Consider the following 51,475-nt stretch of genomic DNA (forward strand, 5'->3'; position numbering starts at 1 on the left):
CTGGGGCTGGCCACGCCGACGGCCATCATGGCCGGCACCGGCGTGGCCGCGCGCCACGGCATCCTGATCAAGGACGCCGAGGCGCTGGAGGTGGCGCACCGGGTGAAGCTGGTGGCCTTTGACAAAACCGGCACGCTGACGCAGGGCCATCCCGAACTGGTCGCGCTGGAGTCTTATGGCGGTTCGCGCGACGCCCTGCTGGCCTGGAGTGCCGCCATCCAGGCCGGCAGCGAACACCCGCTGGCCAAGGCCGTGACCGCGCAGGCCGTGCGGGACGGCCTGCATGTCCCGGCAGCGTCGCAGGTGCAAGCGGTCGCCGGGCGCGGCATGTCGGCCGTGGTCGAGGGGCGGGCGCTCCGGCTGGGCAGTCCGCGCTTCATGCAGGAGCTGGGGGTTGACCTGAGCGCCGGCGCAGCGCGCGCCGAGGCGCTCCAGGACCAGGGCCGCACCGTCTCCTGGCTGGCCGACGTCACCACCCAGCCGCAACTGCTCGGCCTGATGGCGTTTGGCGACAGCCTCAAGCCGGCCGCAGGCCCGGCGATTGCCCGGCTGCACGCGCTGGGCATACAGACCGCCCTGGTCACCGGCGACAACCGCGGCAGCGCAGAGGCGGTGGCCCACCAGCTCGGCATCGACCGGGTGCATTTTCAGGTACTGCCGGAAGACAAGGCCAATATCCTGGGCCGGCTCAAGCAGGCGCTGCAGGACAAGACCGGCCGCGTCGCGATGGTGGGCGACGGCATCAACGATGCGCCGGCGCTGGCGGCCGCCGATGTGGGTATTGCCATGTCCACCGGCACCGATGTGGCCATGCACGCGGCGGGCATCACGCTGATGCGCGGCGACCCGGCGCTGGTGGCCGATGCCATCGACATTTCGCGCCGCACCTACGCCAAGATCCAGCAAAACCTGTTCTGGGCGTTTTTCTACAACGTGGTGGGCATACCGCTGGCGGCCTTTGGGCTGCTGAACCCGGTGATTGCCGGTGCCGCCATGGCCTTCAGCAGCGTCAGCGTGGTGATGAATGCCTTGCTGCTGCGGCGCTGGAAAGGAGCGACGAAATGACGCCTCAACCCTTGCAAGGCAAGCTATGACACACAGTGAAAACCGTGAAGGCCGGCCGCCGCGCCGGGCCGCCCCAAGCAAGGCCAGCCCCCTTGGGGGGCAGCGTATTACACAAAGTGAAAAGCGTGGGGGCCCTTTAAACATCGGCCAGGCCGCCGCCCGCTCCGGCGTTTCTTCCAAGATGATCCGCCACTACGAATCCCTGGGCCTGCTGCCGGCCGTGCACCGCACCGACGCGGGCTACCGGCAGTATGGCGAGAAGGAAGTGCACACCCTGAGCTTCATTCGCCGCGCCCGCACGCTGGGCTTCAGCATGGCCGAAATCGCCGAGCTGCTCAAGCTGTGGCAAAACAAGCGCCGCGCCAGTGCCGATGTCAAGCGCATCGCGCTGGCCCATGTGGCCGACCTGGAACGGCGCATTGCCGAGATGGCGGCGATGAAGCAAACCCTGCAGCATCTGGCGCATTGTTGCCAGGGCAACAGCCGGCCGGATTGCCCCATCCTGACCGAGTTGGCCGCCTGAGCCGGGCCGCCATGAAATGTCCGGATCCGGCGTGCATCAAGGCGCACACCGATTTATGCTGAGACATGGACCTGTTTGCCTCACACCTTGCTTCACACCTCACGCCCGGCGCCGCTCACTGGGCCGAGACCACGGCCGAGCTGAACCAGCAGGGCAGCGCGGTCATCCCGCAGCTGCTCAGCGCCGCTGACTGCGAGGCGCTCGTGCGGCTCTACCCGGACACCCGGCACTTCCGCAGCCGCGTCGTGATGCAGCAGCATGGCTTCGGGCGCGGCGAATACCAGTATTTCAGCTACCCCCTGCCCGAGACCGTGCAACGCCTGCGCGCCACGCTGTATCCGGCGCTGGCGGGCGTGGCCAACGCGTGGAATGCGGCTCTCGGCATGGAGGCGCGCTTCCCGGGTGACCACGCCGATTTTCTGGCGCGCTGCCATGCCGCGGGCCAGCAGCGCCCGACGCCGCTGCTGCTGCGCTATGGGCCCGGCGATTACAACTGCCTGCACCAGGACCTGTATGGCGAGCAGGTGTTTCCGCTCCAGGTGGCGGTGCTGTTGTCACGGCCCGGTGAAGACTTCACGGGCGGCGAATTCGTGCTGACCGAACAGCGCCCACGCATGCAGTCGCGGCCGGAGGTGGTGCCGCTGGCGCAAGGCGATGCTGTGGTGTTTGCAGTGAACCAGCGCCCGGTGCAGGGCAGCCGGGGGGTGTACCGGGTCACCATGCGCCATGGTGTCAGCCGGCTGCGTTCCGGGCAGCGCCACACGCTGGGTATCATTTTTCATGACGCGCAGTAGTCGCAGTAAGTGGTTGGGGGAAACCTTTTGACCAAAAACCTGTTCGAGGAAGAGCCGCTTCCCTATGTCGCGCCGCAGGTCATGGCGCCGGGCGCCGTGTTGCTGCGCGGCTTTGCCATCGGTGTGGACCAGGCACTGCTTGACGCGGTGGCGCAGGTGACAGCCTGCGCACCCTGGCGCCATCTCGTCACACCGGGCGGCTACACCATGTCGGTGGCCATGAGCAATTGCGGTGCGCTGGGCTGGGTGTCCGATCGCACCGGTTACCGCTACACCCGCACCGACCCGCTGTCTGGCCAACCCTGGCCGCCCATGCCCGACTGCTTTGTCGATCTGGCCGGGCGCGCGGCGGCCGAAGCCGGCTTCAATGACTTCAGGCCAGATGCCTGCCTGGTCAACCGCTATGAACCCGGCGCGCGCCTGTCGCTGCACCAGGACCGGGACGAGGGCGACATGAGCGCGCCGATTGTGTCGGTGTCGCTGGGTTTGCCGGCCGTGTTTTTATTTGGCAGCACGCTGCGCAAAGACCGCCCGGCGCGTTACCGGCTGGTGCACGGCGATGTGGCCGTGTGGGGCGGCCCGTCGCGGCTGGCCTACCACGGCGTTGCGCCGCTGCCCAAGGGCGAGCACGCCCTGCTGGGACGGCAGCGCATCAACCTGACGTTTCGCCGCGCAGCTTAGGCGCTGGTCAGGCGCCGGCTTGGGCGTTCGCCTTCATCCAGCCCAGTCCCGCCGACGTACCTCCAGGCTGCGCGCCACGGCTGGGGCGGTATTCGCAGCCGACCCAACCGGTCCAGCCGCATTGCTGCGCCACCTCATCGATCACCTTGAACAGGTAGGGGTAGTTCATCTCGCCGATATCGGGTTCGTGCCGCTCGGGCACGCCGGCGAGCTGGAAATGGCCGACGCGGCCGGTCGGCAGGTACTGGCGTATCTTCATGGCCACATCACCCTCGACGATCTGGCAGTGGTACAGATCGAACTGCACCTTGACATTGGGCGCGCCGATCTCGGCGATCAGTTCATGCGCATGGTCCTGCCGGTTCAAAAAGAAGCGCGGGATGTCGCGGGTGTTGATCGGCTCGATCAGCACATCCACGCCCTGTTTCGCGGCTTCGGCGGCGGCCCAGCGCAGGTTGTCCACATAGGTCGGGCGCACCGCCTCGCGCTCGACGCCCGCAGGCACCAGGCCGGCCATGACATGGACGCGCGGGCAGTCGAGCGCTGCCGCATAGTCCAGCGCCCGGGTGATGCCGCTGCGAAACTCCGCCTCGCGCCCGGGCAGACAGGCCAGGCCGCGTTCGCCCTGGTCCCAGTCACCGGGGGGCGCATTGAACAGCACCTGCTGCAGGCCGTGGGCTTTCAGGCGTGCCGCCAGTTCACGGCTCTCATAGGCATAGGGAAACAGGTACTCAACCGCCTTGAAGCCGTCTTTCGCGGCCGCCTCAAAGCGGTCGAGAAAATCGAGTTCAGGGTAAAGCATGGAAAGGTTGGCAGCAAATTGGGGCATGGGGTTCACCAGTGCGCGCCAAAGATCTGGCGCAGTTCATCGATTTGGGTTTCGGTCAGCGGTTCGGGCGGCGTGCGGCTTAGGGCCATCAGCCTGGCGGTTTCTTCAAGTTCTTCGAGCGTGGCCATGGCGGCGGCGGGCGAATCGTGCCAGACATTGGGCCCCAGGCGCTCCAGCATGACGGCGCGGATCGGCGCGCCACGCTCGCCATAGCGGGCAATGGTTTGCGCCACCAGGGCCGCCGCCTGCGGGTCGCCGGGGCGATGGTAGGGGATCAGCGGCACATGGCCGACCTTCATCACAAAGTAGGGCGTGATCGGTGGCAGCAACTCGGCACCCGTGGCCTCGAGGCTTAGCGCCACGCAGTGCGTGCTGTGGGTGTGGATCACGCAGCGGGTATTGGCATCAAATCGGCCCGCCGCGCCATAAATATGGGCATGCAGTGCGATGGTCTTGCTGGCCCGGTCGCCGCTGAGCTGTTGCGCGTTGACATCCAGCCGCGCGAGCCTGGCCGGATCGAGAAAGCCCAGGCAGGCATCGGTGGGCGTGATCAGGAAACCATCGTCGAGCCGCACGCTGATGTTGCCGGCCGTGGCATGCACATAACCGCGCTCGAACAGGCTTTTGCCCACGCGGCAGATTTCTTCACGGGCTTCGGTCTCGGTCATGTGAGCATCGTAAAGGCTTTGGTGAAAAAGTCGTCGGTGCCGAAGTTGCCCGACTTGAGCGTGAGGTGCAATCCTGTCGCATCGGCCGCATCGGACTGGGCGTGGCACCAGGGCACGCCGGGATCGATCTGCGGGCCGATCTTCATTTGCGTGATGTCGAGTGCCTGCACGCAGGCGCCCGAGGTTTCACCGCCCGCGACCACCAGCTGGCGCACGCCGCGCTCGACCAGGCCGCGCGCAATGGCCGCGATGGTGCGTTCGACCATGGCGCCGGCTTCTTCGACACCCAGGCGGCCTTGCACCGATTTGACTGCATTCGAGTCCGCCGTGGAATACACCAGCACCGGACCTTTCTGAATCAGCGGCTCGGCCCAGGCCAGCGCTTCGGCGGCAACGTCCACGCCGGCAGCGATGCGCAGCGGGTCGATGCCCAGCGCCGGACGCCCGGCCTTGATGAAGGCCAGCACCTGGCGGTTGGTGGCCATCGAACAGCTGCCCGACACCACGGCCTGCAAGCCCGTGGCGGCAGGCAACTCGCTGGCCTGGGAGGAGGGCGCAATGCCGAAGTTTTGCGGCAGGCCGATCGCCACGCCCGAGCCGGCCGTGACCAGCGGCATGCCCTTGAGTGCCGGGCCGAGGCGCAGCAGGTCGTCGTTGGACAGCGCATCCACCACGGCCACCCCGATCCCCTCGGCCTTGAGCTGGTCAATGCGCGCACGGATCGCGGCCTCGCCCCGGGCCACGACGCGGTAGTCGATCAGGCCGACCTTGCGCTTGCACTGCGCCTGCAGCACGCGCACCAGGTTGGCGTCGGTCATCGGCGTGAGCGGATGGCTTTGCATGCCGCTCTCGCTCAGCAGCACGTCGCCCGCAAACAGGTAGCCTTTGAACACGGTGCGCTGGTTGTCGGGAAAAGCCGGCGTGGCGATGGTGAAGTCCCCTCCTGCCACGTTCGACAGCGCGTCCATCAGCGCTTCGGTGACCGGGCCGATGTTGCCTTGCGGCGTGCTGTCGAAAGTGGAGCAGTACTTGAAGTAGATTTGCCGCGCGCCTTGAGCCTGCAGCCAGCGCAGGGCGGCCAGCGATTGCGCCACGGCATCAGCCGGGGCAATGGTGCGCGACTTGAGCGCCACCACCACGGCGTCCACGTCCGCGTCCAGTGGCATGGACGGCACACCAATGGTCTGCACCACACGCATGCCGCTGCGCACCAGGTTATTGGCCAGATCGGTGGCGCCGGTGAAATCGTCGGCGATGCAGCCTAGAAAAATGGGATTCATCGTTGTATCGGGTCGGTATCAGGGGCGCACAGAAAGGCGCACGGCGGTCGGATTTTCGCGCACGTAGTCGCGGATCACCTGCTCGAAGCTGGTGTCGGCGTCCAGGCCCATGGCTTGCGCGCGGGCGGTCTTCACGTTGCCGGGCCAGGTGGTGACGATTTTTTCAATCGCCGGGTCGATGCGCCAGTCGAGCAACGCCGTGGCCGCCGGCCCGGCCACGCGCTCGAGCGCGGCCGCCATCTCACGCACCGTGGTCATGAGTCCCGGCAGGTTGAGTGCGGTGCGCGGGCCCCACTCGGCGGGGCTGGCCTGCGCGGCGCGAATCAGGCCCTCGACCGTGCGCGCCGGCGACGACAGCGCCACGCCGGTGTCCGGGTGCACCGGGCACAGGGCGCGCTGGCCGGCCAGCGGCTCGCGGATCATGCCACTCAGGAAACTCGATGCAGCGGCGTTCGGCCGGCCCGGGCGCACCGCTACCGTCATCAGGCGCACGCTGCGGCCCTCGACAAAGCCCTTGCGCGCGTAGTCGGCCACCAGCTGTTCACAGATGAATTTCTGGATGCCGTAGCTGCTTTGCGGCGTGGGCAAGCTGTGGTCTTCCAGCACCGCGGGCAGGGGCTGCTGCGGCGAATGGCCGAACACGGCGAGCGAACTGGAAAACACCAGCACCGGCTTCGTGCCGAGCGCGCGGCAGGCTTCGAGCAGCGCGCGCGTGGCGTCGAGGTTGCTGTGCATGCCCAGGTCGAAATCCGCCTCGCACTCGCTGCTGACGGCCGCGGCCAGATGAAAGATCAGCGAGGTGCCGGCACTCGGAAGTTGCCTGCTTTGCAGCTGTTCGTTGAGGTCGCCGCCGAGGAAGACGATGCGGGGGTCGGCCCGCAAGTCGTCGGGTGGGGGCGCGCGGTCCGCCAGGGTGATGGTCGCGATGGCCTGCGCCGGCCCGCCGGCCACCGCCAGCGAGCCCGAGGCCAACAGGGTGCGCGCCAGCCGCGCGCCGACGAAGCCGCAGCCACCGGTGATCAGGATATGCATGGTCGTGTCCTGGGGAAGGGAGTGAAAAAAGGATGAAAGGAATGAGCAGGAGGTGAGTAAGGGGCCGCCCTGGCGTCTCAGTTAGCCGCCTTGGGCGGCTGGGGAAGTTCGATGCCCGGGAAGATCTTGATCACGGCGCTGTCGTCTTCCTTCGCGAAGCCGGCCGTCGACGCCTGCATGAACATCTGGTGCGCGGTGCTGGACAGTGGCAGCGGAAACTTGCTGGCACGCGCCAGGTCGAGCACCAGCCCCAGGTCCTTGACGAAGATGTCGACCGCCGACAGCGGCGTGTAGTCGGCCGCCAGCACATGGGCCATGCGGTTCTCGAACATCCAGCTGTTGCCGGCACTGTGGGTGATCACCTCGTACAGCGCCGCCGCGTCCACGCCTTCGCGCAGGCCCAGCGCCATGGCTTCGGCGGCGGCCGCGATATGCACGCCGGCCAGCAACTGGTTGATGATCTTGACCTTGCTGCCGGCGCCGGCCTGGTCGCCCAGCTTGTAGACCTTGGCAGCCATGGCGTTGAGGACGGCTTCGCAGCGTTCGTAGGCTTCCGGCCTGGCCGAGGTCATCATCGTCATGTCGCCGCTCGCCGCCTTGGCGGCGCCGCCGGAAATCGGCGCGTCAATGTAGAGCAGGCCGAGTTCCGCCAGCTGCTGCTCCAGCGCGGCCGACCAGCGCGGATCCACCGTGGAGCACATCACGAACACGCTGCCGGGTTTCATGGCAGCCGCGCAACCGGCGACGTCGCCGCTGCCGAACAGCACGCTCTCGGTCTGCGCGGCGTTGACCACTACCGAGATGACGATATCGCACTGGGCGCCGAGCTCCGCCAGCGTGGCGCAGGCCGTCCCGCCGCCCTGCGCAAAGGCCTGGGCCACGTCGGCGCGCACGTCGAAGACCCGCAAGGCATAGCCGGCGCGGCGCAGCGACTGTGCCATGCCACCGCCCATGGCGCCGAGGCCGATCAGGCCGATGATGGGATTCATGTCAATACTCCTTGGGGTGATGCGGGGATGATAGGGTGTGGCTCAGCGATTGACGAGCTCTTTGGGCGTCCACCAGACGGCGATCGCGCCGACCACCAGGGCGCCGGCCAGCACGTACATGCCGACCTGGGTACTGCCGGTGGCGTCCTTGAGGTAGCCGATCAGGTAGGGGCTCACGAAGCCGGCGAGGTTGCCCACCGAGTTGATGACGGCAATGCCGGCAGCTGCGGCCGTGCCCGACAGGAACGCCGTAGGCAGCGACCAGAACAGCGGTGCGCAGGTCAGCACGCCAGCGGCGGCCAGCGAGAGGAAGGTCAGCGACACGGCGGTGTTCTGGGTGTATGAGGCTGCCACGGTGAAGCCGACCGCGCCCATCAGTGCCGGCACGATCAGGTGCCAGCGGCGCTCGCGCCGCTGGTCCGCGCTGCGGCCGAACAGGTTCATCGCAATGATTGCGCAGATGAAGGGAATGGCGCTCAGCAATCCGATGTTCAGATTGCCCTTGACGCCCGTCGCCTTGATCAGCGTTGGCAACCAGAACGTCAACGCGTACTGACCCATCACGAAGGCAAAGTAGATCAGCGACATCCACCAGATGCGGCGGTCCCTGAACACGCCGGCCACCGAATGCGGGCCCTTGCTGCCGTGCTGCTGGTCGAGTTCAATCTCGCGCGCCAGCAGTTTCTTTTCGTCGGCATCCAGCCACTTGGCCTTGGCAATGCCGTTGTCCAGATAGAACAGCACCACCACGCCGATCAGCAAGGCGGGCACGGCCTCGATCAGGAACATCCATTGCCAGCCTTGCAGCGATGAGGCACCGTTGAAGGCATCCATGATCCAGCCCGACAGGGGGTTGCCAAAGATGCCCGCAACCGGAATCGCCGACATGAAGACCGCGATGATTTTGGCGCGCCGGTGTGCCGGATACCAGTAGGTCAGGTACAGGATCACGCCCGGGTAGAAGCCGGCTTCAGCCAGGCCCAGCAGGAAGCGCAAGACATAGAAGGTGGTGGGCGTCTTCACGAACATGAAGCAGGCCGACAGCAGGCCCCAGGTGATCATGATGCGCGCGATCCAGATCCGCGCGCCGACCTTGCTCATGAGCAGGTTGCTTGGCACTTCGAACAGGAAGTAGCCGAGGAAGAAGATGCCGGCACCGAGGCCGAACACGGTTTCGCTGAAGCCCAGCTGTTGCGCCATCTGCAGCTTGGCAAAGCCGACGTTCACGCGGTCGAGGTAGGCGATCACGTAGCAGAGCATGAGGAAGGGCACGAGGCGCCAGAACACTTTGCCATAGGCACGGCGCTCAAGCGGGTCTTGGGCGGGCAGGGCGCCCACCAGGATCGAGGAAGTCATGTAGTGCGTCTCCAGGAATGCGCGACCACACCAACAGGACCGGTCGCTCGGTTGATTTATATGGTTATCATACAACTTTGGGATTTTCTGCCTGCTCGGGGTTTTCCCCAATGAAGGGGTGGCAACGATTTTCGGCCGGTTCAGGCGCCGGGGTGCAGGCCCTTGACCAGCGGATGCGCCAGTTTCACGCCTTCCTCCTGCCAGAAGGCGGGGTCGGCTTGCTCGATGCGCTTGATGGCGTTGTCCATGTGGCGCGCGGCCGATTGCCGGGCTGCGGCCACATCGCCGGCCTCGATCGCCTGCGAGATCTGTTCGTGCTCGTCAGCGACCTGGCGGGCGAAGTCGGCGCGCCGCGCTTCGTTGGCCCGGGTGACGCGCGTGGCCCCCTGCAGGAACTGGCCCAGGTACTCCAGCGTGCCGATGAGGAAGGGATTGCGCGCCGCGTCGGCGATGGCGCGGTGGAACTTGACGTCCTCGCTCACACCGTCGCCGCCGGCCAGCACTGCCTTTTCCAGCGCGGTGATCGACTGGCGGATGCGCTTCACGTCGGCCTGGCTGCGCCGCTGGGCCGCGAGCGCGGCGACTTCGGCCTCCAGCGCGCGCCGCACTTCCACCATCTGGATCACCGCCTGCTTGGACACCGCGAAACGGGCGTCGAAGTTCAGCGGCGAAAAGCCTGCCTCCTTCACGTAGACCCCGCTGCCTTGCCGGGAGTCGACCAGCCCCAGCGACTTCAGGCGCGAAACGGCCTCCCGGACCACCGTGCGGCTGACCGAAAACTGCTCGACCAGCACCGCTTCGGTCGGGAGCTTGTCACCGGCCACGAGGCGGCCCGCGCGAATCTCTGCGGCGAGCGCGTCGGCAACCCGGTCAGAAAGATGCGCACCGGGGGTGATGGACTTGAAGTGGCTGATCATATGTATCGGAATTTATCGTACAACTTTAACGCATCGGCCGGATGTTCAAGCGGCGCCAGCGTTCGTGTCCACATCCATGTCCGGTCCCGGCACGCTCTGACACTCCCAAAAAATACGGGCCGTGCAGCGCCGGCAAATCGCGGGATCGAGCTTGTTGAAAATCGTCGCGATCGCGGTGAATTTGTCGGGAAACTGGTGCTCCGGCCCCAGCAGGCGGGTGAAGCCGGTTTTGCGCCACATGCGGATCACCTCGGGCCGCGGTCGGTGAAAGTACAAATCGCCGCCCATGGCGCGCCGCGCGGCGAGTTCGGCCTCCCATAACTCGGCACCGGCCAGGTCGATGAAGTTCATGCTCTTGCCCATGACCAGCAGATGCTTTTGCGGTTGCGGCTGGCTGCGCAGCGCATGCAGGATGTCGGCCACATGCTGGGTCGCGCCGAAATAGACCTCACCCTCCATCCGCAGCAGCTTGAGCTGCGGGCATTCCGGCAAGAATGTGGCCCCCACGCTTTTCACTTCGTGTAATGCGCTGCCCCCCGGGGGGGCTGGCCTTGCTTGGGGCGGCCCTGCGCTGCGGCCGTTGTCGTCATCCGCTTTCTGCGGCAAAGTCATCTCAGGTTCAAGCCCGGCGTCGGGCGTGTTGTCAATCACCACAAACTGCCGGTCCAGCCCGCGGCTGTCAAAACCCATGGTGCGCATGGCGGGACGCGAGGTGCGGTACAAAAAAGACATCAGCGACAGGATCATGCCCAGCAAAATGGCAATCTCCAGCCGGATGGTGACCGTCGCGACCATGGTGGCCAGTGCCACCGCAAAATCGCTGCGGCTCAAGCTGAACAGCTGGCGCCAGCGCGCAAAGTCCAGCAGGGCGACAGCCACCAGCACCAGCAGGCCGGCCAGTGCAGCCATGGGAATGAGCGCCAGCAGCGGTGCGCTAACCGCGACCAATACGAGCAAGAGCAGTGCAGAAAACACCGAGGCCAGCGGCGTGCGTGCGCCGGCTTGCAGGTTGGGCATGGAGCGGTTCATGGAGCCGCACGATACATAGCACGAGAAGAAGCCGCCGACGATGTTGGACAGCCCCTGGCCGCGAAACTCGCGGTTCGCATCAATGCGCTGGCCCGAGCGCAGCGCCACCGTCTTGGCAATCGAAATCGCCTGGCCCAGAGCCACGATGGTGAGCGCAAATGCCAGGCCGACCAGGTCTGTGGCTTGGGCCCAGCTGATGCGGGGCAGCTCAAAGCGCGGCCATGGCACAGGGATCTGCCCCACCATACGCAGCGCGGAAGATGACGTGGCGCTGCCGACGTTCGGGGAATGGCTCCACAGCCATGCCAGCGCGGTCGCCACCACCAGGCCGATGAGCATGGCGGGCCAGCTGCGCCGCAGCCGGCGCAGCAGCAATGCCACGCCGATGGTGATGGCGCCCACCGCCAGCGCCACCGGCTGGACCAGATATAGCTGCGTGAACACATGCCTGAGCACGGCCGCGGCGCTGTGCTCGGGCGCGGCGGGCAAGCCCAACAGGTCGGGCAACGCATGCACCGCAATCAGCAGCGCCGCACCTGAGGTAAAGCCAAAGAGCGTGGCCGGAGAAATGAAATTGGCCAGCACACCCAGGCGCAGCACGCCAATCAGCCACTGCATGACGCCGACCATCACGGTCACGGCCAGCGCCAGCTGGATGTACTGCGGGCTGAAGGCCATGGCCAGCGGCGAGAGCATGGCAAACAGCGCCAGCGAATTGGCGTTGGTGGGGCCCGACATGACGTGCCAGCTGGAGCCAAACAGCGCGGCGATGATGCAGGGAATGACGGCGGTGTACAGGCCATACTCCGGCGGCAGCCCGGCCAGCGTGGCAAAGGCAATGCCCTGCGGCAGCACCAGCACCGCGCCGAGCAGGCCGGCCATCGCATCGGCGCGCAGCGTGACGGTCGACACCTGCCGCACCCAGTCGCCAAACAGGCGCTCAGCCCTTGTGCGGGTGGGCGCGTCCTGGTGTTTTTCGGTATCTCCTGCCATGGACTTGAGCATAACGCGCCGCGCGCTCACCGGGCACGCCGGCACCCGGGCGCCACCACAGCCGGCGCAGCGCCAGGCCTCAGGCCAGACCGCTCCAGCGCAGCAGCAAGCCGGCCACGGCGCAGGCGCCGATCAACGGAATCACGCCCACCTTGTAGCGCAGCAGCGCCACCCCGGCCGCAACCATGATGAGCAGCGAAGGCCACGCCACATTGGACGGGAAACCGGCCGCAGCCTCCTTGTTGAAAGCGATATGCACTATAAAAAACAGGGCAAGACTGGCAATGACTCCGACCACCGCGGCGGTGATGGCCGCCAGCGGCGCGGTGAACTGCAGCTTGCCATGGGTGGACTCCACCAGCGGCCCGCCCGCCAGGATGAAGATGAAGGACGGCAGGAAGGTGAACCAGGTGACCAGCGTCGCCGCCAGTGCGGCGCCCAGGAACAGCGCGTCCGGACCGAGCACCTGCCGGGTCCAGCCGCCGACAAAGCCGACAAAGGCCACCACCATGATCAGCGGCCCCGGCGTGGTTTCGCCGAGCGCCAGCCCGTCGATCATTTGCGGACCGGTGAGCCAGCCGAACTGCTCCACCGCGCCTTGATAGACATAGGGCAGCACCGCGTAGGCGCCGCCAAAAGTCAGCAGCGCGGCCTTGGTGAAAAACCAGCTCATCTGGGTCAGCGCGCCGCCCCAGCCCTGCCAGGCCATCAGCGCGCCCATGGGCAGCAGCCAGAGCACGGCCCCTGTTGCCAGCACCGTCGCCAGCCGCGATGTCTTGAAGCGCGCATGCTCGGGCGTCGGTGTGTCGTCGTCGATCAGGGCCGGACCCTGCGCCACGACAGCTGCCCCGTGCCCGCCGCCGCCAGCAAACTGTCCCGGCGCGAATTTCGCGCACAGCCAGCCGGTCAGCGCCGCGCTCAGCACCACCCACGGGAAGGGTACATGCAGAACTGCAATGGCCACGAAACTGAGGACAGCCACCGCCCACGGAACCGGGGCTTTCGCCGGGCTTTTCAGCGATTTGCTGCCGATGCGGTGAACCGCCTGCACCACGATGGCCGCCACAGCCGGCTTGATGCCATAGAAGATGGCGGCGACCACCGGCACGTCGCCAAAGGCGACGTAAATCCAGCTCAGCGCCACCAGGATGAACAGCGAGGGCAGCACGAACAGCGCACCGGCGACCACACCACCCCATGTCCGGTGCATCAGCCAGCCGATGTAGGTTGCCAGCTGCTGCGCCTCGGGCCCGGGCAGCAGCATGCAGTAGTTCAAGGCATGCAGGAAGCGCTTTTCCGAGATCCAGCGTTGTTGTTCCACCAGCTCGCGGTGCATGATGGCAATTTGCCCGGCCGGCCCGCCGAAGCTGATGAAGCCCAGCTTGAGCCAGAACCTGAAGGCCTGCGCAAAGCTCACTGCGGCGGGAAGGGACGTTGCAATGTGGCTCATGCGGTGGTCGCTTTCACGATCATGGTTTCGGGTTTCCAGCTGTGCGTCTCGGCTTGCGCACTGCGGCACCAGGCATACAACGCGTCATACAGCGGCAGGGCGGCTTCCAGCATGCCGGCGTCGCTGGTGGCGTGCAGTTGCGACAGCCCCAGCGAGAAGGCCAGCAGACCCGCCGACTGCGGTGCGAGTTCAAGGCGGTCGGTGTCGGCGCCGCGCACGATGCGGGCGAGTATTTCAAGCGCCGGATCGCCCAACTCAAAGGCGCGCAGCAGGGTGTCGAAGCTGCACAGCTCACCCTCGTGCGAGACCGGCGCGCCGGGAATGTCGTAAGCCACGGCGCCCAGGCGTGCCGCCTCGTCAAACACCCGGGCCGTGGGCACATAGAAGAACTCCGCCCGTGCGTCGATAAAGCGGCGAATCAGCCAGGGGCAGGCGATGCGGTCAATCTTGGGGCGTTCCCGCGTGATCCAGCGCGAAGCCTGCTCGCTGCCGCCGCCTACGCCCCAATCGGGCCGCTTGAGCATGGTCAGGGGGCGATGCGCGCGCCACTGCGCGATGTCTTGCGGTGAGTCGACGCCGTCTTCGCCGCCCTCGATGCCGCCGGCCAGCGCGTGCGCGTTCCAGCCCGCGGCACGCAGCGTGGCCACGGCATCGGCACTCACGTCGTGGCCATAAACACAGTAAACCACCACGTCGCCGTGACCCGATGCAGCGCGCTGCGACGTGGCGAAGGCCGCCACGTCTTCAGGCGCGCAGCGCCTCGCGCCGACGAGCAGGTATCGGCTTTCAAAAAATTTGTTTTCGCGCCGCACGTCGAGCAGCAGCGGTGCATCGGCACGGCCCATGCGGGCGGCCAGTTCCTGTGGGGAAATGAAAGAGGTGTCCACGAAAAATACTCCAAGTCAGTTACCAGCGCTTGGACGGGACACCGTCTATCTGTGAAGAGTCGGGAGGCTGAAATCCCGATGGCTAAATGGTAGCACCACCGACTGCGATGCGCCAGCCTGCCGCGCGCACCGGGGCCGTCAGGCGCGGCGGAACTTGAAGACCGCGCGGCTGGCCCGGGCATTGGGCCAGAAACGGACTTCCCGGCCATCCTGCAGGCCAAACTGGTCGAGGATCTCCAGCCGGTTTTGCAACGCCAGCGCTTCAAAATCCTGCAGCGTGCCGACACGGATGTTGGGGGTGTCGTACCACTGGTAGGGCAGCACCTTGGTGACCGGCATGCGGCCGCGCAGCACCGCCAGGCGGTTCGGCCAATGGCCGAAGTTCGGGAAAGCGACGATGCCGATGCGGCCCACGCGGGCAGTTTCGCGCAGCATGATTTCAGCATTGCGCAAGTGCTGCAGCGTGTCGATCTGCAGCACCACGTCAAACGAGCCGTCGCCAAACATCGCGAGGCCTTCCTCCAGGTTCAGCTGGATCACGTTCACACCGCGTGCCACGCAGGCCTGCACATTGGCGTCGTTGATCTCGACGCCGTAGCCCGAGCAGCCGCGCTCGCGGATCAGGTGGGCCAGCAGCTCGCCGGTGCCGCACCCGAGGTCGAGCACGCGCGAGCCATGCGGCACCAGCCGGGCAATCGACAGCAGAGCCGCCGAGGGCTCCACATTGAGTTCGACAGGCAGGTTCATACGGCCACCTTGCTCTGAAAGTAGGAGCGCACCACACCCAGATAGCGCTCGTCCTCCAGCAAAAACGCATCATGCCCGTGCGGCGCATCGATTTCGGCATAACTCACGTCGCGCTGGTTGTCGAGCAGGGCCTTGACGATTTCACGGCTGCGCGCCGGTGAAAAGCGCCAGTCGGTGGTGAAGCTCACCATCAGGAATTTTGCCGTGACGCCGGCCAGCGCCAGGGTGAGGTTGCCGCCAGATGCCTTGGCCGGGTCAAAGTAGTCGAGCGCGCGGGTAATCAGCAGATAGGTGTTGGCGTCGAAATACTCGCTGAACTTGTCGCCCTGGTAGCGCAGGTAGCTTTCGATCTGAAACTCGACATCCTGGGTGGAAAACCGGTACCCGCTGGCGTGGCTGCCGATGGCGTCGCGGAGCTTGCGGCCAAACTTCTCGTTCATCACATCGTCGCTCAGGTAGGTGATGTGGCCAATCATGCGGGCAATGCGCAGGCCGCGCTGGGGCAGCACGCCATGGCGGTAAAAATGGCCGCCATGAAAGTCGGGGTCGGTGACGATGGCGCGTCGCGCCACCTCGTTGAAGGCGATGTTCTCGGCTGTCAGGTTGGGCGCGCTGGCCACCACCACCGCATGGCGCACGCGCTCGGGGTATTGCAGCGTCCAGCTCAGGGCCTGCATGCCGCCCAGGCTGCCTCCCATGACGGCCGCCAGCGTCTGGATGCCCAGCGCGTCGAGCAGCCTGGCCTGCGCGTGGACCCAGTCCTCCACCGTGACCACCGGGAAGTCGGCGCCATAGATTTCATTCGTGTCCGGATTGACCTGCATGGGGCCGGTGGAGCCGAAACAGGAACCCAGGTTGTTGACGCCGATGACAAAAAACTGATTGGTGTCTACCGGCTTGCCCGGGCCGATCATGGTGTCCCACCAGCCTTCGGACTTGCCTTTGATGCGCCCGGTCTCGTCGAGGTAGACGCCGGCCACATGGTGGGAGGCATTCAGCGCGTGGCAGATCAGCACCGCATTGGATTTGTCGGCATTGAGCTCGCCATAGGTTTCATAGCTCAGGTCATAGGCGCGGATCGACGCGCCGCTTTGCAGCGGCAGGGCGTCCGCAAAGTGCATGGACTTTGGCGTGGCAACAAGGACTGAAGCAGAAGACACAGAAGACACGATAGAAAGGCCCGTGATCGAAACAAGACTGGATTTACTGGACTGGACTGGAAAGTGAAACGGCAAAAAGAAAACCCGGCATCGCTAAGGGCGAGTCCGGGTTCATGGATGTTCGTCTTTAGCGGTACTTTTTAAGCGCCCGCAAGCTGAGCAAATCGGCGCTGCGGCAAGTATAGCAAGGCTGAAGCGGCGCCCCGCAGGTCGCCTTGCGCCCTGACCGGTGTGCCTGTCGGGCACCGGCGTTCAGGCGGGTATCAGCAGCGCGATGGCACCCAGCACCGCAAAAATCACCGCCGACACGAGATGAACCACGCGCAGCGGCACCAGGCGGGTGACACGCTCGCCCAGCCACACCACGGGAGCGTTGGCCAGCATCATGCCCAGGGTGGTGCCGGCCACCACGCCCAGGTACATGTCGTAGCGGGCGGCCAGCATTACCGTGGCGATCTGGGTTTTGTCGCCCATCTCCGCCAGGAAAAATACGAGGACGGTGGTGCCGAACACGCCAAGGCTCGGCGACTGGCCGCCGGCGTCGTCCTCGAGCTTGTCCGGAATCAGCATCCAGGCCGCCATGGCCAGGAAAGACGCCCCCAGAATCCAGCGCAAGGCCTGGGGGCTGATCATCGTGGTGACCCAGGCGCCCAGCGCGCCCGCCATGGCGTGGTTGGCGATGGTGGCGACCAGAATGCCCAGGACGATGGGCCAGGGTTTGCTGAACCGGGCGGCCAGCAGCAGGGCGAGCAGCTGGGTTTTGTCGCCCATTTCGGCGAGGGCGACGATGCCGGTGGAGATGAGGAAGGCTTCCATGAATGACTCCGGCCGGTACAAAACCCATGACTGCACGGCGACCCCGGCCTATAACTTTTTCAAGCTATGGAGGCTGTGCAGTCAAAGGTCTCGCCAAGTCCGAAAACCGTTTGCGCCATGCCGGCCCTGTTGCAAGGCCAGACAAGTCTGTTGACGCAAACCCCTCTCACTCAAGGAAGGAGGCTACTCCCCAATGACAGCCTGCATTCTACCAAGCCCTCCGCGACCGGGCAGCGAAGGCGCATGAACCCATACGGCGGCGTTCCGATGCACCAACGCACATTTATGGCGCATTTCTTGCTTGTATTTGGTGCGATTTCGGGATTTTCCTGAGATACGCACCAAAACAGCACTAAAACACCCCATTTCACCCAAGAGGAACTTATGGAAGCACTAAAACAGGGCTCGGATGCCCTGTTCATTCTGCTCGGCGGCATCATGGTGCTCGCCATGCATGCCGGTTTTGCCTTTCTGGAGCTGGGCACCGTCCGCAAAAAGAACCAGGTCAATGCACTCGTCAAGATCCTGGTCGACTTCTCGGTGTCGACCGTGGTCTATTTCGTGGTGGGCTACGGCGTCGCGTATGGCACGCATTTTTTTGTCGGCGCGGAACAACTTGCCGCTAAAAACGGCTATGAGCTGGTCAAGTTCTTCTTTCTGCTGACATTTGCGGCCGCCATCCCGGCGATTATTTCGGGCGGCATCGCCGAACGCGCACGCTTTTACCCACAACTGATCGCAACGGCCGTCATCGTGGGCTTGGTCTATCCGTTCTTCGAAGGCATCGCCTGGAACCAGCATTTTGGCGTGCAGGCCTGGATCAAGTCGTTCACCGGCGCGGAGTTTCACGATTTCGCCGGTTCCATCGTGGTCCATGCGGTGGGCGGCTGGCTGGCACTGCCCGCCGTGATTCTGCTCGGCGCACGCAGCAACCGCTACCGCAAGGACGGCGCGGTCTCGGCTCACCCGCCTTCCAATATTCCGTTTCTGGCGCTGGGCGCCTGGATCCTGACGGTCGGCTGGTTCGGTTTCAACGTGATGAGCGCGCAGACCATCGACAGGATTTCCGGCCTGGTGGCCGTGAACTCCCTGATGGCCATGGTGGGCGGCACCCTGGCCGCACTGGTGTTCGGCAAGAACGACCCAGGCTTTGTGCACAACGGGCCGCTGGCCGGGCTGGTGGCGGTGTGCGCCGGCTCCGACCTGATGCATCCGCTGGGCGCGCTGGTGGTGGGCGGTGTGGCTGGCGCTGTGTTTGTGGTGATGTTCACGCTGACGCAAAACAAATGGAAAATTGACGACGTGCTCGGCGTCTGGCCGCTGCATGGCCTGTGTGGCGCGTGGGGCGGAATCGCAGCCGGCATTTTTGGCAGCCAGGCACTGGGTGGCTTGGGCGGGGTGAGCCTGGGCGCGCAATTGATCGGCAGCGCCATGGGCGTGGCGTGGGCGCTGCTGGCAGGCTTTATCGTGTATGGCGCGCTCAAGGCTTCGCTCGGGCTGCGGCTGAGCCAGGAAGAGGAGTTTGAAGGCGCCGACCTGTCGGTTCACCGCATCGGCGCCACGCCTGACCGGGAAGTCAACTGGTAATTGTGGTTGCGGCCGGCAATCCCCCGCCTGCGCAGGCGGGGGGTGTCCGCCACCAATTGCAGCGTGGCGCACACAAACAGCCCCGCTGCCGCTAGACTGCCCCCATGCCGACTTTTGAAGAACAGCTGGTTGAACACCGCGTCTACCTGCTCCGCTTTGCGCGCCTTCAGCTGCGCAATGACGACTGGGCTGAAGATGCGGTATCGGAAACATTGCTGGCCGCACTGTCCAGGCCGCAGAGTTTCGGCAATCGCTCGCAGCTCAAGACCTGGCTGGTCGGCATCCTCAAGCACAAGGTCATCGACCTGATTCGCAGCAACGCACGGCTGGTGGCCCTGCCGGATGCGCAGGTTGACGAGGAGGGCGACGAGCTTGATCGTCTGGCATTCAAGGCCGACGGCCACTTTGCCGAGATGCCCAATGATTGGGGAGACCCCCACCAGACCTTGCAGCAAGTGCAATTCTTCGAAATTCTGGATGCCTGCATGGAGCGCTTGCCGCCGGCGCTGGGCCGGCTGTTCCTGATGCGTGAATGGCTGCAGCTTTCTTCACAGGAAGTCTGTAAGGAGCTGTCTCTCACGCCGACCAACCTGTATGTCCAGTTGCATCGGGCCCGGCTGCGCCTGCAGGAATGCCTGAATATCCACTGGTTTGGCAAGCACAGCGCCTGAACATTCAAGCATTTAACCTAACCCTAACGGCTTTTTGGCGTGAAACCGAATATCACTTTGCTAAGACGCACCTGCCGGCAGGCTGCTGCGCTGCTGATCGCGCGAGAAGACCATGTCCTCAGCATGCCCGACCACGTCGCGCTGAAATTGCATCTGCTGGCCTGCAAAGCCTGTCCCAAATTCGAGAACCAGATCCTGACCACGCGCGCCGCCATGCGCCGCTGGCGCAACTACACCAGCGATGCGGAACGGGCGGCCGACAAGACTTCAGCCGATCCGTCACCCGACTAAAACCATCATGGTCATCGCAGCGGGGGTGGGCACGCCTGGGACTGCCCCGTCCAGATCCGGCGCCAGCCTGGCTCACTGGCCACTGACCCTGCAAATTTATGTAACTATTTACCTGTCTGGTGCAAGGTTTGTTTGTCCTGCACCCATGCCGGCAATGGCGTTTGCGGCGCTTCAGCAGCCAGTCGCCCTCCTGCATGTCCACATGCCTGGCGAGCCCGCGGCGGGATATTCTGGGGCAGGGGTCGCACCGAAGGCTTTGTGGTGTGTAGGCGCTAACTCTTCTGAAACATTAGCTGCAGCTTTGATTTAATTCCTGCATCAGCAACCGCTTCAATTTGTCCGTCCAGCGGTTTTCAGCCGTTTTCCCTGCGTTTTCAACCCGCCAACATTGACCCCGGCTGGCCAGGTGGCGACCATCAGGCGCTGCGGATATGCCGTGCAGCGTCTCCCATGAGGCCCGCGAAATCGTCAAAGCCAGTGTTCATGCGGGCTTTCACTACCCCGGGTAATCACGATAGCTGGTTGTATTTTGAATAAGTGAAGCATAATATGCGGGTGTAAATGCCAGCAATGCCGGTATTACACACGTTAGGTGATCGGTCAGTTTCGCGCGCTACAGCGGTACGTATCAAGATTTGTTGTGCTTTCGGGACCCCATCGCTTTTGTTTTTGTGTTTTAGAGGAGTCCCTTCATGGGCAACAAACTATACGTCGGCAACCTGCCTTACTCGGTGCGTGACGAAGACCTGCAACAATCTTTTGGCCAATTCGGCTCTGTTACCAGCGCTAAAGTCATGATGGAACGCGACACCGGTCGCTCCAAAGGCTTTGGCTTTGTCGAAATGGGCAGCGATGCAGAAGCCCAGGCGGCGATCAACGGCATGAACGGTCAGCCTCTGGGTGGCCGCAGCGTCGTTGTGAACGAAGCACGTCCAATGGAAGCACGTCCTCCACGTAGCGGCGGCTTCGGCGGCGGCTCTGGTGGTGGCGGCTACGGCGGCGGCGGCGGTGGTGGTGGCGGCTACGGTGGTGGCGGCGGCGGCCGTTCCGGTGGCGGCGGTAGCGACGGCGGTTTCCGCAGTCCTTACGGCGGCGGCGGTAGCGGCGGTGGCCGTTCCGGCGGCGGCGGCGGTGGACGCGGCGGCTACTAAGCCCTGTACCCCATAGCTGGCTAATGCGCCAGCGCATCCCCGGTCATCATCGGGGATGACCCTGAAAAGGCTTCAAGACTTCGGTTTTGAAGCCTTTTTGCTTTGTAACCTGCTTAAACAGTGCACAAGCCGCTACTCTTTTTATAGCTGCCGCGCAGCAAAAAGGGCAGTGTGCCGCACCAGCCGCAGGCCGGCAGCGTCGTCCGGCAAGCTGAATCAGCCCAGGCTCTGCCGATGCTTGCGCGGCCGCCCGGCCAGGGCCTTGTCAAATACCACGTTGGGCAGTACACGCAGCAACTTGGCCACCACGCCCATTTGCCACGGAATCACGCGGTAGCTGCGGCCGGCCTGGATGCTGGCGAAAGCCTTGTCGGCGAACACCTCGGCCTTCATCAGAAAGGGCATGCCATAACGGTTTTGCCGTGTCAGCGGCGTGTCGATGTACCCCGGGGAAATCGTCACCACCTTGACGCCGCTGGGCCGGAGTTCGCCGCGCAGGCTTTCACAGTAGCCAATGACCGCCGCCTTGCTGGCGCAGTAAGCGCCGTGGCCCGGCAGGCCGCGTATGCCGGACACGCTGGCAATACCCACCAGTGCGCCGCTACCGCGCGCCACCATGGGCGCGACAAAGGGATGAAAAGTGGCGGCCATGCCGACATTGTTGGTGGCAAAGGTCTGCGCCATGACATCAAGATCCATGCGCTCGGCGGTGTCCATGCCAATGCTGACGCCGGCATTGGCAATCACGACATCCGGCACGCCCTGCGCCGCGATGCAGGCCGTCCCCGCCGCCACAATGCTGTCGATGGAGGACACATCGGCGCTGTAAATTTGATAGCGGTCGGCACCGATTGCATGCGTCTCAGCCCATGACTGGACTTCCGCGGTGCGGCGCGCTGCAAGTGCCAGCCGGTAGCCCGCCGCGTAAAACCGCAGGGCCAGCGCCTGGCCGATGCCGCTGGAAGCGCCGGTGATGAACACGAGTCTGGACATGCTGGGCTCCGGCAGGCGTTGAGATGCGGGCGGGCCGAGGCGCGATGTGGCTGCGCTCAGCGAGCAGAAGGACCCGCGCCTGCGGCACTGGCGGCAGACCGTGGCACCAGCACCCCGCGGACGCGCCCCTTGAGGTCGGCGACCTGGTCGAGGTTGTCGTAGGCAAAGTTGTCGCCGGTGAACTGGTCGGTGCCACGGATCAGGACCACCGGCTTGTGCGACTTGACGCGCTCCTCGTTCAAAAACGCATGGAGAAATTCACCCCGAAACTCCAGCCGTGGCGTCTGCTTGCCGCTCGCATCCTGGCTGGCCTCGCGCACCACCCGCGCATTGCCCGTCAACTGGACTTCCGAGCCGTCGCCGTTGCTGTAAGCACGATTGGCCGTGGCCGTGGTGAGGTGTCCCTCGGCATTGATGCTGCGAATGCGGGCCTGGTCGATTTCCAGGATGTCGGTGTCCGGGAAATGCCGGGCCTCGACACCGTAAATTTCACTTTTGAGCTTGCCGCCTTCGTCAAAGTTCTTGACGGTGAACTTGTGCATGAAGTAATCCACGTCGTGGCTCACCTCCCTGGCCTGCTCGGGGGCGCTGAAGCTCGGTGTGTTGCGCACCAGCCAGTAGGTGCCCAGGGCCAGCGCGCCCATCATCAGCAGCGGCATGTAAATGGCGATGCTGTCCCACAGGCGGTAGGCCATGCGCCACGACCGCCTCAACTGGTACAGCGCGCCACTTCGCCCGCGGACTGAGCCGGTCGCCGTGGTGGTCATTGTGTGTAGGCCTGTAGCAGACCGGCGTAGCGGCCACTGGCAACGAGCAGCAGGTCGCACAACTCGCGTGCCGCGCCATGGCCTCCGCAGGCTTGCGTGACATGGTGGGCCTGCGCCCTGACCTCCACGTGTGCATTCGCCGGCGCACAGCTCAGCGCCGCACGGCGCATCACGGGCAGGTCGGGCCAGTCATCGCCCATGGCCGCCGCCGCAGCCCAGTCCAGACCCAGGGCCTGCAGCGTGATCTCGGCGGCGGGGCGTTTGTCTTCGGTGCCAAAGTGCGCGTGGGTGATGCCCAGGGCCTGCAGCCGGGTGCGCAGCACGGGGCTGTCGCGGCCCGTGATCACCGCAGGGGTGATGCCAGCCTTTTGCAGCAGCTTCAAGCCCAGGCCATCCAGAATATTGAAGCGCTTGAGGGTTTCACCGTCCTCGGACAGGTAGAGGCCACCGTCCGTCAGCACCCCGTCCACGTCGAAGAAGGCGACGCGTATGCCCTGGGCCTTCAACAACAGCTCCGGTGCGAAACTCAGGGCGGGGGCGCTGTTGCTGCGCGTCCCGGGGGACGGCGCGGCGGACGCAGCAGACGCAGTGGCAGGCGTGGCAGGCACGGAGGTCATATGACTTTGGCTCGCATCAGGTCGTTGGTGTTGAGGGCGCCACACAACACGCCACCGTCGTCAACCACCAGCACGCTGGTGATGCGGAATTGCTCCATCAGCTCCACCGCTTCCACGGCCAGGGCATCCGGCCGCACGGTGCGCGGATTGGCATGCATCACGTCGCCGGCCCGGCTGCTGCGCAGGTCCACGCCTTTTTCAACGAGGCGGCGCAAATCACCGTCGGTGAAGATGCCCAGCACGCGCTGCTGGTCGTCCACCACAGCAGAAGCGCCCAGCCCCTTGGCGCTCATTTCGCGCATGAGCTCGGTAAAGCTGGTGTCGGGACCCACTCGCGGAACGTCGTCGCCGCTGCGCATGACATCGCTCACATGGGTGAGCAGCTTGCGGCCCAGCGAGCCACCGGGGTGGGAGCGGGCAAAGTCTTCTTCCCTGAAGCCCCGCGCATCCAGCAGCGCCACGGCCAGCGCATCGCCAAGCGCGAGCTGGGCCGTGGTGCTGGCGGTAGGCGCGAGGTTCAAGGGGCAGGCTTCCTGCTCCACGCTGCTGTCCAGCGTGACGCGCGCCTGTTTGGCCAATGCAGACTGCAGACCGCCGGTGATGGCCACCAGCGGCACACCCTGGCGGCTCAGCACCGGCAGGATGGACGTGAGCTCTTCGCTCTCGCCGCTGTTGGAAATGGCCAGCACCACGTCCAGGCCCGTGATCATGCCGAGATCGCCATGGCTGGCCTCGGCCGGGTGCACAAACATGGCGGGAGTTCCGGTGGAGGCCAGCGTCGCGGCAATCTTGCGCCCGATGTGGCCGCTTTTGCCCATGCCCATCACCACCACACGGCCGCGGCAGGTCAGCATCAGCTCCACCGCCCGGGAAAATTCGGGGCCCACGCGGCTGGCCAGCCCCTGCACGGCCGCCGCCTCTATTTCAAAGGTCTTGCGGGCCAGGGCAAGGGCCTGGTCGGCATTAAAGTTCGCGGGGTCAAAGCTCATGGCTGCATTCTATAGAGGAGGAGCAAGGAAGGCACATGGCGAGCACATGACGAACGCAAGGCTCACGATGCCGGTTGTTGGCATTAAAACCGTGCTGTTCCCGCAACTTCATCAGCTACCATCCACGCATGAGCGCGCTTGAACTGACCCTCCTGTACCTGCTGGCCGCGGTGCTGGGTGTGGTGGTCTGCCGCTCGTTCAAATTGCCGCCCATGCTCGGCTACCTGACTGTGGGCGTGTTGATCGGGCCAAATGCGCTGGCGCTGGCGGAGAACTCGGAGGGCGTGCGCCATCTGGGCGAGTTCGGTGTCGTGTTTCTGATGTTCGTGATCGGGCTGGAGTTCAACCTGACCAAGCTGCGCTCCATGCGCCGCCATGTCTTCGGGCTGGGGCTGCTGCAGGTGGCGCTCACCATTGTGCTGGCGACGCTGGGCTCACTGTTCCTGGCCAGCCTGGCACCCTCCTTATGGAAGATGAGCTGGCAAACCGCGCTGGCGCTGTCCGGCGCCATGGCCATGAGCAGCACGGCCATCGTGGTCAAGCTGCTGGCCGAGCGGCTGGAGCTCGATTCCGAGCACGGCAAGCGCATCATGGGCGTGCTGCTGCTGCAGGATCTGGCCGTGGTGCCCCTGCTGGTGCTGATTCCGGCCCTGGGGTCCTCACCCGACGAGTTGCTGGTGGCGCTGGCGATTGCCGCACTGAAGGCCAGCTTGCTGGTCGGGCTGCTGCTGACCGGGGGCCAGCGCGTCATGCGCTGGTGGCTGACGCTTGTAGCGCGGCGCAAAAGCGAAGAACTGTTTGTGCTCAACCTGCTGCTGGTCACGCTGGCGCTGGCCTGGATGACGGAGCGGGCCGGGCTGAGCCTGGCCCTGGGGGCCTTTATTGCCGGCATGCTGATTTCGGAAACCGAATACAAGCACCAGGTGGAGACCGACATCCGGCCCTTTCACGATGTCCTGCTGGGCCTCTTTTTCATCAGCATCGGCATGATGCTGGACTGGCGGGAGGTGGCGGTGCACTGGCGGCTGGTGCTGCTGCTGACGACCGCACCGGTCGCCTTCAAGCTGCTGCTGGTCACGGGGCTGGCCCGCTCGCTGGGCGCGACGGGGGGCGTTGCACTGCGTACCGGCCTTTATCTGGCGCAGGCGGGTGAATTCGGTTTTGTGCTGCTGACGCTGGCGCAGCAGAACCGCCTGCTGTCAGCGGGCCTGGCGAACCCCATCCTGGCCAGCATGGTGCTGTCGATGCTGGTCACGCCCTTCATCATCATGTACAGCAACCAGATCGTCATGCGGCTGGTCTCCAGCGAATGGCTGCAGCAGTCGCTTCAGATGACCACGATTGCGCGCAAGTCCATCAACGCCAACAAGCATGTGATCATCTGCGGCTATGGCCGCTGCGGCCAGAATCTGGGCCACATGCTGGAGCGCGAAGGCATCCAGTACATGGCGCTCGACCTGGACCCCGACCGCGTGCGGCAGGCCACGGCGGCGGGCGACTCGGTGGTGTTTGGCGACGCGGTGCGCCTGCAGGCGCTGGTTGCCGCGGGCCTGTCACGCGCCAGCGCCGTGGTGGTGACCTATCTGGACACCGCCAGCGCCCTCAAGGTGCTGGCCAACATCCGCGCCCATGCGCCCACCGTGCCGGTGATTGTGCGCACCGAGGACGACCATGACCTGGAAAAGCTGCAGGCCGCCGGCGCCACCGAGGTGGTGCCCGAGGCCATTGAAGGCAGCCTGATGCTGGCCAGCCACGCGCTGGCGCTGGTCGGCGTGCCCATGCGCCGCGTGATTCGCGTGGTGCAGGACCAGCGTGATGCGCGCTACAACCTGCTGCGCGGCTACTTTCGCGGCGCCGATGATGACACGGTCAATGAACTGGAGCAGGAGCGCCTCGCGACCGTGACGCTTCCCTTTGGCATCAAGTCACTGGGCCAGACGCTGGGCTCGCTCACGCTGGACGCCGCAGGCGTGCGCGTGGTCAGCCTGCGGCGCAGCGATGGCAAGATGCTGGACGCCCTTGAGTCCACGCGGCTCGACGGCGGCGATACCCTGGTGCTCTCGGGCAAGCCCGCGGCACTCGCCCTGGCCGAAGAAATATTGTTGGGTGGCCGCGCGAACTGACTGAATAACCCCGCGGCCCAGGCCAGCACTGCCGCTGCGGCGCTGTTGCGCGCGAGCGGCGCTTAATTCAGTTCGCCGTATTGCGTGCTGCTGAGTACCGGCGACACAGCGGATGACGCCATCTCGGTGTCTTCAAAGCCGGTGAGCAGGGTATAGGAATGCGGGCCACTGCGGGTTTTGGCGGCGTACTCCACCGCGCCCCCCGGGCCTTGCGCAGAGGCGGCCATCAGGGCTTGTTTGAATGCCACAACCTCATCGGCCTGGATAGGCTCATAGCGCGGCGTGGACGACGCGGCCTGCGCAGCAAGGGGCGCCACTGCCGCAGCACCCCGCGCCAACGGGGTCGACGTTTGCGCCGCAGTCTGGGAACCCGTGCCGGGCTTACCCACGGCAACCGCCTCGTCCATGCGCCAGTAAACGGCCGGCACCGTGATCTCAAAACGAGCCCTGGCGTTCTGCACGATCAGGGCTTCAATGTCGCCCAGTTGCTCGGGCAATCCGCCAGAAGCTTTGGCCAGATCCAGCATGACCAGAAACTCGTTGCCACGCGAGTCCAGGGACAGTACCTTGAATTTATAGCTGGCCGACAGCACCCCGGCGCGGGTCATGGCCTCGCGGATCGCGACATAGAGCTGCTCGCGGCGGGCGTGGCGCTTGACTTTGCGGCCGTCTCCAGGCTCTTCGGTTTCTGGCGCCTGACGCTGGGTCGCAGCGGCGGATCCACGCTTTTTTTCCTCACGTGCAGCAGACTTGCTCGTGTGGGACTTGGCGGAAAACCAGTTTAGAAAAGACATAGTTGGAGTTCTCGGGATTGGTGCCCGCCTCCTTGTCGGTCAGAAGGCAGCGCTTTACTGCGAAGTCACAGGTTTGTGTGTCGCTGTAGTTTACTCAGCGGATTTCATTTCGCCAAACACGACGTCGTCCTGTCGGCACAGTTACCTGGCAAAGCCCGGTAAAAAATCACAGAAATCCAACTTGGCTATATCCGGGAACCGCCGGAGGGTTCCGATCCCGCATCGCGCGCGACGCCGTTCCGGTGTCCTGAAGACTGCCGCGCGTGATGCGCGAGCCGTCAGGTCACCGCCACACGCCGGGGACGGTTGTACAGGCGTTTGGCCATCACGGAGCCCATCGCGACGGTCAGCTCCAGCGCGATCGGGCTGTGGCGGTTGGCCATTTCCAGGAAGCGCATGGGTGTCAGGCACCAGAGTTTGCAGGGGGTGGAGGCGTTCACCGTGGCACTGCGCGGCAGGTGCGAGAAAAAGGCGCCTTCGCCCAGGACGGTGCCGGAGCCTACCAGCGCCATCCGCACGCGTGCCTTTTCATCCTCATAGTGAACGCTCAAGGTGCCGCTTTCGACAAAATACAGCGTGCGGTCCAGCGCCCCCTGCTCAAACAGCACCTGGCCGGTGTTGAGGGCAAAAGGCTGCAGATAGCTGGCAAGAATGTCCCAATGCGGCTGGTTGAACTGGCAGCGCAGGGCATCGCCACTGTGGCAATTCGTGATGGCCTGGGCAAGACCCTGGATGTCAAAGCTGATGGGGGCTGCTAAGGGGGCGTTCATGGTGTGCCCGACGATACCTTTGCCCCATGGCCGCAGCAAGGGACACTAACGCTCACTTACACCTGATACAGGGAGCAATTGTTTTGTAAGCAGGGCATTGGAAGCGTACTTCTGGCCTTCACTAGCCATTACTCGCCGTCCCTCGCCGTCATCGCTGCCACTCGCCGCCGGTTTAAGCCGGGCTTAAACATCCCGGCAGCGCCTCTGAACTCCCTGAATTCCCTGAACTACTTCCCGATACAGAATCTGGAAAAAATCTCGCCCAGCAGGTCGTCCGGCGTGAACTCACCCGTGATCTCGCTGAGCTGGCGCTGCGCCTGCCGCAAATCCTCCGCCAGCAGGTCCAGCGCCGGCCGTGCCGCCTGCAGCTGGCGCGCCGCGGTGGCCAATTGGGCCTGCACCTGGTGCAGTGCGCGCACATGGCGTTCACGCGCCATGAACACGCCTTCAGGCGCCGCTTGCCAACCCACCACCTGCAGCAGGCGCTGGCGCAGTGGTTGCAGGCCGGCACCTGTCTTGGCGGAAATCAGCACGCCCCCCTGCACCTCCTGCACTTCCCGCAGCAATGCCGGACTGGCCAGGTCCGATTTGTTCCAGACGTCAATGATGGCCGTGTGTTCAGGCAGTTTTTGGGCCAGCGTCCGTGCGATCCGGTCATCGGCCGCCAGGTAATTCATGGCATCCTGCGCTGGCACCGCGGCATCCCGCCGGGTCAGGTCATGCAAAAACAGGACCGCGTCGGCGCTTTCAATTTCCGCCCAGGCGCGTTCCACGCCGATTTTCTCCACCTCGTCCAGCGCCTCGCGCAGGCCGGCGGTGTCGACCACGTGCAGGGGTACGCCCTCGATCTGGATCAGCTCGGACACCTTGTCGCGCGTGGTCCCGGCAATCGGCGTCACGATGGCCAGTTCGGCGCCGGCCAGCGCATTGAGCAGCGAACTCTTGCCGGCATTGGGCTGGCCCGCAATCACCACCTTGATGCCCTCGCGCAGGATCGCGCCCTGCGTGGCGCGCTGCATCACGCCCGCCAGCGTGCCCTGCAGCCGCGACAGCTGGCCCTGGGCGTCGGCCTTCTGCAGAAAGTCGATGTCTTCCTCCGGAAAGTCCAGCGTGGCCTCCACCAGCATGCGCAGGTGAATCAGCTGCTCCAGCAAGGTATTCACCGCCAGCGAGAACTCGCCCGACATGGAGCGCGCCGCCGACCGGGCCGCCGTTTCGGTGCTGGCATCGATCAGGTCGGCGATGGCCTCGGCCTGTGCCAGGTCAATCTTGTCATTGAGGAAGGCGCGTTCGGTGAATTCCCCGGGTTGCGCCACCCGCAACTGCACCAGCCACGGCTGGCCGGTGGCCGGGTTGAGCGCGGCGCCCGCTTCCAGGCAGCGCGCCAGCAGCAGCTGGAGCACCACCGGCCCGCCGTGCGCCTGCAGCTCCAGCACATCCTCGCCGGTGTAGGAATGGGGTGCCGGGAAGTGAATCGCCAGGCCCTGGTCGAGCACCTGGCCCTGCGCGTCCCTAAACGGCAGGTAGGTGGCCTGGCGCGGCGCCAGCGCGCGACCGCAAATGGCCGCAATCACAGGGGCGATGTCCTTGCCCGAGACGCGCACAATGCCCACGGCGCCGCGGCCGGGTGCGGTGGCGATGGCAACAATGGGGTCGTGGTGTCGGGCCAGCATGGTGTGTAGATGTTAAGGGGCAAACAAAATGTTGGCTCCTGGGCGAGGGTAACCCTCACCGCCCAGGTCAGCCTCCAAACAGCCTCCAAAGAAAAAAGGCCGCAGCGCGGCCCTTTTTTTATTCCGAGTCCGCTTTACCTGAACTTCGGCAGGTTGAACTGCGGCGGTACACCCATTCGCGTGTTGATCACCCACTGCTGGGCGATGGACAGGATGTTGTTGGTGATCCAGTACAGCACCAGGCCGGCCGGGAAGAAGAAGAACATCACACTGAAGATCAGCGGCATGAACCACATCAGCTTGGCCTGCATCGGATCCGGCGGCGCGGGGTTGAGCGCCGTCTGCAGCATGGTTGTCAGGGTCATGAGGACGGGCAGGATGAAGAAAGGATCGGGCGCCGAGAGGTCATGAATCCACAAGACCCAGGGCGCGTTGCGCATTTCGACGCTGGACAGCAGCACCCAATAGAGCGCAATGAACACCGGGATCTGGATCATGATGGGGAAGCAGCCGCCCATGGGGTTGACCTTTTCCTCGCGGTAGATCTTCATCATCGCCTGCTGCATCTCCTGCGGCTTGTCCTTCAGGCGTTCGCGCATCTCCATGATCTTGGGGTTGATGGCCTTCATCTTGGCCATGCTGGCGTAGGCCTTGGCATTGAGCCAGTAAAAGGCGATCTTGAGCAGCAGCACCAGCGCCACGATGGACCAGCCCCAGTTAAGGAGAAAGCCATGCAGCTTGTCGAGCAGCCAGTACAGCGGCTTGGCCAGGATGGTCAGCCAGCCGTAGTCCTTCACCAGCTCCAGGCCGGGGGCCAGGGCTTCCAGTTTTTTCTCTTCCTGCGGGCCGACAAACAATCTCGACTCGATGGTCTTGGTGGCGCCCGGTGCAATGCTGTCCAGCGGCGTGATCAGGCCAACCGCATACAGGTTGGTGTCGACCTTGCGCAGGAACAGGTCGCGCTTCAGGCCATCGGCCAGAATCCAGGCTGCGGCAAAGTAGTGCTGGACCATGGCCACATAGCCGTTGGCCGCCTGTTTTTCCACATCGACCTTGTTGTTCTCGATGTCCTTGAATTCCACCTTCTGGTACTTCTTGGCTTCGGTGTAAATGGCCGGACCGGTGAAGGTGGAATAGAACGATGATTCGCCCGGCGGTTTGTTGCCGTCACGCACCAGCTGCATATAAAGCTGCGGCGCCACCGGCGCGCTGCCGGTGTTGATGATGTCGTGGCGCACGGCGATGTCGTACGCGCCGCGCTTGAGCGTGTAGGTCTTGACCAGCTTGACGCCGCCGAGGTCTGCCGATTCAAACTTGATTTGCAGCTCGTTCTGGCCGTCCTTCAGGCTGCGCTCGCCGGGCACCACGGTCATCAGGGTTTTGTGGGTCGGGAAGGTGCCGCCTGTGCCGCTCGCGATCAGGCCGGTCTGCGCCACATAAACCCGGTTGGTGCTTTCGTCGAGCAGCACAAAGCCGGCGTCGGTGTTGGCCATGTCCTTGAAGCGGGTAAACGCGGAATGGACCAGCGTGCCGCCTTCGCTGTCAAAGGTCAGCGCCAGCACGTCGGTGTTCACCACCACACGTTCGCGGGTTGCCGCGGCCATGGGGGATGGCGCGCCTGCGGGCACGGCGCCGGGCGCAGAACCAGGCACGGCGGGAACCGCGCTGGCGGTGGCCGGCGCAACCGGCACAGAAGAAGCCGGCGCCGTGGGCGCCGACGTTGCGCCGACAGGTGTTTTGGCGGTCTGCGTGGCACCGGGGAAGAAGGTGGCTTTGTGGCCGTTGAAAACCTGCCACTGGTCCCACAGGAGAACCATGGAAAAGCCAAAAATCACCCACAAAATGGTGCGGCGGATGTCGTTCATGACGGCGTCTTTTTAGAAGGAGTGGAAGTCACGGGTGTGACCAGTCGGGTGAAAAGAGGCGTCGGGCCCGCTGGCGGCACGGGATCAAGCCCGCCGTCGCACCAGGGATGGCAACGCGCCAGGCGGCGCAATGTGAGGTAGCTTCCCAAGGCTGCGCCATGCAGTTGCAAGGCCTGCAGGGAATAGGCCGAGCAGCTGGGTTCAAACCGGCAGGCAGAGCCCAGCCAGGGGCTGAGCAGCAGGCGGTAGCCTTTGACCAGCCCGATCAGCAGGCTTTGCGGCAAACGCAGCAAAGGTGTCAGTGGCGCCAATAGCGCCACGAGCCGGTGCACCGCGGCAAGGAAAGGGGAAGGGACGAGCGGCTTCATGGAGCCTTGGCTCCCGCCTGCATCAGGGCCTGCACTTCGGCGCGCACCGCTTCCTTGAGCTGCGTTGAACTGGCGCTCACGAACTCGGCACGGGAAAAGTCACGGCGCAGCCGGACCACAAAAGCAGCCTGCGGATACTGATGCAGAAACTCGGCACTCACGGTATAGATCTGCCTCTTGATCGCATTGCGCGTAACGGCCCGTTTGGCCCAGCGTTTGGGAACCATCGCACCGATCCACTGGTCCTGGACAGGAAACAGGGCGGGCGAATCGGCACCTTCGACGGGCCGTGCGGGAACGGGCTTCGCATCCAGCGCATTGCGGTGCAATGCGAAGTGCGTCGTCCTTGCAACAATGGCGCCGGCAAGTACTGCCTGGAACTGGGATCGGGTTTGAAGCCGCTGCACTGGCGCCAAGCGTCAGCTCAAGAGCAAAGAGCCAGCCAGAAAACCAGCCTAGACGGCCAGGCGCTTGCGGCCTTTGGCGCGGCGTGCAGCGATCACTGCGCGGCCGCCACGCGTTTTCATGCGCGTCAGAAAGCCGTGCGTGCGTGCGCGCTTGACTTTGGAAGGTTGGTATGTGCGTTTCATGATAAATCCTACTAGCCTTAATTCGGCTGTTAACTCGGCTGTTAGCTACAAGCTTTCCCCGGCGATTCGAATGATCTTGGTGGCCGTACAGCACGGCCATCTTTGCAAGCCCGCAGGACTTGCGCCGCACCTGCAGCAACCTCAAAGGCCTGGGTTACAAGCCGGTCGTGCAAGCGGCATCCATCCGCTACGAATCAGGGAAACCCATGATTATCGCAGATTTCCCAACCCTGGCAACAAGTTAGGCGCCGCAACTGCCGTAAAGCTTAAGAAGCCTCCTAGAAGCTCCGTCAAACGCTGAAAATAGGTTGAAACCCGGGGCAAGTATTTTGTGGATAACTTGCCACGCGGACTACAATTGCGGGTGCTAAAAATAAACAATATCCACAAGCAGCCGCTGACTGCTTTGCACCTGCAGCCCAGCCAAATCCCGTCATGAGTGAGGTCTCCATTCCTAGCCTGAGTCACGATCTGTGGCAAAACTGTGTCGACCATCTGGCGCAGGAATTACCCGAGCAGCAGTTCAACACCTGGATCCGTCCACTGGTCGTTGATGTGGCTGCGGACCTCTCCAAAGTCACCATCCAGGTCGGCAACCGCTTCAAGCTGGACTGGATACGCGCCCAGTATGCGGCGCGCATTTCTGCCTTGCTCGAAAAAATCTCGGGCCACAGAATTTCTCTGGAGTTAGCGCTCGCTCCGCGTGAGTCACCCGCCAAATCAGCTTCCTTGACCAGGAGCTTTGAAGGCGTTGGGGTTGCCGAGCCAGCCGGTCTGGGCGTTCCCGAAGAAGTGGCCGGCGCTCCGTTCAAGAACCGCCTCAACAGCGCGCTGACCTTTGACACCCTCATTGAAGGCACGGCCAACCGCATGGGCCGGGCCGCGGCGCTGCATGTCTCGAGCAGCCTGGGGCAGCTTTACAACCCCCTCTTTATCTACGGCGGCGTCGGCCTCGGCAAAACGCACTTGATGCACGCCATCGGCAACAAGCTGCTGGCGGACAACCCTTCGGCCAAAGTTCTCTACATCCATGCCGAGCAGTTTGTTTCGGATGTGGTTAAGGCGTACCAGCGCAAGACTTTTGACGAGTTCAAGGAACGCTACCACTCGCTCGATTTGCTGCTGATTGACGACGTGCAGTTTTTTGCCAACAAGGACCGCACGCAGGAAGAGTTCTTCAACGCCTTCGAGGCCTTGCTGACCAAAAAATCGCACATCGTGATGACCAGCGACACCTATCCCAAGGGTCTGACGGACATCCATGAGCGCCTGGTGTCGCGCTTTGACTCCGGCCTGACGGTGGCGATCGAGCCGCCCGAGCTCGAGATGCGCGTGGCCATCCTGATTCGCAAAGCCGAGGCCGAAGGCACGGTCATGCCGGAGGAGGTCGCGTTTTTTGTGGCCAAGAACGTGCGCTCCAACGTGCGTGAGCTCGAAGGCGCGCTGCGCAAGATCCTGGCCTATTCGCGCTTCAACCTCAAGGAAATCTCCATCCAGCTGGCCCGCGAAGCCCTGCGCGACCTGCTGTCGATTCAGAACCGGCAGATTTCCGTGGAAAACATCCAGAAGACCGTCGCCGACTATTACAAGATCAAGGTCGCCGACATGTACTCCAAGAAGCGCCCAGCCAGCATTGCCAGGCCACGCCAGATTGCCATGTACCTGGCCAAGGAACTCACGCAAAAGAGCCTGCCCGAGATCGGCGAGCTGTTTGGCGGCCGCGACCACACCACCGTGCTGCACGCCGTGCGCAAGATGTCTGCCGAGCGCCAGCAAATGACCGAACTCAACCAGCAACTGCATGTGCTGGAACAAACCCTGAAAGGCTGAAATGAATGCTTTATGACTCAGTTTTCAGGGCATAAGTCGATGAATAACACGTTCACAACAACCATGGGGACAACTTTTGAACAACCCATGACTTATCCACAGAAGCCGATGACAATCAAAAGTTGTTCATGTTTTACGGAGACTTCACAAGGCCTCTGAACACATAGTTAAACAAACGCCAAGTGGTTGATCAAAAAGGGGAAAATAGCGCTATCCACAGATTTGCGTGGCCCTTACTACTACTACTAATTTGAATTAAAGAATTAAAGATAAATACAAGAGGAACTCATGATCGTTCTGAAAGCCACCCAGGATAAAGTTTTGTCGGTACTGCAATCGGTCGCGGGCATCGTGGAGCGCAGGCACACCTTGCCGATCCTGGCCAACGTGCTGATCCGCAAAACCGGCGCGCAGCTGCAGCTCACCACGAGCGATCTTGAAATCCAGATCCGCACCACCGCCGACCTCGATGGCGATGCCGGCAACTTCACCACCACGGTGGGTGCGCGCAAGCTCATCGACATCCTGCGGTCCATGCCCAGCGACCAGACCGTGTCGCTCGAGTCGGCGCAAAGCAAGCTGATCCTCAAGGGCGGCAAGAGCCGCTTCACGCTGCAAACCCTGCCAGCCGAAGACTTCCCGCTGGTGCAGGAAGCCGCCAACTTCGGCCCCAGCTTCTCGGTACCGCAAAAGGTGCTCAAGGAGCTGCTCAACCAGGTGTCGTTTGCGATGGCGGTGCACGACATCCGCTACTACCTCAACGGCATTTTGTTTGTGGCTGAAGGCAAGCAGCTAAGCCTGGTGGCCACCGACGGCCACCGCCTGGCGTTCTCGTCGGCCACGCTCGATGTGGAAGTGCCCAAGCAGGAAGTCATCCTGCCGCGCAAGACCGTGCTGGAAATGCAGCGCCTGCTCAGCGACAAGGAAGGCGCCATCGAGATGCAGTTTGCCGGCAACCAGGCCAAGTTCAGCTTCGAGGGCATGGAGTTTGTCACCAAGCTGGTCGAAGGCAAATTCCCCGACTACAACCGCGTGATTCCGAAGAACCATAAAAACATCATCACGCTGGGCCGCGTGCCGCTGTTGGCCAGCCTGCAGCGCACCGCGATTCTCACGAGCGAAAAGTTCAAGGGTGTGCGCCTGAACATCGAACCCGGCACGCTGCGGGTGGCGTCCAATAACGCCGAGCAGGAAGAGGCCATTGACGAGCTCGACATCGACTACAGCGGCGACGCCATCGAAATCGGCTTCAACGTGACCTACCTGATCGACGCACTGGCCAACATGGACCAGGACATGGTGAAGATCGAGCTGGCCGACTCCAACAGCTCGGCGCTGCTCACCATTCCCGACGATGCAGCCTTTAAATACGTGGTGATGCCCATGCGCATTTGATGCATTTGGTCACGCTAAAAGCGCGCCCAAATTCAAACAGACCCGCTTGCTAGAGCGGGTTTGGTCATTCAAGAGATTGAAGAAATCGAAAAGATTTGGAAGTAAAGCTGGTTATGACTGAAGAAAACAATGTGAACGGGGCCGATCAGGTGCACGTAACTGACGGTACTGCGGGCGAGGAAAGCTCCAATTTCCAGCCCAAAATCGACACCAACCAGGCCGGCGCTTCAGAAGCCTACGGCGAAGGCTCGATCCAGATCCTGGAAGGCCTGGAAGCCGTGCGCAAGCGCCCCGGCATGTACATTGGCGACACTTCAGACGGCACCGGCTTGCACCACCTGGTGTTCGAGGTGGTCGACAACTCGATTGACGAAGCACTGGCCGGCCACTGCGACGACATCGTCGTCACCATCCACACCGACAACTCCATCAGCGTGACCGACAACGGCCGCGGCATTCCGACCGGCATCAAGATGGACGACAAGCATGAGCCCAAACGCTCGGCCGCCGAGATTGCCCTGACCGAGCTGCATGCCGGCGGCAAGTTCAACCAGAACAGCTACAAGGTCTCGGGTGGCCTGCACGGCGTGGGCGTGAGTTGCGTGAATGCGCTGTCAAAAATGCTGCGCCTCACTATTCGCCGCGACGGCAAGGTGCATGTGATGGAGTTCTCGCGCGGCTTTGTGCAAAACCGCATCATCGAGCAGATCAACGGCGTGGACGTCTCGCCAATGAAGGTGATGGACCACACCGACAAGCGCGGTACCGAAGTCCACTTTTTGCCCGACACCGAAATCTTCAAAGAAAACAACGATTTCCATTACGAAATCTTGAGCAAGCGCCTGCGCGAGCTGAGCTTTTTGAACAACGGCGTGCGCATTCGCCTGAAAGACGAGCGCAGCGGCAAGGAAGACGACTTTGCCGGCGCCGGCGGCGTGAAGGGCTTTGTTGAGTTCATCAACAAGGGCAAGACGGTGCTGCACCCCAACGTGTTTGCCGCCATGGGCGACCGCCAGAGCGACCAGGGCACCAACATCGGCGTGGAAGTCGCCATGCAGTGGAACAGCGGTTACAGCGAACAGGTGCTGTGCTTTACCAACAACATTCCCCAGCGCGACGGCGGCACCCACCTGACCGGCTTGCGCGCCGCGATGACGCGGGTCATCAACAAATACATCGACGACAGCGAGCTGGCCAAGAAAGCCAAGGTGGAAGTCACCGGCGACGACATGCGCGAAGGCCTGTGCTGCGTGCTGAGCGTGAAGGTGCCCGAGCCCAAGTTCTCCAGCCAGACCAAAGACAAGCTGGTAAGCAGCGAAGTGCGCGGCCCGGTCGAAGACATTGTGAGCCGCCTGCTGCACGACTACCTGCAGGAGCGCCCGAACGATGCGAAGATCATCGTCGGCAAGATCATCGAGGCGGCCCGCGCCCGCGAAGCCGCGCGAAAAGCGCGTGATATGACCCGCAGAAAAGGGGTTCTCGACGGCATGGGCCTGCCCGGCAAGCTGGCCGACTGCCAGGAAAAAGACCCCGCCATGTGCGAGATCTACCTGGTCGAGGGTGACTCCGCCGGTGGCTCCGCCAAGCAGGGCCGCGACCGCAAGTTCCAGGCGATTCTTCCGCTGCGCGGCAAGATCCTGAACGTCGAAAAAGCCCGCTACGAAAAGCTGCTGACCAGCAACGAGATTTTGACGCTGATCACCGCCCTGGGCACCGGCATCGGCAAGGCCGGCGGCATTGGCGGCACGCCCGGCACCGACGACTTCAACGTCGCCAAGCTGCGCTACCACCGCATCATCATCATGACCGACGCCGACGTGGACGGCGCGCACATCCGCACGCTGCTGCTGACCTTCTTTTACCGCCAGATGCCCGAGCTGGTCGAGCGTGGCCACATCTACATCGCGCAGCCACCGCTGTACAAGGTCAAGGCCGGCAAGGAAGAGCAGTACCTCAAGGACACCGCCGCACTCGACGGCTTCCTGCTGCGCATTGCGCTCAAGGATGCGAGCGTGCAAACCGGCGCCGACGCAAGCACCGTGCTCACCGGCGACACGCTGGCCGAGCTGGCCCGCAAGCACCAGCTGGCCGAGTCCGTGATTGCCCGCCTGCGCGGCTTCATGGACGCGGAAGCCCTGCGCGCGATTGCCGACGGCGTGAGCCTGAACCTCGACACCGTGGCCGATGCGGAAGCCTCCGCCGTGACGCTGCAGGTCAAGCTGCGCGAGCTGAACACCACGGGCGCCCCGGCCGAAGTGGCTGGCGAGTTTGACACCCGCAGCGACAAACCCATTCTGCGCATCAGTCGCCGCCATCACGGCAACGTGAAGAGCAGCGTGATCACGCAGGACTTTGTGCACGGCGCCGATTACGCCACCCTGGCCGATGCCGCCGCCACCTTCCGGGGCCTCATCAGCGAAGGCGCCAAGGTCATGCGCGGCGAAGGCGAGCGCCAGAAGGAAGAAAAAGTCAGCGACTTCCGCCAGGCCATGGCCTGGTTGATCGGCCAGGCCGAAAACGCCACCGCCCGCCAGCGCTACAAAGGCCTGGGCGAGATGAACCCGGCTCAGCTATGGGAAACGACGATGGACCCGCAAGTGCGCCGCCTGCTGCGCGTGCAGATTGACGACGCCATTGAAGCCGACCACGTGTTCACCATGCTGATGGGTGATGAGGTGGAACCGCGCCGGGAGTTTATTGAGCAGAATGCGCTGCGGGCTGCCAACATTGATGTTTAAGTATGGCGTCGGAGTCGCTTTGTGACTCGAGAGCTGATTCTTTATTGTGACGAATCAGACTCATCCGGCAAACACTTTGCAAATTTCTATGGCGGCGCATTGGTGGAGTCAACGCATCACGCGGAAGTGATTGCACGGCTAGATGCCTGCAAGGAACGTCTTAATTTGTTTGGCGAGCTTAAGTGGCAGAAAATCACTGAGCCTTACGCACAGAAGTACATTGATTTCGTGGAAGAAGTTTTTCTGCTTGTGAAAGAGGGCAAGCTGAAAATTCGAATCATGTTCACTCAAAACTACTTTTCAGCGCACCGCCTAACGACTGAACAGCGGGAAAATGGGTTTTTTCTTCTCTACTACCAGTTCATAAAGCATGCTTTTGGGCTTAAATATGCCGGCACGCTAGGTGTACGCACTGGAATTCGTATTTACTTTGACAAGTTACCAGATACCTCTGAAAAATGTGCCGCGTTCAAAGGTTTTGTAACGGGGCTGAATGCTAATTCGGGGTTTCGGCGGGCAAACGTGCACATTCGCGCTGATCAGCTTGCCGAGGTTGACTCCAAAGAGCATGTGATCCTTCAAGCTTTGGACGTGATTCTTGGATCTATTCCTTTTCGTTTGAACGACAAGCACAAGGAAAAGCCGGAAGGATCGAGGACGCGAGGCAAGAGAACCATCGCTAAAGAGCGTGTTTATAAGCGGGTGCTGGCAGAGATTCGTTCTGCCTATAGTGGTAAAGCGTTCAACATTGGCATTTCCACTGGTGCCAACCCTGGACTGGAGAGTCGATGGAATGATCCGTACCGTCATTGGCTTTTCAAACCAGCGGATGGTGTCGTTCGGCCGGAGTTTGCAAAAAAACGAGGCGGAAAAGAAAAAAGCCCCGCAGGCACTACATAAATGTCCCAAGTGGAACTTGGGCGTTCGTGCGCTGAAGGGCCTAGAAATTATAAGTGAAGAAAGTAAAACCACGCAAATTGCATGCTTACCATTGCACCTTCAGCTGTTCGAATGATGGCTGATGCGGAAATGGCGGCATCACTGCTGGGCGGAGCCTCCCGCGTCATCGTCGAGCTCAATCACGGGAGATCATAAGATAGCGGTCTTACCGAAACTTGTTTGGAACGCTCATGGATTGGTCGCGCGAAGAGGTTGAAGCAATCGTTGCTGACTATTTGCAAATGTTGACGCTAGAGCTGGCGGGTCAAAGCTATAGCAAGACTGTGCATCGCCAAAAATTGCAGGCCAAGTTACAAGAGCGTTCCGACGCCTCTATTGAGTTCAAGCACGGCAATATCAGCGCGGCAATGATAGACCTCGGGTTTCCCTACATTCGAGGCTACAAACCCCGATCAAACTACCAAGCGCTTCTGGCGGTCGTTGCCGCAGATCAAGTTCGCGGTAAAACGACGCTTGACAGCGCTGCGCTTGCGGCTGTCCAGCAGCCCGCGTTAGTGCCAACGTTAGTTGACTTCACTAAAGTGAAATCAGATGCCCCTCAGAAACAGAATCGAGCGACTGAATCCGTAAATCCCCTATTTTTCAAAGCTGTAAAACGCGACTACCTCGAACGGGAAGCTCAGAATCAATCATTGGGACTGGCCGGCGAAGAGTTCGTCGTTAAGTTCGAGCATTGGCGGCTCATTGCACTTGGTCAGCAACGGCTTGCAGACAGGGTTGATCACGTTTCCCAATCGAAGGGAGACGGTCTGGGTTACGACATACTGTCTTTTGATGCGGATGGCAAAGAACGCTTTATTGAGGTGAAGACAACCTCGTTTGGTCGTGACACACCGTTTTTTATTTCGCGGGGCGAGCTTGCCCTATCGCATGGTGCTGAAGACCAATTTCATCTTTATCGACTTTTTGAATTCAGGAAAGCGCCCCGCCTTTTTGATCTGAAGGGTTCGCTTGATCAGCATTGCGTTCTAGATCCGGTGACTTATCGCGCTAGCTTTGGCTAAGCGGCGTTGGATGATGAATAGTCAAGATATAACGGACATCAATAGCTGCTGAATTCATAGCAGACATGGCCCGCAGCTGGCCAGACGGGCAGGCCTCTTCGCGCGTCGGGGGTGGCAATTCCTTACAAAACTCAACACGCCAGACGCAGGCGTGTCATCTTGGCGGCGCAACATCGCCCCTTTGCTGCCAAAGGAGACATGTATGAAGAAGCTTGCGAACTTTTTGTTCCGTCCGCGCTACCTGCGGGCCATTCCTTCGCTGGTGGTGCTGACCACAGCCATGGCCTGGGGTGTGGCGCCTGATTCGGATGTGATGGATACCGTGCAGAAGAAGGCGGTGGGCGTGACGCTGTCGCTGAACCACACCGCCGCTGCGGGCGCTGGCTCTAATGACAAACCTGACACCGACGCGGCTGCCGGTGATTCGCTGGCTAGTTGATGGGGGCGCCATGGGTGGCTTGCTGGCCAGCACGTAAGAAAAACTGGCCTGAAACCACGGCAGCACATATGTAGGCTGCGATTGTTGAAGGGTCGAAGCCCAACGACCAAGCTCAGGGCGAACGGTAGTGAAGTGTCGATGCCGCTGGGTGCCACCCGCATGCGGGGCACTGCCCACCCGGGAAGAGAACGTTGGGAGCCATGGCGGTTGAGGCGTGTGCGCACGGCACTGCCGCATAATTGCCGCAACTTACTCCGAAGGGGTTCACATGGCGGTATTGATCCTGGGCCTTATTCTGTTTTTGGGCGTGCACTCCACGCGCATCGTGGCCGACGGCTGGCGCACGCAGATGATGGCCCGGCTGGGCGAGAAGCCCTGGAAGGGTGTTTACGCGCTGCTCTCCATTGCCGGCTTTGTGTTGCTGGTGTGGGGCTATGGCCTGGCGCGCCAGAACCCGGTGGTGCTGTGGACGCCGCCCGTGGGCATGCGGCATGTGGCTGCGCTGCTGATGCTGCTCGCCTTCATCCTGCTGGTGGCCACCTATGTGCCGCGCAACGCCATCAAGGCAACGCTGCATCACCCCATGCTGCTGTCGGTGAAGGTGTGGGCCCTGGCGCACCTGCTGGCCAACGGCACGCTGGCGGGCGTGGTGCTGTTTGGCGCCTTTCTGGTGTGGGCGGTGTGTTGCTTCAAGGCGGCGCGGGGGCGGGACCGTGCGGCGAACACCGTGTACCCGCCGGGCACGGCGGCCGGCACGGCCATCACGATGGCGGTGGGTTTGGTGGCCTGGGCCGGGTTTGCGTTCTGGGCCCATGGCGTGCTGATTGGCGTGCGGCCGCTGGGCTGAGGGTGGCTGTGCAACCCATCGCCGTCATCGACTTTGAAACCACGGGCCTGTCGCCGGCCATGGGCGACCGCGCCACCGAGGTGGCCATCGTGCTGGTGGAGGGCGGCCGGGTGGTGGACCGCTTTCAGAGCCTGATGAATGCGGGGGTGCGCATCCCGGCCTTCATCACGGGCCTCACGGGCATCACCAACGCCATGGTGGCCGGCGCGCCCGATGCCGCCACGGTCATGGCCGACGCCAACCGCTTTGTGGGCAACGCGCCCCTGGTGGCGCACAACGCGTCGTTTGACCGCAAGTTCTGGGAGGCCGAGCTAAGCCGTGCCGGGGAGAGGGCGAGCCAGCCGTTTGCCTGCACCATGCTGGTGGCCAGACGGCTCTACCCCCAGGCGCCCAGCCACAAACTGGGCGTGCTGGTCGATTACCACCACTTGCCCAAAGCCGGCCGCGCGCACCGGGCACTGGCCGATGCGGAAATGGCGGCGTCGCTGCTGGGCCAGATTCAGCATGACCTGCGTTGCCGCCACGGCGTGGCCCGCCCCGACCATGCCCTGCTGATGGCTCTACAGCGCTGCGCCAAACCGGCGGTGCCTGCGTTGATGGCGCAATACACCGACGGGTGAACCGCGGCGTAGGTTGCGGGCAGACTTAGAGCCGCTAACAAAACCCTCCTGGCGTCGTTGTGCCGCCTTGGCCGTGCTACAGCACTGTCTGCGGCGGCACGCCTGGCCAGGACCGCTTCGCTGGGTTTTGTTAGCGGCTCATATTTGTTTTCCCCTGTGTCTCCTTGTCGCGTATGCACTCGCGGCGCTGTCTGACACCGGGGCGGATTGGGCCTTTCCAGAATGGGGTTGACTAGTGGCGTGAGTGCGTTTGCGCATGCGCCTGTCTTCAACCGCTATTTCTATTGGAGAACCCACCATGACTTATAAACAGAACCCGCGCGACGAAAAGGTTGAGCACCTTGGCAAGGTGGTGAATGACCACAACAAGGTAGGCGAGCAGCCCCTCACCCAGAAAAATGAGGCCCAGCGCACCTCGGAAAGCCGGGCGGACCGGGAGGCGCACATCGGCAGCGGGAATCAGACGCAGTCGCGCCGGGGCAATACCGGGCATTAAGCTGCCTTGTGGAGGCGCGGCAGGCTTGTCCAGGAGCCGGAATGGCCTCGCTGCAGTGTCATGGGCGCCCTGAGTGCTCTGACGCAACCTCGTTTGTTGCTGCAAGCTCTGGATTGAGGGCGGCTGGGTTGGCGCTGTGCAAAAGCGTCCGCTTTTGCCGGACCTCGATTTGAACTTGGCGTGGATCGGCGAAGTCGCATCCAAACCCGCAAAAATAAACGCAGGAATTGTAAAAAGTCTATATAAAGCATAGACTTGCGAATGCTTGGAAAGTCGCAAAAATTCGCTCTTTATGATCACCCCGCGCAGATGGAGCCCTTGCTGCCGGGTGAGCATCTCCTGGAGCCGCTGCTGGAGCAGGCTCATGATCTGCAGCGCGAAGCGCGCAGTCTGGCGGGGGCAGGCGCACCGGCCGATCTCCGCCAGCTGCTGCGAGCGATGAATTCCTATTACAGCAACAAAATCGAGGGGCAGCACACGCTGCCTTTTGAGATTGAGCGCGCGTTGCACAATGACTATTCGCAGGACGGGGACAAGGCGCGGCGCCAGCGGCTGGCGCTGGCCCACATGGAAACCGAGCGTGCCATTGAAACCGGCTGGAAAGGCTGGTCCAGCCAGCAGGTATGGTCTGCGCAAATGGTGCGCGACATTCACCAAGACCTGTTTGCCCGCCTGCCGGATGTCGACCGTGTGCTGCCCGAGGGCGATGTGCTGGTGCCTGGCGCTTTGCGCGACCGCGAGGTCAGTGTGGGCGTGCATGCGGCGCCGGCCCACGCGGCCATCAGCGCCATGCTGGAGCGCTGGGGCGGTTTTTACGGCGGTGTGCGACGCGGTGAGCTGCAGGTTCTGGCCGTTGCCGCTTCGCACCACCGGCTGGCGTGGATCCACCCGTTCCGCGACGGCAATGGCCGCGTGGCGCGGCTCCACACACACCTTGCGCTGGGCGCGCTGGGCCTGACCAATGGCTTGTGGTCGCCGCTGCGCGGCTTTGCCCGCAGCCATGAGGCTTACTACCTGCATCTGGCCGCCGCTGATGAGCCGCGGGCCGGTGACCTGGATGGGCGTGGCAACCTGTCGGAGCGCGCGCTGATTGCCTGGATGCGCTATGTGCTGGGCCTGTGCATTGACCAGGTGCGCTTCATGGCCGGCTTGCTCGACATGGCCGGCATGAAGGACCGCATTGCCGCCTGCCTGGCCTTCGAGGAAAACGTGGTGAAGCGCGGTGTGCGCAGCGAGTCGCTGCGGGCATTGCACTACCTGCTACTCACGCAGGCCGAACTGGAGCGCAGCGAGTTCAAGGCTTTGCTGGGGCTGGGGGAGCGCCTTGCCACGGCGCAGGTGACGGCACTGCTCAAGCGCGGCCTGCTGGCCACGGACTCGCCCCACGGCAAGTTGCGCTTTGGTGTGCCGCAGCATGCACTGCGCTTTTACTTTCCCAGCCTGTGGCCCGAGGCCGAGGCGGGCGGTGATTCGGGGCAATAAAAGCCTGCAGCCATTGTCTGGCAGTCGCCCGTGCTGGCGACGCTGAAGCCATATTGCGGGGACCTGATGATGAAGTATTTGCCGGCGCAGCAGAGGCTCTGGCTGCTCATGGGCGTTGCGGCGGCAAAAGCGGGCTTGCGGGTGTTTCGCTTGCTGACATGCGATACATCCGGGCGGCTGCGCTGTTTCACATGATGAAGATCGTCTGATTAATGAGCGCTCACTTATTCCGTGGCCCCCATGAAACGGTGATTGCGCATCGACTTACAAAGTCAACGAAGCCGACACCTCAAGAACAATTCCACCGGAGAAGATGAATGCTTCTTCAATTTACAGGAGCTTCAATGACTCGATTTCAAAACTTCCCTGCCCAACTTGCTTCTACTCGCCCTTCCCGCGCCGCTCGTCCGCGGATGTTGCGGGCCATTCCGTCCATGGTGATTTTGACCACCGCCATGGCGTGGGGCGCGGCCTCATATGCTGGCGTGCCGGGCCTTGATGGCGCATTGGCTGGCCAGGGCGGCCTCACCGTTGCCGCGGGCCCCTCTGTCGGGGTCGGCGTGGGTGCAGGCGCTGGGGGCGGTGTGAGTGTGGGCACCGTGGGGGTAGGTGCCGGTGGTGGTGCCAACACGGGTGTCACGGTTGGCGGCGGAACCGCCAATAAGGGCTTGGGGCTTGATACCGCCGCGCAGGCGGGCGCCAACCGCAACGTCACCGCCGAAGAGCGCGCGGCAGCCACGGCGGATGCTGACGTCCGGGCGGGCGGTGCGGCGAATGCCTCGGGCGGCACCAGCCGCGCAGGTGCGGTGCTTGACGATGCCAAAGGCACCGCCCGAGCCACGGGCAGTACCGTGAGGAAAACGGGCCAGGGCATCACCCGCGGTGTGACCAGCGGCGCGCAAGGCGCAGGCAGTGTGGATGCGGCTGCGGGCGCTGGCGTGAACGCCAGCGGGGGCGTTGCCGGCGGGGCTGTCAGCCGTTAAACCATTAAAGAGTTAAACGGGGTTGATGTGTAGCGCGGCCAATGCTGCGCCCAACAACCCTTGCACCCCAGGAACACCCGCCCCAAAAGGCGGGTGTTTTTTGCGCTTGTCTCTAGTGATCGCAGCGGCCGCAGCTGCCGCAGCGCCGGCTGCCGGCTCAGGCGTCGTCGTCGTGTGGCCGGCTGCTGCGCCAGATGGCGCGCACCAGCCACAGGGCGCAGGCCACCGCGCCGCAAAACCCCAGAAAACCAAAAATCGGCAAGCCGAACAGGGTGGGGCCGCCCCGCACGGTCATCACGATGGATGAGCCGATGATGAGCGCGGCGATCACCATGGCCATGGCCAGGCGGTTGGCCGCGCGGTCCAGCTGGTCGCCGACGCGCTTGAGATGGGCCACGTCAATGCTCACCCGGAGGTGACCACGGCGCGCATTGCGCATCAGGCGCGACAGATCGTGCGGCAGCTGCTCGGCCAGCCTCAGGGTGCGCAGCAGTGCCTTCCAGCCGCGCGCGGCGATGGCCCCGGGCTGGTAGCGCGCACGCGCCACCTCGTGCAGCAGGGGCAGTGCTTCGGTCGCCATGTGAAAGCCGGGGTCCAGGCCGCGGCCCATGCCATCCAGCGAGATAAAGGCCTTGATCAGCAGGGCCAGGTCCGGGGGCAGGGTCAGGCGGTGCTCGCGCAGTATCGTGGTGACGCTCGCCAGCATGCCGCCGAGGTTGAGCTGTGCCAGCGGCGTGCCATGGTACTGGTCGACAAAGGCCTCGATTTCGGTTTCGAGCTGCGAGAGGTTCTGGCCGTGGTCGTCGCCGGCCCAGTCCAGCAGCACGGCCGCCACGGCCTGCGCGTCGCGCGTCACCAGGCCCAGCAGCAGCTGCAGCAGTTCCTCGCGCCGCTGCGGCGACAGGCTCCCGACCATGCCGAAGTCGATGAATGCCAGGCGGTTGCCCGGCAGGTAGAACACATTGCCGGGGTGCGGGTCGGCATGGAAGAACCCGTCTTCCACGATCATTTTGAGCACGGCCCGGGCGCCGCGCTGCGCCAGAACGGTGCGGTCGAAGCCGGCATCCGTAGGCAGCAGGTCGAGCCGCTCGCCGGGGATGCCGTCGACGAAGTCCTGGGTATTGATGCGCTCGCTGGTGTAGGCCCAGTGCACGCGCGGAATCACCACATGCGGCAGTAGCGCGAAGTTGTCGGCCACGCGCTCGGCGTTGTGGCACTCGGCGGCAAGGTCCAGCTCGCGCCGCAGTGAACGCGCGAACTCCCGCACCAGCTGGCGCGGGTGGTAGGGCTTGAGGGAGGCCATGTCGGCCTCGGCGATGGCGGCCAGCCGGTCCATCAGCCGCAGGTCGGCCTCGATCACCTCGCGTATGCCGGGGCGGCGAATCTTGACGACGACTTCGCTGCCATCGTGAAGTTGCGCGCGGTGCACCTGGGCAATGGAGGCTGCCGCCAGCGGTTCCACGTCAAAGCGGGCAAATATGTTTTCGGGCTCGTCGCCCAGGTCTTCCCGCAGCTGCGGGCGCAGGTCGTCGAGCGGCACGGCGGGCACCTGGCTGTGCAGGCGCTGGAGTTCGGCAATCCATTCGGGGCCGAGCAGGTCGGCACGCCCGGCCAGGATCTGCCCGAGCTTGACGAAGGTGGGGCCCAGCTCCTGCAGCGCCAGGCGCACCTGCACCGGCGGCTCGAGGCGGGCGAGGTCGGCGGCGTGCTCCCACTTGACGATGTGGCCGGCACGTTCGAGCCGGTCGGCCAGCCCGAGGCGGCGCACGGTGTCGCCCAGGCCGTGGCGAATGAGCACACCGGCAATCTCGTTGATGCGACCGATTTCGCGCGCCGCGCCCAAGGTTTCGAGCAGCATGGGCCGATGATAGCGCCGCGGCCCGGTTGGGCCCTTGATACGGCGCAAACGGCCTGGGGGTCAAACCTTGGGCGCCTGCGCCAGCCGGTGACTCTGGCGTCAGGGGCCGTTCGCGTCTACCGCGCCTGTCGTGCCTACTTTTTTTGTGCCTATTTTTTGTCCGGCAACTCGATCTTCACTTCGAGCACATCGAGGTTGTCCTGCCGTTCCAGGTGGAGCTTGATGTCGTTGGGGTTGATGTGGATGTATTTGGCGATCACGGCGATCAGGTCGCGCTGCAGCGCCGGCAGGTAGTCGGGCTTGTGGCTGCGGCCGGTGCGCTCGTGCGCGAGGATGATCTGCAGCCGCTCCTTGGCGACGCTGGCGGTTTGTTTCTTCTCGCCGAGCAGAAAGGACAGGAATGAAGCCATCGCGTCACTTTCCTCCAAACCAGCGTTTCAACAGGCCGGGCTTTTGCGCGTCGATGAAGCGCAGCGGCTTGTCCTTGTCGCCCAGGAAGCGGTCGACCACGTCCTTGTAGGCTTCCGACACATCGCTGCCGTGGATGTGCACGGCCGGCACGCCCTGGTTGGAGGCCTGCAGCACGGAGTCGGACTCGGGAATCACGCCAATCAGCTTGATGCGCAGGATGTCCTTGATGTCTTCGAGCGAGAGCATCTGCCCCTGGTCGACGCGGCTGGGGTTGTAGCGGGTGATGAGCAGGTGCTCCTTGATCGGGTCGCCGCCGTCAATTGCGCGCTTGGTCTTGCTGGAGAGCATGCCGAGGATGCGGTCGGAGTCGCGCACCGAGGACACCTCGGGGTTGGTCACGACCAGGGCCTCGTCGGCAAAGTGCATGGCCAGCAGCGCGCCGGTTTCAATGCCGGCGGGCGAGTCGCAGACGATGTATTCAAAGTCCATGGTGGCCAGGTCCTTCAGGACTTTTTCCACACCGTCCTTGGTCAGCGCGTCCTTGTCGCGGGTTTGCGAGGCGGCCAGCACATAGAGGTTGTGGCACTGCTTGTCCTTGATGAGCGCCTGGTTGAGCGTGGCTTCGCCGTGGATGACGTTGATGAGGTCGTACACCACGCGGCGCTCGCAGCCCATGATGAGGTCCAGGTTGCGCAGGCCGACGTCGAAGTCGATCACTGCGGTTTTGTGGCCGCGCAGGGCCAGGGCGGTTGCAAAGCTGGCGCTGGTGGTGGTTTTGCCCACGCCGCCCTTGCCGGAGGTGACCACAATGATTTTTGCCATTCTTGAATATCCTTTTGAAAACGGTAGAGATGCGGGTCGCAGCGGCTAATGCCAGGCCGCGTTGTGCCAGGCGATGTTATCCGCGGGGCGTGACGGGCAGGAGCGAGGTGGCGCCATTCAGGCACCCATGACGGTCATGACCAGTTTGTCGCCTTCGCCGTCCGGGCCGGGCACCAGCCGCACCTGCGTGGGCTGGCCCGCCACGCCGGGCGGCAGCGGGTGCTCGCTGGTGCGGTAGACGCCGGCAATTGACAGCAGCTCGGCTTCCAGCGCCAGCGAGAAGATGCGGGCGTCGGTGTTGCCGCGCGCGCCGGCCATGGCCTTGCCGCGCAGCGGTGCATACACATGGATGTGGCCGTCGGCAATGACTTCAGCGCCGGCATTGACCATGGCCAGCACCACCAGGTCGCGGCCGCGTGCGTAGACCTGCTGGCCCGAACGCAGCGGCCGGTCGATCACGAGTGCGCCGAGCGGCGCTGGCGCGGGTGCTTGCGCTTGTGCGGGCGAGGCGGGGTGTTGAGGTGCGGATGCGGCTGGCGCTGGGGCCGTGGCGGTTCGGCTGCCCATCAGCTGCGCGTCGGGCACCGGCAGCAGGCCGGCCTGCAGCGCTGCCGCCGTCTGGGCGGGGGTGCCGCCCTTGACGGCAATCGGCACCAACTGGTAATCGCCCAGCAGCGTGATGAGTGCGGGAAAGTCGAGGTCGCCGCTGCCGGCGTGGGCTGTTGCCGCCAGCGGCGACAGGTCGATCAGCAGGGCGTCCTGGTCAAAGAAATCCGGAATGTCGCCGAACCGCGATGCCAGATCGCGGGACAGCGCGCCGAGGTCTGTGGTTTTGAGCAAGAGCGCTACCAGGGGCAGGTTGGCGCTTTTGATTTCAAACGTGGCGGGGGCGGTGGCCTGGAGGGCAACAGTCATGGGCTGGTGATGGGACGGGGAAGATAGTGCATAGGGACGGCAGTGAGCAGGCAGGACCGGGGCGCAGCCGCGAACAAGGCGAGGGGTGAGGGCGGAAAGCGACACCGACGACAGGAAAGTGGTGAGGTTAGCGTGAAACCCGTGAAATCCACCTGCACGGTTTGTCGCACTTGTGAGCGGATGAAACGCCCGGCGGCCGTTGGCGGGAGGCTGCAGGCATGGTCCAGGCATTGAATGCAGGCCGGCGGAGCCCATATAAAAAGAATTGGTGATTGTAGCCATCGTCAGAAGATCACCGGACATCACCCGGACATCACCAAGACATCATCATCAGTTACAACCCGCACGCACCCCGCCGTTACTCCGCAATTACGCCGCAATCACTTACCTCACCGAACAACATTTATGAACTTCTTGCCGCTGGCTGCCGTAGCCGCCCTGCTTCATGGCTATATCGGCATCCGCCTGGTGCCGGGGCTGTCGGCCTTTCCCGTGGCGCAGTTCCTGATGATGGGCGTGTTGTTGCTGTCGGCGCTGCTGATGCCCCTGGGCCTGATGGCCCGGCGGGTGGCCAAACCGCCACTGGCTGATGTGCTGAGCTGGTTGGGCCTGCTTTGCATGGGGCTGTTTTCGTCGCTGTTTGTGCTGACGCTGCTGCGCGATGCGGCCCTGCTGGTGCTCTGGCTGGGCAACCTGCTGGTGCCCGGCTTGCTGCCGCTGGCCGAGTTGCGCACAGTGTCTGCCGAAGCCGTGCCGCTGATGGGCCTGGTCGTCACGCTGCTGGGTTTTCTGAATGCCCGGCGCACCGCGGCGGTGGTGCGGGTGGATGTGCCCATCAAGGGCCTGCCCGCCGCGTGGAACGGCTTTACCGTGGCGCAGATCAGCGACATCCATGTGGGCCCGACCATCAAGCAGCGCTATCTGAACCGCATCGTGGACAAGGTCAATGCGCTGGGCGTTGACGTGGTGGCCATCACTGGCGACCTGGTGGACGGCAAGGTGAGCGAGCTGGCGGCGCACGTCGCACCGCTGGCCCAGCTGCAGTCACGCCACGGCACCTACTTTGTGACGGGCAACCACGAGTACTACTCGGGCGCGCAGCCGTGGATTGACGAACTGCGGCGCCTGGGCCTGACGGTGCTGTTGAACGAACATGTGGTGATCCGCCAGCCCGGCTCCTCGAGCGATGCCGGCGAGGCCAGCGGAGCGCTGGTGCTGGCGGGTGTGACCGACTACAGCGCGGCCCACTTTGACCCGGCGCACCGCAGCGATCCCGAGGCGGCGCTGCGGGGTGCACCACCGGCCGCCGTGCGCGTGTTGCTGGCGCACCAGCCACGCAGCGCCGAGGCGGCGGCCAAAGCCGGCTTTGACCTGCAGCTGTCGGGGCATACGCATGGCGGGCAGTTTTATCCGTGGAACCTGTTTGTGCGGTTTCAGCAGCCATTCACGGCGGGGCTGCACAAGCTGCACAACCTGTGGGTCTATACCAGCCGGGGGACGGGTTACTGGGGGCCGCCCAAGCGGTTTGGGGCGCCTTCGGAGATTACGTGGTTGCGGTTGGTGGCGGCTTAGTTTGGTTCTGGTTTTTTGGGAATGCTTTGGGTGTAGGTTGCTGTTGAATTGATAGCTTGTGGGTTTGCTGAGGGTGGCTGGCCGGGGGGAGCCCGGCGGCTCGTCACTTTATTTTGTCTCGCCAAAATAAAGTAACCAAACAAAAGGCGACCCGCAGTCTGGGTCCCTTCGCTGCGCTACGGGCAACCTGTGCTGCTCGACTCCGGCGGGGGTCCGCAGAACTCGCCTGCGGCTCAAACAACTGCGGCCCTGATCCCGCCTCCGTCTGCGCTGCTCGGCCCAGCCAGGACGGGGTTGACAAAAATTCAAAACCACCGAACACACCGATGCCTCACTCCCTCCCCCGCTGGGGGAGGGGTGGAGTGGGGGCTGACCCCGTACCTGCACCCACCCCTTCTGTCTGCGCCGAGGAGCGCAGGGCCAGGCGGATCAGGGATCGCGATTGTCTGAGCCGCAGGCGAGTTGAGCGAGACCCCGCCTGGACCGAGATTGGTATGGACGCCTTCCTCTTTGATTTCGGCGCCGCAATCGAACCGGGGGTGGGACCTCGCATCGAACGGCATCGAGTGCCAAAGTGGAGTTCTTACCAACCACTTCAGACGGAGGTCCCGCCATGAATGCTACAACTTACGGTGTCG

General features: G+C 63.5%; 49 protein-coding genes and 1 riboswitch (1 of these 50 running past the window's edge). Of the genes, 21 read left to right on the forward strand and 28 right to left on the reverse strand.

The features are described 5' to 3' along the window. The 4 genes from AC1DS5_RS02590 to alkB form a co-directional block, all read left to right on the forward strand. On the forward strand, nt 1-1,065 hold the end of the coding sequence (locus AC1DS5_RS02590; protein ID WP_477716680.1) for a heavy metal translocating P-type ATPase. 1,386 nt of this gene lie to the left of the window's left edge; only the last 1,065 of its 2,451 coding nucleotides appear in the window; the start codon falls outside the window, past its left edge; it ends in the stop codon at nt 1,063-1,065. A 106-nt stretch (nt 1,066-1,171) separates the two neighbouring features. Continuing rightward, the gene (gene cueR / locus AC1DS5_RS02595; protein ID WP_477716745.1) at nt 1,172-1,588 is read left to right on the forward strand and encodes a Cu(I)-responsive transcriptional regulator; all 417 of its coding nucleotides are present in this window, start codon (nt 1,172-1,174) and stop codon (nt 1,586-1,588) included. Nucleotides 1,589-1,653: 65 nt separating this feature from the next. After that, the gene (locus AC1DS5_RS02600) at nt 1,654-2,382 is read left to right on the forward strand and encodes a 2OG-Fe(II) oxygenase (protein ID WP_477716681.1); all 729 of its coding nucleotides are present in this window, start codon (nt 1,654-1,656) and stop codon (nt 2,380-2,382) included. A gap of 27 nt (nt 2,383-2,409) precedes the next feature. Next, complete coding sequence (gene alkB, locus AC1DS5_RS02605) at nt 2,410-3,063, forward strand: DNA oxidative demethylase AlkB (protein WP_477716682.1); 654 nt, start codon at nt 2,410-2,412, stop codon at nt 3,061-3,063. A gap of 7 nt (nt 3,064-3,070) precedes the next feature. Here the strand turns inward: alkB and otnI are convergent, their stop codons facing one another. From otnI to AC1DS5_RS02670, 13 genes are all read right to left on the reverse strand, one after another. Then, on the reverse strand, nt 3,071-3,892 hold the full coding sequence (gene otnI / locus AC1DS5_RS02610) for a 2-oxo-tetronate isomerase (protein WP_477716683.1): 822 nt from the start codon (nt 3,890-3,892) through the stop codon (nt 3,071-3,073). Nucleotides 3,893-3,897: 5 nt separating this feature from the next. Further along, nucleotides 3,898-4,560 carry a class II aldolase/adducin family protein gene (locus tag AC1DS5_RS02615; protein ID WP_477716684.1) on the reverse strand — a complete coding sequence of 221 codons (663 nt, stop codon included), beginning with the start codon at nt 4,558-4,560 and terminating at the stop codon, nt 3,898-3,900. Next, on the reverse strand, nt 4,557-5,840 hold the full coding sequence (otnK, locus tag AC1DS5_RS02620; RefSeq protein WP_477716685.1) for a 3-oxo-tetronate kinase: 1,284 nt from the start codon (nt 5,838-5,840) through the stop codon (nt 4,557-4,559). The genes AC1DS5_RS02615 and otnK overlap by 4 nt, the downstream gene beginning before the upstream one ends. Nucleotides 5,841-5,858: 18 nt before the next feature. Then, nucleotides 5,859-6,872: a D-erythronate dehydrogenase gene (denD, locus tag AC1DS5_RS02625; protein ID WP_477716686.1), complete on the reverse strand. Its 1,014-nt coding sequence runs from the start codon at nt 6,870-6,872 to the stop codon at nt 5,859-5,861. Nucleotides 6,873-6,949: 77 nt separating this feature from the next. Then, nucleotides 6,950-7,861 (reverse strand): L-threonate dehydrogenase, encoded by a 912-nt coding sequence (gene ltnD, locus AC1DS5_RS02630; RefSeq protein WP_477716687.1) that lies wholly within the window; start codon nt 7,859-7,861, stop codon nt 6,950-6,952. Nucleotides 7,862-7,903: 42 nt separating this feature from the next. Further along, nucleotides 7,904-9,217, reverse strand: coding sequence for an MFS transporter (locus AC1DS5_RS02635; RefSeq protein ID WP_477716688.1), 1,314 nt, complete (start codon nt 9,215-9,217; stop codon nt 7,904-7,906). 140 nt (nt 9,218-9,357) lie between these two features. Further along, a complete protein-coding gene (locus AC1DS5_RS02640; RefSeq protein ID WP_477716689.1) occupies nt 9,358-10,134 on the reverse strand; it encodes a FadR/GntR family transcriptional regulator in 777 nt (258 codons plus the stop codon). Between the two features lie 45 nt (nt 10,135-10,179). Continuing rightward, a complete protein-coding gene (locus AC1DS5_RS02645) occupies nt 10,180-12,156 on the reverse strand; it encodes a SulP family inorganic anion transporter (RefSeq protein WP_477716690.1) in 1,977 nt (658 codons plus the stop codon). Between the two features lie 79 nt (nt 12,157-12,235). Then, the gene (gene chrA, locus AC1DS5_RS02650) at nt 12,236-13,606 is read right to left on the reverse strand and encodes a chromate efflux transporter (RefSeq protein WP_477716691.1); all 1,371 of its coding nucleotides are present in this window, start codon (nt 13,604-13,606) and stop codon (nt 12,236-12,238) included. Then, nucleotides 13,603-14,493, reverse strand: coding sequence for a chromate resistance protein ChrB domain-containing protein (locus AC1DS5_RS02655; protein ID WP_477716692.1), 891 nt, complete (start codon nt 14,491-14,493; stop codon nt 13,603-13,605). The genes chrA and AC1DS5_RS02655 overlap by 4 nt, the downstream gene beginning before the upstream one ends. Nucleotides 14,494-14,631: 138 nt before the next feature. Then, entirely contained in the window at nt 14,632-15,240 is a 609-nt protein-coding gene (gene metW, locus AC1DS5_RS02660; protein WP_477716693.1) for a methionine biosynthesis protein MetW, read from the reverse strand. Further along, entirely contained in the window at nt 15,237-16,400 is a 1,164-nt protein-coding gene (gene metX, locus AC1DS5_RS02665) for a homoserine O-succinyltransferase MetX (protein WP_477716694.1), read from the reverse strand. Before metX ends, metW begins: the two co-directional genes overlap by 4 nt. A 252-nt stretch (nt 16,401-16,652) precedes the next feature. Then, nucleotides 16,653-17,216, reverse strand: a complete 564-nt coding sequence (locus AC1DS5_RS02670; RefSeq protein WP_477716695.1) for a TMEM165/GDT1 family protein — start codon at nt 17,214-17,216, stop codon at nt 16,653-16,655. A 1-nt stretch (nt 17,217) separates the two neighbouring features. Further along, nucleotides 17,218-17,420, reverse strand: a riboswitch (yybP-ykoY riboswitch). A 180-nt stretch (nt 17,421-17,600) separates the two neighbouring features. On the opposite strand from AC1DS5_RS02670, the gene AC1DS5_RS02675 reads away from it, so the two are divergent. The 4 genes from AC1DS5_RS02675 to AC1DS5_RS02690 all read left to right on the forward strand — a co-directional run bounded on the left by AC1DS5_RS02675 (nt 17,601) and on the right by AC1DS5_RS02690 (nt 20,916). Continuing rightward, complete coding sequence (locus AC1DS5_RS02675) at nt 17,601-18,803, forward strand: ammonium transporter (RefSeq protein ID WP_477716696.1); 1,203 nt, start codon at nt 17,601-17,603, stop codon at nt 18,801-18,803. A 104-nt stretch (nt 18,804-18,907) separates the two neighbouring features. After that, complete coding sequence (locus AC1DS5_RS02680; protein WP_477716697.1) at nt 18,908-19,474, forward strand: sigma-70 family RNA polymerase sigma factor; 567 nt, start codon at nt 18,908-18,910, stop codon at nt 19,472-19,474. Nucleotides 19,475-19,597: 123 nt separating this feature from the next. Next, nucleotides 19,598-19,765, forward strand: coding sequence for a hypothetical protein (locus tag AC1DS5_RS02685; protein ID WP_477716698.1), 168 nt, complete (start codon nt 19,598-19,600; stop codon nt 19,763-19,765). A gap of 692 nt (nt 19,766-20,457) precedes the next feature. Further along, complete coding sequence (locus AC1DS5_RS02690) at nt 20,458-20,916, forward strand: RNA recognition motif domain-containing protein (protein WP_477716699.1); 459 nt, start codon at nt 20,458-20,460, stop codon at nt 20,914-20,916. Between the two features lie 216 nt (nt 20,917-21,132). On the opposite strand, the gene AC1DS5_RS02695 is transcribed toward AC1DS5_RS02690, so the two are convergent. From AC1DS5_RS02695 to AC1DS5_RS02710, 4 genes are read right to left on the reverse strand one after another with little or no spacing between them, the layout of a single operon-like run. After that, nucleotides 21,133-21,909: an SDR family oxidoreductase gene (locus AC1DS5_RS02695; RefSeq protein ID WP_477716700.1), complete on the reverse strand. Its 777-nt coding sequence runs from the start codon at nt 21,907-21,909 to the stop codon at nt 21,133-21,135. A gap of 56 nt (nt 21,910-21,965) precedes the next feature. Then, nucleotides 21,966-22,676, reverse strand: a complete 711-nt coding sequence (lptC, locus tag AC1DS5_RS02700; RefSeq protein WP_477716701.1) for an LPS export ABC transporter periplasmic protein LptC — start codon at nt 22,674-22,676, stop codon at nt 21,966-21,968. Further along, nucleotides 22,673-23,293: a KdsC family phosphatase gene (locus tag AC1DS5_RS02705; protein WP_477716702.1), complete on the reverse strand. Its 621-nt coding sequence runs from the start codon at nt 23,291-23,293 to the stop codon at nt 22,673-22,675. Before AC1DS5_RS02705 ends, lptC begins: the two co-directional genes overlap by 4 nt. Then, complete coding sequence (locus AC1DS5_RS02710) at nt 23,290-24,282, reverse strand: KpsF/GutQ family sugar-phosphate isomerase (protein ID WP_477716703.1); 993 nt, start codon at nt 24,280-24,282, stop codon at nt 23,290-23,292. The genes AC1DS5_RS02705 and AC1DS5_RS02710 overlap by 4 nt, the downstream gene beginning before the upstream one ends. Before the next feature lie 128 nt (nt 24,283-24,410). On the opposite strand from AC1DS5_RS02710, the gene AC1DS5_RS02715 reads away from it, so the two are divergent. Beyond that, entirely contained in the window at nt 24,411-26,405 is a 1,995-nt protein-coding gene (locus AC1DS5_RS02715) for a monovalent cation:proton antiporter family protein (RefSeq protein ID WP_477716704.1), read from the forward strand. A gap of 62 nt (nt 26,406-26,467) precedes the next feature. On the opposite strand, the gene AC1DS5_RS02720 is transcribed toward AC1DS5_RS02715, so the two are convergent. From AC1DS5_RS02720 to rpmH, 7 genes are all read right to left on the reverse strand, one after another. Beyond that, complete coding sequence (locus AC1DS5_RS02720; RefSeq protein ID WP_477716705.1) at nt 26,468-27,199, reverse strand: hypothetical protein; 732 nt, start codon at nt 27,197-27,199, stop codon at nt 26,468-26,470. Nucleotides 27,200-27,477: 278 nt separating this feature from the next. Beyond that, nucleotides 27,478-27,969 (reverse strand): Crp/Fnr family transcriptional regulator, encoded by a 492-nt coding sequence (locus AC1DS5_RS02725; protein ID WP_477716706.1) that lies wholly within the window; start codon nt 27,967-27,969, stop codon nt 27,478-27,480. A gap of 227 nt (nt 27,970-28,196) precedes the next feature. Next, nucleotides 28,197-29,642 (reverse strand): tRNA uridine-5-carboxymethylaminomethyl(34) synthesis GTPase MnmE, encoded by a 1,446-nt coding sequence (gene mnmE, locus AC1DS5_RS02730; RefSeq protein ID WP_477716707.1) that lies wholly within the window; start codon nt 29,640-29,642, stop codon nt 28,197-28,199. Nucleotides 29,643-29,776: 134 nt separating this feature from the next. Beyond that, a complete protein-coding gene (gene yidC / locus AC1DS5_RS02735; protein WP_477716708.1) occupies nt 29,777-31,507 on the reverse strand; it encodes a membrane protein insertase YidC in 1,731 nt (576 codons plus the stop codon). Then, nucleotides 31,504-31,791 (reverse strand): membrane protein insertion efficiency factor YidD, encoded by a 288-nt coding sequence (gene yidD, locus AC1DS5_RS02740; protein ID WP_477716746.1) that lies wholly within the window; start codon nt 31,789-31,791, stop codon nt 31,504-31,506. The genes yidC and yidD overlap by 4 nt, the downstream gene beginning before the upstream one ends. An 80-nt stretch (nt 31,792-31,871) precedes the next feature. Beyond that, nucleotides 31,872-32,282 carry a ribonuclease P protein component gene (locus AC1DS5_RS02745; protein WP_477716747.1) on the reverse strand — a complete coding sequence of 137 codons (411 nt, stop codon included), beginning with the start codon at nt 32,280-32,282 and terminating at the stop codon, nt 31,872-31,874. Between the two features lie 48 nt (nt 32,283-32,330). Further along, nucleotides 32,331-32,465 (reverse strand): 50S ribosomal protein L34, encoded by a 135-nt coding sequence (gene rpmH, locus AC1DS5_RS02750; RefSeq protein ID WP_007862708.1) that lies wholly within the window; start codon nt 32,463-32,465, stop codon nt 32,331-32,333. Nucleotides 32,466-32,900: 435 nt separating this feature from the next. Between rpmH and dnaA the strand changes: the two genes are divergently transcribed. From dnaA to AC1DS5_RS02805, 11 genes are all read left to right on the forward strand, one after another. Next, nucleotides 32,901-34,295, forward strand: a complete 1,395-nt coding sequence (gene dnaA, locus AC1DS5_RS02755; RefSeq protein ID WP_477716709.1) for a chromosomal replication initiator protein DnaA — start codon at nt 32,901-32,903, stop codon at nt 34,293-34,295. A gap of 288 nt (nt 34,296-34,583) precedes the next feature. Further along, nucleotides 34,584-35,690: a DNA polymerase III subunit beta gene (dnaN, locus tag AC1DS5_RS02760; protein WP_477716710.1), complete on the forward strand. Its 1,107-nt coding sequence runs from the start codon at nt 34,584-34,586 to the stop codon at nt 35,688-35,690. Between the two features lie 113 nt (nt 35,691-35,803). Continuing rightward, nucleotides 35,804-38,428, forward strand: coding sequence for a DNA topoisomerase (ATP-hydrolyzing) subunit B (gene gyrB / locus AC1DS5_RS02765; RefSeq protein ID WP_477716711.1), 2,625 nt, complete (start codon nt 35,804-35,806; stop codon nt 38,426-38,428). A gap of 21 nt (nt 38,429-38,449) precedes the next feature. Continuing rightward, a complete protein-coding gene (locus AC1DS5_RS02770; protein WP_477716712.1) occupies nt 38,450-39,328 on the forward strand; it encodes a DUF3800 domain-containing protein in 879 nt (292 codons plus the stop codon). Between the two features lie 230 nt (nt 39,329-39,558). Next, nucleotides 39,559-40,392 carry a protein NO VEIN domain-containing protein gene (locus tag AC1DS5_RS02775; protein ID WP_477716713.1) on the forward strand — a complete coding sequence of 278 codons (834 nt, stop codon included), beginning with the start codon at nt 39,559-39,561 and terminating at the stop codon, nt 40,390-40,392. 202 nt (nt 40,393-40,594) lie between these two features. After that, nucleotides 40,595-40,831 carry a hypothetical protein gene (locus AC1DS5_RS02780; RefSeq protein WP_477716714.1) on the forward strand — a complete coding sequence of 79 codons (237 nt, stop codon included), beginning with the start codon at nt 40,595-40,597 and terminating at the stop codon, nt 40,829-40,831. Between the two features lie 268 nt (nt 40,832-41,099). After that, entirely contained in the window at nt 41,100-41,678 is a 579-nt protein-coding gene (locus AC1DS5_RS02785) for an NnrU family protein (protein WP_477716715.1), read from the forward strand. A gap of 8 nt (nt 41,679-41,686) precedes the next feature. Next, nucleotides 41,687-42,298, forward strand: a complete 612-nt coding sequence (locus tag AC1DS5_RS02790; RefSeq protein ID WP_477716716.1) for a 3'-5' exonuclease — start codon at nt 41,687-41,689, stop codon at nt 42,296-42,298. Nucleotides 42,299-42,596: 298 nt separating this feature from the next. Then, nucleotides 42,597-42,794 carry a hypothetical protein gene (locus AC1DS5_RS02795; protein WP_477716717.1) on the forward strand — a complete coding sequence of 66 codons (198 nt, stop codon included), beginning with the start codon at nt 42,597-42,599 and terminating at the stop codon, nt 42,792-42,794. A gap of 261 nt (nt 42,795-43,055) precedes the next feature. Beyond that, nucleotides 43,056-44,276 carry a Fic family protein gene (locus AC1DS5_RS02800; RefSeq protein ID WP_477716718.1) on the forward strand — a complete coding sequence of 407 codons (1,221 nt, stop codon included), beginning with the start codon at nt 43,056-43,058 and terminating at the stop codon, nt 44,274-44,276. A gap of 344 nt (nt 44,277-44,620) precedes the next feature. Further along, on the forward strand, nt 44,621-45,259 hold the full coding sequence (locus AC1DS5_RS02805) for a hypothetical protein (protein ID WP_477716719.1): 639 nt from the start codon (nt 44,621-44,623) through the stop codon (nt 45,257-45,259). A 157-nt stretch (nt 45,260-45,416) separates the two neighbouring features. On the opposite strand, the gene AC1DS5_RS02810 is transcribed toward AC1DS5_RS02805, so the two are convergent. The 4 genes from AC1DS5_RS02810 to minC all read right to left on the reverse strand — a co-directional run bounded on the left by AC1DS5_RS02810 (nt 45,417) and on the right by minC (nt 49,265). Then, nucleotides 45,417-47,117, reverse strand: coding sequence for an ABC1 kinase family protein (locus tag AC1DS5_RS02810; RefSeq protein WP_477716720.1), 1,701 nt, complete (start codon nt 47,115-47,117; stop codon nt 45,417-45,419). Nucleotides 47,118-47,266: 149 nt separating this feature from the next. Continuing rightward, complete coding sequence (gene minE, locus AC1DS5_RS02815) at nt 47,267-47,527, reverse strand: cell division topological specificity factor MinE (RefSeq protein WP_477716721.1); 261 nt, start codon at nt 47,525-47,527, stop codon at nt 47,267-47,269. Nucleotides 47,528-47,531: 4 nt separating this feature from the next. Next, nucleotides 47,532-48,350, reverse strand: coding sequence for a septum site-determining protein MinD (gene minD / locus AC1DS5_RS02820; protein WP_477716722.1), 819 nt, complete (start codon nt 48,348-48,350; stop codon nt 47,532-47,534). A 117-nt stretch (nt 48,351-48,467) separates the two neighbouring features. Beyond that, nucleotides 48,468-49,265: a septum site-determining protein MinC gene (gene minC, locus AC1DS5_RS02825; protein ID WP_477716723.1), complete on the reverse strand. Its 798-nt coding sequence runs from the start codon at nt 49,263-49,265 to the stop codon at nt 48,468-48,470. A gap of 405 nt (nt 49,266-49,670) precedes the next feature. On the opposite strand from minC, the gene AC1DS5_RS02830 reads away from it, so the two are divergent. Then, nucleotides 49,671-50,837: a metallophosphoesterase gene (locus tag AC1DS5_RS02830; protein ID WP_477716724.1), complete on the forward strand. Its 1,167-nt coding sequence runs from the start codon at nt 49,671-49,673 to the stop codon at nt 50,835-50,837. Nucleotides 50,838-51,475: the final 638 nt, after the last annotated feature.

The organism is Polaromonas sp. P4_H1 (genome assembly GCF_056400945.1).

What these genes read in the sequence shown, in the direction of transcription:
- AC1DS5_RS02600 (WP_477716681.1), top strand. Translation starts at nt 1,654, where the DNA reads ATGGACCTGTTTGCCTCACACCTTGCTTCACACCTCACGCCCGGCGCC.
- otnI (WP_477716683.1), bottom strand. Translation starts at nt 3,892, where the DNA reads ATGCCCCAATTTGCTGCCAACCTTTCCATGCTTTACCCTGAACTCGAT.
- AC1DS5_RS02615 (WP_477716684.1), bottom strand. Translation starts at nt 4,560, where the DNA reads ATGACCGAGACCGAAGCCCGTGAAGAAATCTGCCGCGTGGGCAAAAGC.
- otnK (WP_477716685.1), bottom strand. Translation starts at nt 5,840, where the DNA reads ATGAATCCCATTTTTCTAGGCTGCATCGCCGACGATTTCACCGGCGCC.
- denD (WP_477716686.1), bottom strand. Translation starts at nt 6,872, where the DNA reads ATGCATATCCTGATCACCGGTGGCTGCGGCTTCGTCGGCGCGCGGCTG.
- ltnD (WP_477716687.1), bottom strand. Translation starts at nt 7,861, where the DNA reads ATGAATCCCATCATCGGCCTGATCGGCCTCGGCGCCATGGGCGGTGGC.
- AC1DS5_RS02635 (WP_477716688.1), bottom strand. Translation starts at nt 9,217, where the DNA reads ATGACTTCCTCGATCCTGGTGGGCGCCCTGCCCGCCCAAGACCCGCTT.
- AC1DS5_RS02640 (WP_477716689.1), bottom strand. Translation starts at nt 10,134, where the DNA reads ATGATCAGCCACTTCAAGTCCATCACCCCCGGTGCGCATCTTTCTGAC.
- AC1DS5_RS02645 (WP_477716690.1), bottom strand. Translation starts at nt 12,156, where the DNA reads ATGGCAGGAGATACCGAAAAACACCAGGACGCGCCCACCCGCACAAGG.
- chrA (WP_477716691.1), bottom strand. Translation starts at nt 13,606, where the DNA reads ATGAGCCACATTGCAACGTCCCTTCCCGCCGCAGTGAGCTTTGCGCAG.
- metW (WP_477716693.1), bottom strand. Translation starts at nt 15,240, where the DNA reads ATGAACCTGCCTGTCGAACTCAATGTGGAGCCCTCGGCGGCTCTGCTG.
- AC1DS5_RS02670 (WP_477716695.1), bottom strand. Translation starts at nt 17,216, where the DNA reads ATGGAAGCCTTCCTCATCTCCACCGGCATCGTCGCCCTCGCCGAAATG.
- AC1DS5_RS02675 (WP_477716696.1), top strand. Translation starts at nt 17,601, where the DNA reads ATGGAAGCACTAAAACAGGGCTCGGATGCCCTGTTCATTCTGCTCGGC.
- AC1DS5_RS02680 (WP_477716697.1), top strand. Translation starts at nt 18,908, where the DNA reads ATGCCGACTTTTGAAGAACAGCTGGTTGAACACCGCGTCTACCTGCTC.
- AC1DS5_RS02685 (WP_477716698.1), top strand. Translation starts at nt 19,598, where the DNA reads ATGCCCGACCACGTCGCGCTGAAATTGCATCTGCTGGCCTGCAAAGCC.
- AC1DS5_RS02690 (WP_477716699.1), top strand. Translation starts at nt 20,458, where the DNA reads ATGGGCAACAAACTATACGTCGGCAACCTGCCTTACTCGGTGCGTGAC.
- AC1DS5_RS02695 (WP_477716700.1), bottom strand. Translation starts at nt 21,909, where the DNA reads ATGTCCAGACTCGTGTTCATCACCGGCGCTTCCAGCGGCATCGGCCAG.
- lptC (WP_477716701.1), bottom strand. Translation starts at nt 22,676, where the DNA reads ATGACCACCACGGCGACCGGCTCAGTCCGCGGGCGAAGTGGCGCGCTG.
- AC1DS5_RS02705 (WP_477716702.1), bottom strand. Translation starts at nt 23,293, where the DNA reads ATGACCTCCGTGCCTGCCACGCCTGCCACTGCGTCTGCTGCGTCCGCC.
- AC1DS5_RS02710 (WP_477716703.1), bottom strand. Translation starts at nt 24,282, where the DNA reads ATGAGCTTTGACCCCGCGAACTTTAATGCCGACCAGGCCCTTGCCCTG.
- AC1DS5_RS02715 (WP_477716704.1), top strand. Translation starts at nt 24,411, where the DNA reads ATGAGCGCGCTTGAACTGACCCTCCTGTACCTGCTGGCCGCGGTGCTG.
- AC1DS5_RS02720 (WP_477716705.1), bottom strand. Translation starts at nt 27,199, where the DNA reads ATGTCTTTTCTAAACTGGTTTTCCGCCAAGTCCCACACGAGCAAGTCT.
- AC1DS5_RS02725 (WP_477716706.1), bottom strand. Translation starts at nt 27,969, where the DNA reads ATGAACGCCCCCTTAGCAGCCCCCATCAGCTTTGACATCCAGGGTCTT.
- mnmE (WP_477716707.1), bottom strand. Translation starts at nt 29,642, where the DNA reads ATGCTGGCCCGACACCACGACCCCATTGTTGCCATCGCCACCGCACCC.
- yidC (WP_477716708.1), bottom strand. Translation starts at nt 31,507, where the DNA reads ATGAACGACATCCGCCGCACCATTTTGTGGGTGATTTTTGGCTTTTCC.
- rpmH (WP_007862708.1), bottom strand. Translation starts at nt 32,465, where the DNA reads ATGAAACGCACATACCAACCTTCCAAAGTCAAGCGCGCACGCACGCAC.
- dnaA (WP_477716709.1), top strand. Translation starts at nt 32,901, where the DNA reads ATGAGTGAGGTCTCCATTCCTAGCCTGAGTCACGATCTGTGGCAAAAC.
- dnaN (WP_477716710.1), top strand. Translation starts at nt 34,584, where the DNA reads ATGATCGTTCTGAAAGCCACCCAGGATAAAGTTTTGTCGGTACTGCAA.
- gyrB (WP_477716711.1), top strand. Translation starts at nt 35,804, where the DNA reads ATGACTGAAGAAAACAATGTGAACGGGGCCGATCAGGTGCACGTAACT.
- AC1DS5_RS02775 (WP_477716713.1), top strand. Translation starts at nt 39,559, where the DNA reads ATGGATTGGTCGCGCGAAGAGGTTGAAGCAATCGTTGCTGACTATTTG.
- AC1DS5_RS02780 (WP_477716714.1), top strand. Translation starts at nt 40,595, where the DNA reads ATGAAGAAGCTTGCGAACTTTTTGTTCCGTCCGCGCTACCTGCGGGCC.
- AC1DS5_RS02785 (WP_477716715.1), top strand. Translation starts at nt 41,100, where the DNA reads ATGGCGGTATTGATCCTGGGCCTTATTCTGTTTTTGGGCGTGCACTCC.
- AC1DS5_RS02795 (WP_477716717.1), top strand. Translation starts at nt 42,597, where the DNA reads ATGACTTATAAACAGAACCCGCGCGACGAAAAGGTTGAGCACCTTGGC.
- AC1DS5_RS02800 (WP_477716718.1), top strand. Translation starts at nt 43,056, where the DNA reads ATGCTTGGAAAGTCGCAAAAATTCGCTCTTTATGATCACCCCGCGCAG.
- AC1DS5_RS02805 (WP_477716719.1), top strand. Translation starts at nt 44,621, where the DNA reads ATGACTCGATTTCAAAACTTCCCTGCCCAACTTGCTTCTACTCGCCCT.
- AC1DS5_RS02810 (WP_477716720.1), bottom strand. Translation starts at nt 47,117, where the DNA reads ATGCTGCTCGAAACCTTGGGCGCGGCGCGCGAAATCGGTCGCATCAAC.
- minE (WP_477716721.1), bottom strand. Translation starts at nt 47,527, where the DNA reads ATGGCTTCATTCCTGTCCTTTCTGCTCGGCGAGAAGAAACAAACCGCC.
- minD (WP_477716722.1), bottom strand. Translation starts at nt 48,350, where the DNA reads ATGGCAAAAATCATTGTGGTCACCTCCGGCAAGGGCGGCGTGGGCAAA.
- minC (WP_477716723.1), bottom strand. Translation starts at nt 49,265, where the DNA reads ATGACTGTTGCCCTCCAGGCCACCGCCCCCGCCACGTTTGAAATCAAA.
- AC1DS5_RS02830 (WP_477716724.1), top strand. Translation starts at nt 49,671, where the DNA reads ATGAACTTCTTGCCGCTGGCTGCCGTAGCCGCCCTGCTTCATGGCTAT.